The organism is Streptomyces luteosporeus (genome assembly GCF_039532865.1).
GTDB classification, from domain to species: Bacteria; Actinomycetota; Actinomycetes; order Streptomycetales; family Streptomycetaceae; genus Streptomyces; species Streptomyces luteosporeus.
Window position 1 is genome coordinate 225705 of record NZ_BAAASL010000007.1, and the last position, 54994, is coordinate 280698.

At 72.6% G+C, this 54994-nt stretch carries 53 protein-coding genes and 3 tRNA genes (2 of these 56 only partly in view); 27 read left to right on the top strand and 29 right to left on the bottom strand.

Translation table 11 applies throughout. The features are described 5' to 3' along the window. The 5 genes from ABD361_RS11285 to fabF all read left to right on the top strand — a co-directional run. A protein-coding gene (locus ABD361_RS11285; RefSeq protein ID WP_344434838.1) for a PucR family transcriptional regulator crosses the window boundary here: on the top strand, positions 1–807 show its 3' portion. It extends 375 nt beyond the left edge of the window; only the last 807 of its 1182 coding nucleotides appear in the window; its start codon lies beyond the left edge, outside the window; the stop codon is at positions 805–807. A gap of 92 nt (positions 808–899) precedes the next feature. Continuing rightward, the gene (locus ABD361_RS11290) at positions 900–1859 is read left to right on the top strand and encodes an ACP S-malonyltransferase (RefSeq protein ID WP_344434839.1); all 960 of its coding nucleotides are present in this window, start codon (positions 900–902) and stop codon (positions 1857–1859) included. A gap of 14 nt (positions 1860–1873) precedes the next feature. Then, the gene (locus ABD361_RS11295; protein ID WP_344434841.1) at positions 1874–2878 is read left to right on the top strand and encodes a ketoacyl-ACP synthase III; all 1005 of its coding nucleotides are present in this window, start codon (positions 1874–1876) and stop codon (positions 2876–2878) included. A 106-nt stretch (positions 2879–2984) separates the two neighbouring features. Next, a complete protein-coding gene (locus ABD361_RS11300; RefSeq protein ID WP_344434842.1) occupies positions 2985–3233 on the top strand; it encodes an acyl carrier protein in 249 nt (82 codons plus the stop codon). A 65-nt stretch (positions 3234–3298) separates the two neighbouring features. Further along, positions 3299–4561, top strand: coding sequence for a beta-ketoacyl-ACP synthase II (fabF, locus tag ABD361_RS11305; RefSeq protein WP_344434843.1), 1263 nt, complete (start codon positions 3299–3301; stop codon positions 4559–4561). 70 nt (positions 4562–4631) lie between these two features. On the opposite strand, the gene ABD361_RS11310 is transcribed toward fabF, so the two are convergent. Together ABD361_RS11310 and ABD361_RS11315 are read right to left on the bottom strand one after the other, a co-directional pair. Beyond that, positions 4632–5522: an NAD(P)-dependent oxidoreductase gene (locus ABD361_RS11310; protein WP_344434844.1), complete on the bottom strand. Its 891-nt coding sequence runs from the start codon at positions 5520–5522 to the stop codon at positions 4632–4634. Between the two features lie 64 nt (positions 5523–5586). Then, the gene (locus ABD361_RS11315; RefSeq protein ID WP_344434845.1) at positions 5587–6081 is read right to left on the bottom strand and encodes a DUF3145 domain-containing protein; all 495 of its coding nucleotides are present in this window, start codon (positions 6079–6081) and stop codon (positions 5587–5589) included. 282 nt (positions 6082–6363) lie between these two features. Between ABD361_RS11315 and ABD361_RS11320 the strand changes: the two genes are divergently transcribed. Next, the gene (locus tag ABD361_RS11320; protein ID WP_344434846.1) at positions 6364–7248 is read left to right on the top strand and encodes an SGNH/GDSL hydrolase family protein; all 885 of its coding nucleotides are present in this window, start codon (positions 6364–6366) and stop codon (positions 7246–7248) included. A 331-nt stretch (positions 7249–7579) separates the two neighbouring features. Here the strand turns inward: ABD361_RS11320 and ABD361_RS11325 are convergent, their stop codons facing one another. Next, on the bottom strand, positions 7580–8374 hold the full coding sequence (locus tag ABD361_RS11325) for an MgtC/SapB family protein (protein WP_344434847.1): 795 nt from the start codon (positions 8372–8374) through the stop codon (positions 7580–7582). 90 nt (positions 8375–8464) lie between these two features. Here ABD361_RS11325 and ABD361_RS11330 point away from each other — a divergent pair, with 90 nt between their 5' ends. From ABD361_RS11330 to ABD361_RS11340, 3 genes are all read left to right on the top strand, one after another. Further along, positions 8465–9733 (top strand): pyroglutamyl peptidase, encoded by a 1269-nt coding sequence (locus ABD361_RS11330; protein ID WP_344434848.1) that lies wholly within the window; start codon positions 8465–8467, stop codon positions 9731–9733. 7 nt (positions 9734–9740) lie between these two features. Further along, positions 9741–10559 carry a carbon-nitrogen hydrolase family protein gene (locus ABD361_RS11335; protein WP_344434849.1) on the top strand — a complete coding sequence of 273 codons (819 nt, stop codon included), beginning with the start codon at positions 9741–9743 and terminating at the stop codon, positions 10557–10559. A gap of 136 nt (positions 10560–10695) precedes the next feature. Beyond that, on the top strand, positions 10696–10962 hold the full coding sequence (locus ABD361_RS11340; RefSeq protein ID WP_344434850.1) for a hypothetical protein: 267 nt from the start codon (positions 10696–10698) through the stop codon (positions 10960–10962). Positions 10963–10966: 4 nt separating this feature from the next. Here ABD361_RS11340 and ABD361_RS11345 read toward each other — a convergent pair whose 3' ends face one another. From ABD361_RS11345 to ABD361_RS11355, 3 genes are all read right to left on the bottom strand, one after another. Beyond that, positions 10967–11335, bottom strand: a complete 369-nt coding sequence (locus tag ABD361_RS11345) for an ATP-binding protein (protein WP_344434851.1) — start codon at positions 11333–11335, stop codon at positions 10967–10969. 403 nt (positions 11336–11738) lie between these two features. Continuing rightward, positions 11739–12962, bottom strand: coding sequence for a helix-turn-helix domain-containing protein (locus ABD361_RS11350; protein WP_344434852.1), 1224 nt, complete (start codon positions 12960–12962; stop codon positions 11739–11741). A 189-nt stretch (positions 12963–13151) separates the two neighbouring features. Next, positions 13152–13535, bottom strand: coding sequence for a tautomerase family protein (locus ABD361_RS11355; RefSeq protein ID WP_344434853.1), 384 nt, complete (start codon positions 13533–13535; stop codon positions 13152–13154). Positions 13536–13932: 397 nt separating this feature from the next. On the opposite strand from ABD361_RS11355, the gene ABD361_RS11360 reads away from it, so the two are divergent. After that, positions 13933–14439, top strand: a complete 507-nt coding sequence (locus ABD361_RS11360) for a PPOX class F420-dependent oxidoreductase (RefSeq protein ID WP_344434854.1) — start codon at positions 13933–13935, stop codon at positions 14437–14439. A 108-nt stretch (positions 14440–14547) separates the two neighbouring features. Here the strand turns inward: ABD361_RS11360 and ABD361_RS11365 are convergent, their stop codons facing one another. Both ABD361_RS11365 and ABD361_RS11370 read right to left on the bottom strand, forming a co-directional pair. Continuing rightward, positions 14548–15219, bottom strand: a complete 672-nt coding sequence (locus tag ABD361_RS11365) for a class I SAM-dependent methyltransferase (RefSeq protein ID WP_344434855.1) — start codon at positions 15217–15219, stop codon at positions 14548–14550. 154 nt (positions 15220–15373) lie between these two features. Further along, positions 15374–15820 (bottom strand): glycine-rich domain-containing protein, encoded by a 447-nt coding sequence (locus tag ABD361_RS11370; protein ID WP_344434856.1) that lies wholly within the window; start codon positions 15818–15820, stop codon positions 15374–15376. A 206-nt stretch (positions 15821–16026) separates the two neighbouring features. On the opposite strand from ABD361_RS11370, the gene ABD361_RS11375 reads away from it, so the two are divergent. Then, positions 16027–17319: a helix-turn-helix domain-containing protein gene (locus tag ABD361_RS11375; RefSeq protein ID WP_344434858.1), complete on the top strand. Its 1293-nt coding sequence runs from the start codon at positions 16027–16029 to the stop codon at positions 17317–17319. Between the two features lie 43 nt (positions 17320–17362). On the opposite strand, the gene ABD361_RS11380 is transcribed toward ABD361_RS11375, so the two are convergent. Together ABD361_RS11380 and ABD361_RS11385 are read right to left on the bottom strand one after the other, a co-directional pair. Further along, the gene (locus ABD361_RS11380) at positions 17363–18130 is read right to left on the bottom strand and encodes an EI24 domain-containing protein (RefSeq protein ID WP_344434859.1); all 768 of its coding nucleotides are present in this window, start codon (positions 18128–18130) and stop codon (positions 17363–17365) included. 41 nt (positions 18131–18171) lie between these two features. Further along, positions 18172–19200, bottom strand: a complete 1029-nt coding sequence (locus ABD361_RS11385) for an NADP-dependent oxidoreductase (protein ID WP_344434861.1) — start codon at positions 19198–19200, stop codon at positions 18172–18174. A gap of 102 nt (positions 19201–19302) precedes the next feature. On the opposite strand from ABD361_RS11385, the gene ABD361_RS11390 reads away from it, so the two are divergent. Then, entirely contained in the window at positions 19303–19764 is a 462-nt protein-coding gene (locus ABD361_RS11390; RefSeq protein ID WP_344434862.1) for a MarR family winged helix-turn-helix transcriptional regulator, read from the top strand. Between the two features lie 37 nt (positions 19765–19801). Here ABD361_RS11390 and ABD361_RS11395 read toward each other — a convergent pair whose 3' ends face one another. Beyond that, positions 19802–20332, bottom strand: coding sequence for an isochorismatase family protein (locus tag ABD361_RS11395; protein ID WP_344434863.1), 531 nt, complete (start codon positions 20330–20332; stop codon positions 19802–19804). 182 nt (positions 20333–20514) lie between these two features. Here ABD361_RS11395 and ABD361_RS11400 point away from each other — a divergent pair, with 182 nt between their 5' ends. Both ABD361_RS11400 and ABD361_RS11405 read left to right on the top strand, forming a co-directional pair. Continuing rightward, positions 20515–21105 (top strand): hypothetical protein, encoded by a 591-nt coding sequence (locus ABD361_RS11400; RefSeq protein WP_425583196.1) that lies wholly within the window; start codon positions 20515–20517, stop codon positions 21103–21105. A gap of 79 nt (positions 21106–21184) precedes the next feature. After that, on the top strand, positions 21185–21796 hold the full coding sequence (locus tag ABD361_RS11405) for a sortase domain-containing protein (protein ID WP_344434865.1): 612 nt from the start codon (positions 21185–21187) through the stop codon (positions 21794–21796). Between the two features lie 33 nt (positions 21797–21829). Here ABD361_RS11405 and ABD361_RS11410 read toward each other — a convergent pair whose 3' ends face one another. The 5 genes from ABD361_RS11410 to ABD361_RS11430 all read right to left on the bottom strand — a co-directional run bounded on the left by ABD361_RS11410 (position 21830) and on the right by ABD361_RS11430 (position 23546). Beyond that, positions 21830–22255, bottom strand: coding sequence for an OsmC family peroxiredoxin (locus ABD361_RS11410; protein ID WP_344434866.1), 426 nt, complete (start codon positions 22253–22255; stop codon positions 21830–21832). 104 nt (positions 22256–22359) lie between these two features. Next, on the bottom strand, positions 22360–23010 hold the full coding sequence (locus tag ABD361_RS11415; protein WP_344434867.1) for a histidine phosphatase family protein: 651 nt from the start codon (positions 23008–23010) through the stop codon (positions 22360–22362). A 121-nt stretch (positions 23011–23131) separates the two neighbouring features. After that, positions 23132–23208, bottom strand: a tRNA-Ile gene (locus ABD361_RS11420). A 187-nt stretch (positions 23209–23395) separates the two neighbouring features. Continuing rightward, positions 23396–23468, bottom strand: a tRNA-Asn gene (locus tag ABD361_RS11425). A 5-nt stretch (positions 23469–23473) separates the two neighbouring features. Then, positions 23474–23546 (bottom strand) — tRNA-Asn (locus tag ABD361_RS11430). Positions 23547–23744: 198 nt separating this feature from the next. Between ABD361_RS11430 and ABD361_RS11435 the strand changes: the two genes are divergently transcribed. Beyond that, complete coding sequence (locus ABD361_RS11435) at positions 23745–24032, top strand: YtxH domain-containing protein (protein WP_344434868.1); 288 nt, start codon at positions 23745–23747, stop codon at positions 24030–24032. Positions 24033–24074: 42 nt separating this feature from the next. After that, positions 24075–25511, top strand: coding sequence for an FGGY family carbohydrate kinase (locus tag ABD361_RS11440; protein WP_344434869.1), 1437 nt, complete (start codon positions 24075–24077; stop codon positions 25509–25511). 54 nt (positions 25512–25565) lie between these two features. Here the strand turns inward: ABD361_RS11440 and ABD361_RS11445 are convergent, their stop codons facing one another. The 5 genes from ABD361_RS11445 to ABD361_RS11465 form a co-directional block, all read right to left on the bottom strand. Then, positions 25566–26681 carry an RNA polymerase sigma factor gene (locus tag ABD361_RS11445; protein ID WP_344434970.1) on the bottom strand — a complete coding sequence of 372 codons (1116 nt, stop codon included), beginning with the start codon at positions 26679–26681 and terminating at the stop codon, positions 25566–25568. 274 nt (positions 26682–26955) lie between these two features. Beyond that, complete coding sequence (gene dnaG, locus ABD361_RS11450; protein ID WP_344434870.1) at positions 26956–28854, bottom strand: DNA primase; 1899 nt, start codon at positions 28852–28854, stop codon at positions 26956–26958. Between the two features lie 216 nt (positions 28855–29070). After that, positions 29071–29535, bottom strand: coding sequence for a GNAT family N-acetyltransferase (locus tag ABD361_RS11455; protein ID WP_344434872.1), 465 nt, complete (start codon positions 29533–29535; stop codon positions 29071–29073). Then, a complete protein-coding gene (locus ABD361_RS11460; RefSeq protein WP_344434873.1) occupies positions 29532–30794 on the bottom strand; it encodes an NAD(P)/FAD-dependent oxidoreductase in 1263 nt (420 codons plus the stop codon). The genes ABD361_RS11455 and ABD361_RS11460 overlap by 4 nt, the downstream gene beginning before the upstream one ends. A gap of 147 nt (positions 30795–30941) precedes the next feature. Further along, positions 30942–32261 (bottom strand): deoxyguanosinetriphosphate triphosphohydrolase, encoded by a 1320-nt coding sequence (locus tag ABD361_RS11465; protein ID WP_344434874.1) that lies wholly within the window; start codon positions 32259–32261, stop codon positions 30942–30944. 160 nt (positions 32262–32421) lie between these two features. Between ABD361_RS11465 and ABD361_RS11470 the strand changes: the two genes are divergently transcribed. Next, complete coding sequence (locus tag ABD361_RS11470) at positions 32422–33081, top strand: SanA/YdcF family protein (protein WP_344434876.1); 660 nt, start codon at positions 32422–32424, stop codon at positions 33079–33081. 16 nt (positions 33082–33097) lie between these two features. On the opposite strand, the gene ABD361_RS11475 is transcribed toward ABD361_RS11470, so the two are convergent. Continuing rightward, positions 33098–34039, bottom strand: coding sequence for a trypsin-like serine peptidase (locus ABD361_RS11475; RefSeq protein ID WP_344434877.1), 942 nt, complete (start codon positions 34037–34039; stop codon positions 33098–33100). A gap of 152 nt (positions 34040–34191) precedes the next feature. Beyond that, positions 34192–34977, bottom strand: coding sequence for a sulfite exporter TauE/SafE family protein (locus ABD361_RS11480; protein WP_344434878.1), 786 nt, complete (start codon positions 34975–34977; stop codon positions 34192–34194). Positions 34978–35109: 132 nt separating this feature from the next. On the opposite strand from ABD361_RS11480, the gene ABD361_RS11485 reads away from it, so the two are divergent. After that, complete coding sequence (locus ABD361_RS11485) at positions 35110–36039, top strand: oxidoreductase (RefSeq protein WP_344434879.1); 930 nt, start codon at positions 35110–35112, stop codon at positions 36037–36039. Positions 36040–36058: 19 nt separating this feature from the next. Here the strand turns inward: ABD361_RS11485 and ABD361_RS11490 are convergent, their stop codons facing one another. After that, positions 36059–36649 (bottom strand): hypothetical protein, encoded by a 591-nt coding sequence (locus ABD361_RS11490; RefSeq protein ID WP_344434880.1) that lies wholly within the window; start codon positions 36647–36649, stop codon positions 36059–36061. Positions 36650–36876: 227 nt separating this feature from the next. Here ABD361_RS11490 and ABD361_RS11495 point away from each other — a divergent pair, with 227 nt between their 5' ends. From ABD361_RS11495 to ABD361_RS11510, 4 genes are all read left to right on the top strand, one after another. Next, a complete protein-coding gene (locus ABD361_RS11495; RefSeq protein ID WP_425583197.1) occupies positions 36877–38769 on the top strand; it encodes an APC family permease in 1893 nt (630 codons plus the stop codon). Between the two features lie 71 nt (positions 38770–38840). Continuing rightward, positions 38841–40094 carry an ABC transporter substrate-binding protein gene (locus tag ABD361_RS11500; RefSeq protein WP_344434882.1) on the top strand — a complete coding sequence of 418 codons (1254 nt, stop codon included), beginning with the start codon at positions 38841–38843 and terminating at the stop codon, positions 40092–40094. After that, positions 40094–41020 carry a carbohydrate ABC transporter permease gene (locus tag ABD361_RS11505; RefSeq protein WP_344434883.1) on the top strand — a complete coding sequence of 309 codons (927 nt, stop codon included), beginning with the start codon at positions 40094–40096 and terminating at the stop codon, positions 41018–41020. Before ABD361_RS11500 ends, ABD361_RS11505 begins: the two co-directional genes overlap by 1 nt. 9 nt (positions 41021–41029) lie before the next feature. Further along, positions 41030–41866 carry a carbohydrate ABC transporter permease gene (locus ABD361_RS11510; protein WP_344434884.1) on the top strand — a complete coding sequence of 279 codons (837 nt, stop codon included), beginning with the start codon at positions 41030–41032 and terminating at the stop codon, positions 41864–41866. Positions 41867–41901: 35 nt separating this feature from the next. Here ABD361_RS11510 and ABD361_RS11515 read toward each other — a convergent pair whose 3' ends face one another. From ABD361_RS11515 to ABD361_RS11530, 4 genes are all read right to left on the bottom strand, one after another. Further along, on the bottom strand, positions 41902–42963 hold the full coding sequence (locus ABD361_RS11515; protein ID WP_344434886.1) for an ArsR/SmtB family transcription factor: 1062 nt from the start codon (positions 42961–42963) through the stop codon (positions 41902–41904). A gap of 473 nt (positions 42964–43436) precedes the next feature. After that, positions 43437–46160, bottom strand: coding sequence for a pyruvate, phosphate dikinase (gene ppdK, locus ABD361_RS11520; RefSeq protein ID WP_344434887.1), 2724 nt, complete (start codon positions 46158–46160; stop codon positions 43437–43439). Between the two features lie 394 nt (positions 46161–46554). Continuing rightward, complete coding sequence (dusB, locus tag ABD361_RS11525; RefSeq protein ID WP_344434888.1) at positions 46555–47700, bottom strand: tRNA dihydrouridine synthase DusB; 1146 nt, start codon at positions 47698–47700, stop codon at positions 46555–46557. 54 nt (positions 47701–47754) lie between these two features. Continuing rightward, positions 47755–48675: a helix-turn-helix transcriptional regulator gene (locus tag ABD361_RS11530; RefSeq protein ID WP_344434889.1), complete on the bottom strand. Its 921-nt coding sequence runs from the start codon at positions 48673–48675 to the stop codon at positions 47755–47757. A 101-nt stretch (positions 48676–48776) separates the two neighbouring features. On the opposite strand from ABD361_RS11530, the gene ABD361_RS11535 reads away from it, so the two are divergent. The 4 genes from ABD361_RS11535 to ABD361_RS11550 all read left to right on the top strand — a co-directional run bounded on the left by ABD361_RS11535 (position 48777) and on the right by ABD361_RS11550 (position 52739). Beyond that, complete coding sequence (locus ABD361_RS11535; protein ID WP_344434890.1) at positions 48777–50261, top strand: MFS transporter; 1485 nt, start codon at positions 48777–48779, stop codon at positions 50259–50261. 96 nt (positions 50262–50357) lie between these two features. Continuing rightward, complete coding sequence (locus ABD361_RS11540; protein ID WP_344434891.1) at positions 50358–51362, top strand: aldo/keto reductase; 1005 nt, start codon at positions 50358–50360, stop codon at positions 51360–51362. A gap of 80 nt (positions 51363–51442) precedes the next feature. Then, a complete protein-coding gene (locus ABD361_RS11545; protein ID WP_344434892.1) occupies positions 51443–52030 on the top strand; it encodes a TetR/AcrR family transcriptional regulator in 588 nt (195 codons plus the stop codon). A 91-nt stretch (positions 52031–52121) separates the two neighbouring features. After that, positions 52122–52739: a Uma2 family endonuclease gene (locus ABD361_RS11550; protein ID WP_344434894.1), complete on the top strand. Its 618-nt coding sequence runs from the start codon at positions 52122–52124 to the stop codon at positions 52737–52739. A gap of 85 nt (positions 52740–52824) precedes the next feature. Here the strand turns inward: ABD361_RS11550 and ABD361_RS11555 are convergent, their stop codons facing one another. Continuing rightward, positions 52825–54207, bottom strand: coding sequence for a glycine--tRNA ligase (locus ABD361_RS11555; RefSeq protein WP_344434895.1), 1383 nt, complete (start codon positions 54205–54207; stop codon positions 52825–52827). A gap of 153 nt (positions 54208–54360) precedes the next feature. Here ABD361_RS11555 and ABD361_RS11560 point away from each other — a divergent pair, with 153 nt between their 5' ends. Then, positions 54361–54994: the 5' portion of a metal ABC transporter substrate-binding protein gene (locus tag ABD361_RS11560; RefSeq protein ID WP_344434896.1), read on the top strand. It continues 368 nt past the right edge of the window; only the first 634 of its 1002 coding nucleotides appear in the window; it begins with the start codon at positions 54361–54363; the stop codon falls past the right edge of the window.

Sequence of the window (54994 nt, forward strand, 5' to 3'; positions counted from 1 at the left end):
TTGCGCGAGGCGCTGCTGGTCTACGCGCGGGAGATCGCCTTCGCCACGGCCCAGGTGTACGCGCAGGCGGCCGAGGCGCGCGGCGCCTGGGACGCCCGGCTGGAGTCGCTGGTGGTCAATGCCGTGCTGTCGGGCGAGGCGGACGAGGGCGCGGTCTCGCGGGCGGCGGCGCTGGGCTGGAACGCCCCGGCGCACGTGTGCGTGGTGCTGGGCACGGCGCCCAACGGGGACAGCGAGCTGACGGTGGAGGCGATCCGGCGGGCCGCCCGGCATGCGAAGCTGCAGGTGCTGACGGGGGTGCTGGGCAGCCGGCTGGTGGTGATCGCCGGTGGTTCGGACAATCCGGTGCAGGCGGCGAAGGCGCTGATCGGGCCGTTCGCGGCGGGGCCGGTGGTGGCGGGGCCGGTGGTGCCGGACCTGCTGGCGGCGACGCGGTCGGCGCAGGCCGCGGCGGCCGGGCTGAAGGCGTGCTCGGCGTGGCCGGACGCGCCGCGGCCGGTGCTGGCCGACGACCTGCTGCCGGAGCGGGCGATGGCCGGGGATCCGGCGGCGCGGCGGCAGCTGGTGGAGGAGATCTACAGACCTCTGGAGGAGGCGGGCTCGGCTCTGCTGGAGACGCTGAGCGTCTATCTGGAGCAGGCGAGCAGTCTGGAGGGGGCGGCGCGGATGTTGTTCGTCCACCCCAATACCGTGCGGTACCGGCTGCGACGTGTGACGGACGTCACCGGATGGTCACCCTCCGATGTCCGCTCGGCGTTCACCTTGCGGATCGCACTGATCCTCGGGCGGCTGGCCGACACCGAGTGACACGCTTAGGCTTTTGTCGAACACTAACAATTCCCCTGACGGTTCTTCGTCCCTGTCCCCACGGGTGGGCGATACCGTCCACGAGAGAGAGTGTGAGGGTGCTCGTACTCGTCGCTCCCGGCCAGGGCGCTCAGACGCCCGGCTTCCTGACCCCCTGGCTCGACCTTCCCGGTGTTGAAGACCGCCTGCGTGAGTGGTCGGCAGCCATTGACCTGGACCTTGTCCACTACGGCACGAACGCCGACGCCGACGAGATCCGCGACACCGCGGTCGCCCAGCCGCTGCTGGTGGCGGCCGCCCTGCTGTCGGCCAGGCAGCTCTTTTCCACCGGCGAGGACCTCGCTGCGCAGGTCGGCGCGAGCGCCGGGCACAGCGTGGGCGAGCTCGCCGCCGCCGCGCTGACCGGTGTCCTCACCGACGAAGAGGCGATGCGCCTGGTGCGCACCCGCGGTCTGGCGATGGCCGAGGCCGCCGCGGTGACCCCGACCGGCATGTCCGCCCTGCTGGGCGGCGCCCCGGAGGCCGTCCTGCCGCACCTGGAGAAGCTGGGCCTGACCCCGGCGAACGTCAACGGCGCCGGTCAGATCGTGGCCGCGGGCACGCTGGAGCAGCTGGCCGCGCTCGCCGAGGACCTGCCCGAGGGCACCCGCAAGGCCATCGCGCTGAAGGTGGCGGGCGCGTTCCACACGCACCACATGGCCCCCGCGGTCTCCGCGCTGGAGGCGGCCGTCGCACAGCTGTCCCCGGCGGACCCGCGCACGGCCTACGTCTCCAACAAGGACGGCGGCGTCGTGGCCGACGGCCGCGAGGTCGTCACGCGCCTGGTGGGCCAGGTGGCCAACCCGGTGCGCTGGGACCTGTGCATGGAGACCTTCAAGGAGCTGGGCGTCACCGGCATCCTGGAGCTGTCGCCCGGCGGCACCCTCGTCGGCCTGGCCAAGCGCGCCCTGCCCGGGGTCGAGACCGTCGCGCTGAAGTCTCCCGATGACCTCGACAAGGCCCGCGCGCTGATCGCCGAGCACGCCACCCCGGCCGCAGCCCCGGCCGAATAAGGAGTCCGTCCACCATGACCGCGACCATCAAGCCCGCCAAGGGTGCCCCCTACGCGCGCATCATGGGCGTCGGCGGCTACCGCCCCACCCGGGTGGTGCCCAACGAGGAGATCCTCAAGCACATCGACTCCTCCGACGAGTGGATCCGTTCCCGCTCGGGCATCGCCACCCGGCACTGGGCCGGCCCGGAGGAGACCGTGGCCGCCATGTCGCTGGAGGCGGCCGGCAAGGCCATCGCCGCCGCCGGCATCTCGCCCGACCGGATCGACGCCGTCGTCGTGGCGACGGTGTCGCACTTCAAGCAGACCCCTGCCATCGCGACCGAGATCGCCCACAAGGTGGGTGCGGGCAAGCCCGCCGCCTTCGACATCTCGGCCGGCTGCGCGGGCTTCGGCTACGGCCTGACCATGGCCAAGGACTTCATCGTGGGCGGCTCGGCCGAGCACGTCCTGGTGATCGGCGTGGAGCGGCTGTCGGACCTGACCGACCTCAAGGACCGCGCCACCGCCTTCCTCTTCGGCGACGGCGCGGGCGCCGTGGTCGTCGGCCCGTCCGACGTGCCGGCGATCGGCCCGATCGTCTGGGGCTCGGAGGGCGACAAGGCCGAGACCATCAAGCAGACCGTGGCCTGGGACGTCTACCGCGAGGAGTCCGACGTCCGGTTCCCCGCCATCACCCAGGAGGGTCAGGCGGTCTTCCGCTGGGCCGTCTTCGAAATGGCGAAGATCGCCCAGCAGGCCCTGGACGAGGCCGGGGTCAGCCCGCAGGACCTGGACGTCTTCATCCCGCACCAGGCCAACATGCGGATCATCGACTCGATGGTGAAGACCCTCAAGCTGCCGGAGAGCGTCACGGTCGCGCGGGACGTGGAGACCACGGGCAACACCTCCGCGGCCTCCATCCCGCTCGCCATGGAGCGGCTCCTGGCCACCGGCGCGGCGAAGAGCGGGGACACCGCGCTCCTCATCGGCTTCGGGGCGGGTCTCGTGTACGCCGCGACGGTCGTTACCCTCCCCTAGGCGAGTTTCCGGGACCGCGCCCACGGGCCGGTCACCACCGGGAGCTCACCGCCCCTGCAGTTTCCTTACCGCAGTTCCAACGCACATGAATAAAAGGAGCGCCGCTATGGCCCACACCCAGGATGAGATCGTCAAGGGTCTCGCCGAGATCGTCAACGAGATCGCCGGCATCCCGGTCGAGGACGTCCAGCTGGACAAGTCCTTCACCGACGACCTGGACGTCGACTCGCTGTCCATGGTCGAGGTCGTCGTGGCCGCCGAAGAGCGCTTCGACGTCAAGATCCCGGACGAGGACGTCAAGAACCTGAAGACGGTCGGCGACGCCGCCGACTACATCCTCAAGCACCAGGACTGACCGTAGCGTCGTCGCCACCCGGCGGTGGCGGTTCCAGCACCTCTACACGTGGAGACAGAATCCCGATGAACTCGACCAATCGCACCGTGGTCGTCACCGGTATCGGCGCAACCACACCGCTGGGTGGCGACAGCGCTTCGACCTGGGAGGGCCTGCTCGCGGGCCGTTCCGGCGTGAAGACCCTGGAGGGCGAGCGGTTCGCCGACCTCCCGGTCCGCATCGCCGCCACGGCGGCGGTGGACCCGGAGGAGGTGCTGCCCCGCCCGCTGGCCCGCAGGCTCGACCGCTCGGCGCAGTTCGCTCTGATCGCCGCGCGCGAGGCGTGGGCGGACGCCGGCTTCACCGGCAAGGCCGGTGACGACGACTCCGTCGACCCCGAGCGCCTGGGCACCGTCATCGCCTCCGGCATCGGCGGCGTGACGACCCTGCTCGACCAGTACGACGTGCTCAAGGACAAGGGCGCCCGCCGCGTCTCCCCGCACACCGTGCCGATGCTCATGCCGAACAGCCCGAGCGCCAACGTGGGCCTGGAGGTCAACGCCCGGGCGGGCGTGCACACCCCCGTCAGCGCCTGCGCCTCCGGCGCCGAGGCCATCGGCTACGCCTACGAGATGATCCGCTCCGGCCGCGCCGACATCGTCGTCGCCGGCGGCACCGAGGCGGCCATCCACCCGCTGCCCGTCGCGGCCTTCGCCAGCATGATGGCGATGTCCAAGAACAACGACGAGCCCACCAAGGCCTCCCGCCCGTACGACAAGGCCCGTGACGGCTTCGTCCTGGGCGAGGGCGCCGGCGTGATCGTCCTGGAGTCCGCCGAGCACGCCGCCCGGCGCGGTGCCCGCGTCTACTGCGAGGTGCTGGGCCAGGGCCTGTCCGCGGACAGCCACCACATCGCCCAGCCGGAGCCCACGGGCCGCGGCATCGCCGCCGCCCTGCAGAACCTGCTGGACACCACGGACCTCAAGCCGGCCGAGGTCGTGCACCTCAACGCGCACGCCACCTCCACCCCGCAGGGCGACGCCGCCGAGATCAAGGCGCTGCGCAAGGTCCTCGGCGAGGACCTGGACCACGTCGCGGTCTCCGCGACGAAGTCCATGACCGGTCACCTGCTCGGCGGTGCCGGCGGCATCGAGACGGTCGCGACGGTGCTGGCCCTGCACCACCGCGTCGCCCCGCCGACGATCAACATCGACGAGATGGACGACGACATCGACGCGGACATCGTGCGCGACGAGCCGCGTCCGCTGCCCGAGGGGTCGATCGCGGCCATCAACAACTCCTTCGGCTTCGGCGGCCACAACGTGGTGCTCGCACTGCGCACGGTCTGACGTACGCCCACAGGGGCCCGTTCCGGCGTCGGCCGGGGCGGGCCCCTGCGCGTACCTCAGTGCTGTTCCCTCAGTGCGGTTCGCCGAAGCTGGCGAAGTAGGAGGCGGCCATGTCCTGCTCGCCGTGGCCCTGGGCGATGGCCCGGCGGAAGCGCTCGGCGCCCGCCTCGGCCACGTCCAGGCGGACGCCGGCCGCCTCGGCGGCGGCCACGATGAGCCGGGCGTCCTTCTCGGCGGTGGTGGTGGCGAAGGAGGGCGGGGTGAGGGCGTTCTCCAGCAGGAGGCGCGACTTGGCCCGCAGGTAGGGCAGGTCCAGGTTGCCGCCTTCGAGGGCCTGCAGGAAGTGGGCGGGGTCCACGCCGAGGCCCCTGGCGAGCGCGAGGGCCTCCGCCGTGCCGTGGGTGACGGTGAGCACCCAGCTGTTGAGGACGATCTTGAGCCGGGTCCCGGCTCCCTCCGCGCTGTCGTCGCCGACCCACAGCGTACGGCGGCCGATGGCGTCGAAGACCGGGGCCACGGCCTCGCGCACGGCGTGCGGTCCTGCGGCGAGCACGACGAGCTCGCCCTTCTCGGCGGGCTGTTCGCTGCCCAGGACGGGGGCGTCGACCAGGGTCAGACCGCTCTCCCCGGCGAAGGCGGCCAGCTCCGCGAGGCCGTCGAGGCCGGCGGTGGTGGACTGGATCCAGATCGTGCCGGGCCGCAGGCCGGGCACGGCGGCCCGCATGGTCTCGCCTGCGGCCGGCCCGTCGCGGAGCATGGTCAGGACGGCGTCGGCACCGCGCACCGCGTCGGCGGGCGTGTCCGTCACGGTGATGCCGTGTGCGGCGAGCGGTTCGGCCTTGGCGCGGGTGCGGTTCCAGGCCCGGACGTCCAGGCCGGCGCGGGCGAGGGTGCGGGCCATGGCCGCGCCCATGATTCCGGTGCCGAGAACGGCGACTGAGGTCGTACGGGAAACGGGCATGGCTCCGACGCTAGGACGCGGGGCGCACCGGTGCCCAGGGCCGCGCCGGGGGCGCGGGGGGAAGTCAGACCACTTGGTGCAGCCAGCGCACGGGGGCGCCCTCGCCGGCGTAGCGGAAGGGCTCCAGCTCGTCGTCCCAGGGCTTGCCCAGGAGCCTGGCCACCTCGGCCTGCAGGTCGCCCTCGCCGCGGGCGGCGCGGGCGAGCGCGGCCCGCAGCCGGTCCTCGGGGACGAGGATGTCGCCGTGGATGCCGGTGACGGCGTGGAAGATGCCCAGGGAGGGGGTGGAGCTGTAGCGCTCGCCCTCGGCGGTGGCGGAGGGCTCGGCGGTCACCTCGAAGCGCAGCAGGTGCCAGCCGCGCAGCGCGGAGGCGAGCTGGGAGGCGGTGCCGGGGCGGCCCTGCCAGGAGAACTCCGCGCGCCAGGTGCCGGGCGCGGCGGGCTGCCGGATCCAGTCGAGGGTGACACGCCCGCCGAGCACGCCGGCCACGGCCCACTCGACGTGCGGGCACAGCGCGCGGGGCGCGGAGTGCACGTACAGAACCCCTCGTGACGTCACCGGGACCTCCTGTGCTGTTCGAGGTTCGCCTTCCCCAGCGGCCCCGCAGCCGTGCCGGTCCCACTCCCGTACCGGCTCGCGAGGTTACCAACAGTAAACACCATTGGGAGCGATTCTCCTGAAAAGGGACAGGATGTGACGTGTTGTGATGTCGCGATGCCGAAGAGCGAAAGCCGCCGGACCGACTCGATCACGCGAGCACAAGCTACCGCGCGAACGGGCGAACGGGGTGACGTACCGTCGGTCCCGGACAGATGTCATCCGGCCGGAAGGGGAAGGACCGTGCGCACCACCAGGGGGCGGAAACGATCGAGATTCGCGCGGGCCGCCGTGGCCGGTCTGTCCGCCGCCCTGCTGGTCAGCGGCTGCTCCGGCGGCGGGGACACCCGTACGGCCGCAGCCAGCCCCAGCCCCACCCGCCCCGCCTGGAACACCCACCCCGACTCGATCGCCTCCCTCGGCGACTCCATCACCCGCGGCTTCGACGCCTGTTCGGTGCTCGAGGACTGCCCCGAGGTCTCCTGGGCCACCGGCACCGAGGTCGACAGCCTCGCCCGGCGGCTGCTGCCGTCGCCGCAGACCAGCAGCTGGAACTACGCCCGCACCGGGGCCCGGATGGCCGACCTGCCGGACCAGATGCGCCAGGCCGTCGCCCAGCGCCCCCAGCTGGTCACGGTGCTGCTGGGGGCCAACGACGCCTGTCGGCGGGATGTGGCCGATATGACACCCGTGGCGAGCTTCCGGGCCGACTTCGAACGCTCCCTGGGCGAGCTGCGCCGGTCCCTGCCCCGCACCCAGGTGTACGTGGCCGGGGTGCCGGACCTGATGCGCCTGTGGTCCGAGGGGCGCAAGAGCCTGATCGGCAAGCAGGTCTGGCGGCTCGGCTCGGTGTGCCCGTCGATGCTGGGCGACGCCGACGCCACCGACGAGGCGGCGGTGGCCCGGCGGGCGCAGGTCGACCGGCGGGTCGGCGAGTACAACACCGTCCTGCGCGAGGTGTGCGCCCGCGACGCGCTGTGCCGCTTCGACAGCACCGTGCACGGCTACGGCTTCACCGGCCTGGAGCTGAGCAAGTGGGACTGGTTCCACCCCAGCCCGCGCGGCCAGGTCGAGCTGGCCGGACTGGCCTACCGCACCATCACCTCCGCCGAGCCGCCCAAGGCCTGAAGGCGCGCGTCGGCGGCGAGGAAGGGGCGGGGACCGTCAGGTGACCCCGCCCCCGCCCCTGGGAGCAGCCGGCGAACCGGCCGCACACGGCCCGGGCCCGCCACCGGACGCCACGGGCGCACGTCGCGGCACCGGCGCCCGTACCCTCGCCCCGGGCGCCCCGTGCCGCACGCCCGCGCGGAAGACGCCCGAGCCGTGGCGCGAAGGCGCGCGGAGACCGCGCACGGGACCGCGAAGGGCCCGCGTCGCCTTCTGCCCGCACGCTATCCGATGAACGCGCTGTTCTCCCAAGCGAGTTCACCCGCTACGGGGACGCCGGCGTCCGGCAGGCTCACTCGGTGCTGTCCCGGCGCGAGCGCAGGTCGACGCCGAGGATCCCCTCCCAGTCCGTGAGCTCCTCCACCAGCACGAACGCCGGCGCCCTGCCCTCCAGCCCCAGCACCACGCCGGTCTCCTTGCCCTTGGCCTTGCCCTTCTCGCCGCCCTCGGCGCCGCTGCCCTCGGCGTGGATCTCGAAGTCGGTGACGGTGAAGCCCTTCTTGGTGCACAGCTCCAGCACCCGGCCCAGCAGCCCCCGCCGGGCGCGGTAGGACAGGCTCAGCTCCACATGGCCGGACGACGACGCATGGGCCAGGCGCCGGGTCATCACCGGGAAGCCGCGCACGACCAGGAAGTGCACCAGCGCCGCCATCGCCCCCAGCAGCGGCAGCCCGCCACCGCAGGCCATGCCGACGGCGCAGGTCAGCCAGATCGTGGCGGCCGTGGTCAGGCCGCGCACCGCGTCGCGGCGGACGAAGATGAGCCCACCGCCGATGAAGCCGATGCCCGAGACGATCTGGGCCGCCACCCGGGACCCGTCCAGCCTGTCGCCCGCCACGGCCCCGAAGCCGTGGATGGAGACCTCCATGAACAGCGCGCTGCCCACGCCGACCAGGGTGTGGGTGCGCAGGCCCGCGCTCTTCTGCTGCAGTTCCCGCTCCAGCCCGATGAGCGAGGACAGCAGCAGCGCGAGCGCCAACTCGGCTAACTGACGCGTGCCTTGGCCTGCCCCCGGGTCGAACAGCGGGGCGGCGACGAGGTGTCCGGCGGATATGAGCGGATCGGTGAGAAGCCGCACTGTGTCCATCTGGCCATTGTGTCCGAAAGTCGCCTGCGCACCCAGGGAGTTGGCGCTCCTCTATCGCTCAATGCCTGCGCAGTGGTTTCCTTCCGCCTCATGAGACTCAGTGATCTGTCACCGATACGGCGCGGCGCCGTGGCCGCGGCCCTCCTGCTGTGCGCACCGCTCGCCCTGGCCGCACCAGCCACGGCCGCCGCACCCACCGCTGCGCTCACCGTCGAGGAGGAACGGCTCACCGGCGCCGTACCCCAGGAGATCCTGCACCGGTCCGGCTTCGACGACGTCGCCCCCGCCTTCACCACCGCCCTCGCCCGTACCCGCACCTGCGCCCAGGCCGAGCGGGTGGCCACCGCCGAGGGCCGCCGGCTGTGGCGGCGCGCCGTCGACCGCGCCCAGGGCCGCGGCCCCGCCGGCGGCGACCTCGCGCGCGACGACGACCGCCCCCTGTACTGGGCCCGGCTCGCCATGACGCGCGCCCTGCGCACCTGGCAGCCGTCCTTCACCCTCACCGAACGCACCCGCGAACGGCTGCTCGCCGCCGTCGAGCGCACCTCCCGCGGCCAGGACTCCGTCGACCTGCCGGCGGGCAGCGCGGTCAAGCGCGTCCTGATCACCGGCTTCGACCCCTTCCAGCTCGACGCCGACCCCCGCCGCTCCAACCCCTCCGGCGCGGCCGCCCTCGCCCTGGACGGCACCACCATCGACACCGCGGCGGGCCCCGCCCGCGTCGAGACCGTCGTCTTCCCCGTGCGCTGGGCCGACTTCACCGACGGCACGGTCGAGCGCACCCTGCTGCCGTACTTCCGGCCCGGCCCGCACCGGGTCGACCTCTTCACCACCATCAGCCAGGGCCGGCCCGGGCGCTTCGACGTCGAACGCACCAACGGCGCCTGGCGCGGCGGCTACCCCGACAACGTGCGCGACTCCCGCACCGAGACCGTGCCCGTCCCGCGCGGCATCCCGACCGTGACGCCGCAGCCGCAGTGGACGACGACGTCCCTGCCGTACGCCACCCTCACCGCGGCCACGACCGGCCCCTTCCCCGTGCACGACAACACCTCCGTCACCGAGATCCCCGCGGGCGGCACAGAAGAGACCGACCGGCCGGACGGCCCCACCCCCGGCTCCACGGCCCGGGCGGGCGGCGGGGGCGACTACCTCTCCAACGAGATCGCCTACCGGGCCACGCTCCTGCGCGACGCGGTGCACCTGCCGGTGCCGGGCGGCCACCTGCACACGCCGGTGCTGTCCGCCCCGTCGCCGGGGACGGTCACGGACCCGGACTTCGTCCGGGACCGTGTGACGATCACGACCCAGGTCCGGGAGATCCTCAAGGTGGCCGTGGGCACGGTGCACCAGCCATGATGTGAGCATGATCGTCGCGTCCGCCCAGTTCACCGCCGTGCCCTGCGCCATCGAGGCCAACGCGGCCCGCATGGCCGGCCTCGTCACCGAGGCCGGCGAGCAGGGCGCGGCACTGGTGGTCTTCCCCGAGCTCGCCCTCACCGGCTACGAGCTCGGCGCCGTCACCGCCGCCGTCACCCCCGACGACCCCCGCCTGACCCCCGTCCGCGACGCCTGCCGCGCCGCGGGCGTGGCCGCGGTGGTCAACTGCATCGCCCCGGGCCCCACCATCACCTCGTACGTGTACGGCCCGGACGGCGCCCTGCTCACGCGCTACAGCAAGCAGCACCTGACGCCGGACGAGATCACGGCGGGCTTCACGGCGGGCACGTCGGACGGCCGCTTCACGCTGGACGGCGTGAGCTTCGCCCTCGCCATCTGCTACGACGCCCACTTCCCGGACCTCACCGCCCGAGCAGCGGCGGACGGCTGCGCCGTGATGCTGGCCAGCTCCCTGTACGGCCGCGGCAACGGCGCAGCCGAACGCATGCAGATCTTCCCCGCCCTGGCCGCCGGCAGCGCCCTCCACGTCCTGCTGGCCAACCACATCGGCCCGGCGGGCCCGTACGACGCGTGCGGCCTCAGCGCGATCTGGGGCCCCGACGGCACCGTCCTGGCGGAGGGCCCGGACGACGCGGCGGGGCTGGTGCTGGCGGAGGTGCGGACCCTGCCCGAGCTGCGGGAGGCGATGACCTCCTCCATCCGGCCCGAGGACGACCTGGCGGCGGAGGCCGAGGTGCTCCTGCAGCGCGGCCGGCTGACCCGGGACGCCGAGGACCGGCTGTGACTCACCGACGAGGGCGAGCAGGCGCGCGTCGACCTCGCCCACAACGCCCCCGCGAGGGCATCGACGACGCGGACTACGTCACCACGGTGAAGGTGCTCCAGCAGCTGATCCGCAACGCGGGGAGTAGCGTCGGGGCATGAATTCGCCGCTCGCCGGGCTCCTGGCCCTCGCCGTGTTCACCCTCGCCGCGTTCCTCACCGGCCGGGGCGCGGTGCGGCTGGTACGCCGCGCCGGGCGGTGGTGGCACGCGGCGCTCCCGCCCCTCCTCACCGCCGCCTCGGGCGCCGCCGTGGCCTACCTGCTGTGGCCCTCCTACTTCGCCGCACCCGCCGCGCTCCTGTGGTGGGCCTGCGCCTTCTACGGCAACATCGCGGGCTGGTTCTGCCGCGGCCGGCACGCCTGAAGCGTCACTCCCGCAACTCGAACCACACCTGCTTGCCCACGATGCTCAGCCCGTCCCACACCCACGTCACCCCCGACGCATGCGCCAGCCGGCGCATCAGCGCCAGACCACTCGCCCGGTCCGCGCCCGCCGACCGGGGCCACGGCGGCCGCCCAGGATCGTCATCCCGCACGGCCACCACCACCCGCCCTTCCTTCACCGTCAGCTCCACCGACACCTCGCGCACCCGCCCCTGCCGCACGACGTGCGCCACGGCATCCGAGACGCAGACCCGCGCGTTCTCGATCAGCAGCCGGCGCTCCACCGCCACGAGCGAAGCCGTCACGAACTCCCTGGCCAACCGGGCCGTCCCCGGCGCGACGGGCACGGTCATCCGGTAGCACTCCGCCGCGACGGCACTCATCGCCGCCCCACAGAAACCAGGTCAACGCCATGCGCGCTGATCAAGGGCCGGTACGCGCACGTACACGCACGTACGTGCGGTGTGCGGCGGGCTCTCGCCCTCAGGGCCAGGCGGCGGATAAGGTCTCGCACGTTGACGCTCCTTAGTCAGCGTTGACCACGCCCCCGGTCCGTTCGCGCGGACGCGGGGGTCTTGCGTGCCCCCAAGAGTGCCGCCACGGCAAGGAGGCGGCTTTCACCAAAAGTGAAAGCCGCCTCACTTGACGTGACAGGGCGGGAGCGTGTCCGCCGCCGCGTGGGCATCTGCGGGCACGTTGTGGCTTGTCGCGCAGTTCCCCGCGCCCCTTCGGGGCGCTGCATCCGCCGGACAGGCCCTAGACGCCGACCCAGCGTGCGTAGTTGGCCAGCGATTCGCTGTTCGCCCGGTCGGCACGACGCAGGGCCCGAACCGTCTCCCTGACGTGCGGGTGGTAGCGCGTCTGCTGCGGGGCCGCGGTCCGCGCCTTGAGCAGCGACGCAAGGGCGGCCTGCCGGTGGCCCGTCCAGAGCTGGGCCCGGCTCACGTCGATGAAGTGGTGCCCGACCCGTTCGGGAAACCGCGCGGCGAACTGCGACGGCAAGTGCAGCTTCGCCGCGGCCTTGACCGCACGGCCGTAGTTCCCGAGCTCGACTTCCAGCGAGACCTGGTGGATCAGGGTGTTCGACGGTCCGAACGACATGACGTAGTTCTCGGTGTCGGCGCCCAGCCGCTCGGCGGTCTCCCACGCCTCCTGCCACTGCGCCCGGGCGTTGTCCTCCTGGCCTTTACCCGCTGGGTTGCTGCGGGCAGCGAGCATCGTGGCGCGCAGCCGGAGGTTTCCTTGAACGCACAGAGCCGAGCGGTCGCCCTGCCGGGCACTTTCCTCCACGTCGGCCAGGGCCCGTTCCATGAGCCGGATCCCCACTTCGTGCCGCCCGGTGCTGAAGCACGACTGCGCTCGCAGGTAGGCCGTGAGGAAGACCATGTTCGGGTCCCCCGAGCGCTCGGCGCTGTAGCCCATGCGCGCGAGCACGCAGCTGCCCAGGTCGATGTGCCCCAGCCCGTACACCACGTCGTGCACGCAGCGGTAGGTGTAGGCGAGCAGCCGATGCGCTCTCTCGCGGGAGGTGCCGTCAAGCCGGTGCGACGCCTCGACCAACTCGTCGATCAGGGCAGGCGCTCGATTGACCGTCTTCCAGTACTCGGCCGACCGACGCAGCTCGCCAAGGGCCTTCACATCGGCCGCAATGTCGTGCAGCGGGCGGGGCGGAGCCACAGGGTCGAGCGGGACGTCCCAGTTCTCCAGGCTGGCCCGGAGCGCGGCGATCGGCGCCTCGAACCGGTCCTCACGCTGCTCGGCTCTGAAGGGCTGGCCCACGAGCACGCTGGTCTCGATGCCCAGCGCTCGGGCGCATGCGGCGATCAGGGCGGGGGAGGCGGGTTTGTGACCGCTCTCGACCTTGCTGAGCAGGCTGTAGGAGATGTGGGCCTTGTCGGCCAGGCCGCGTTGCGTGAGGTGCGCGAGGTTGCGTTGCTCGGCGATGCGCGCGCCGATGTGCGTGTCGTTGCTGTCGGGCATACTGGCTCCGTTCTGACTTCGACACTCAGAACGGTACCCCCGAACGGCCCCCGCTCCGGGGGCCGTTCGTGCGGGTCGCTGCACGGCCTACGGACGATCCGGCAGCGTTTCCCTCACCCAGACCCGGCCGCCGGAAGCCCCGGGTGAAGCTTTCCGCTGCCAAGCTGCTCGCGCCCGCGCCCACCCCACCTATGAGGCGTACTGCGCGACCCCGTTACCGAAGGACCAGTCGATGGGCTCGTTCTCGGTCACCGTGACGAGCACATTGCGCGGCTCCGTTCCCGTGTACGCGTGGGCGAGTTCGGCGATCCGTCGGTACAGCGCCTGCTTCTGCTCCGGCGTGCGGCCGGAACGCATCGTGATCGCGACGAACACGATGCCCTCGTCCTTGGATATGCCCAGGTAATCGGCGTAACGCAGCGTGCTGCTGACCCCGTCATGGCCGGTCAGGACCTGGAACCGGTCGTCCGGCGGGATGCCGATCGTCTCGACCAGGGCATCGTGCACGGCACGGCCGAGCCCGTCGAGCCGCTCGCTGTCCGTGGTCAAAGCGTCAATGCGCACAAAGGGCATGGCGGCAATTCCCCTTCCGGAGGAGGTGTATCGATCGCATTCGATCATGAGTGTACATACCAGTAGGTACAATCCAGCTCCACGGAACCGCGGTCAGCCGAACGCTCGACCACCGCCAACGCACAACGAGCGGAGCGTCTCCACCGGCCCCAGCCACACCGCGGCAGCAGCCAGCTCCCCCTCAGCCGCAACGCCACGGCGCGATCTCCTCACGCTCCCCCGCCCCGCGACGGCACGAGAACGGCGACCAGCACCCCACCCACCCGCAGCCCGACGACAAAGGCGCGCCCCCCACCCCTCCCTTCGTAGCCGGCCAAAGTTCTGACCCCAGCCACAACACCACCCGCAGCGCCACTCGTCCGTGTTCGGCACGTCGCGCCTGGGCAGTACTTGCCTCATGGTCGCCTTACCGAACGACGTACGCCTGAGGATCGAAGCGCCGCACATCTGGTACGTGGGAACGGTCAACCGGGACGGGTCCCCCCACGTGAGCCCCATGTGGGTGGGGCTCGACGGGGACCTGGTCCTGTTCAACACCGCGATCGGCAGGGTCAAGGAGCGCAACCTGCGCCGCGACCCCCGCGTATGCCTGTCCCACGCGGACCCGGTCGATCCCTATGACCGGGTCCAGATCCGCGGCCGTGCCGTCCGGTTCGTCCAGGGCCCCGAGGCGGACCGGAACATGGACCTGCTGGCGCGCACCTACCTGGGCACCGAACGGTTCGAATGGCGTGTGCCCGGTGAACAGCGGGTCATCGTGCTGATCGAGCCGTCGCGCGTACGCCGCGTGCGCGGAGTCGAGCCGTTCCCGGCAGGCGCACCCGGGGCTTCCGGGTCAGCCGAGGCCCCCGAGGCCCCCGAGGCCAACGGCCCGTCAGCCGCGCCCAGCAGCCGCACGCCTTAGTGGTAGGCGCTCGAAGTCCTTCGGGGGTCGACCCCAGAGCAGGGTCTGTGGCGAGACCGCACCCGCACCCGCACCCGCACCCGCAGCTGGCTACCGCCAGTTCTCCGTTCACGTGATGCCGGCGCGCACGAGTAGTGTTCCCAGCGGCTCATCACCCGGCGGGGCCACGATGCGCGCGTCGACCTCCGTGAAACCACTGCCCTTGAGCAGGTCGCCCCACCTGCCGGGCGTGTACTGCCAGCGCAGGACCGTGAGCTCCCGCTGCCGGCCTTCGAGCCACTTCCCGCGCATCTGCTGGGGCCCGTGCGCGTCGGGGCCGGGCTCGGCATGGCTGAAGACGAAGACGCCTCCCGGCGCCAGGCGCTTGGCGACGAGAGGGAGAAGTTCTTCCGGGTCGGTGAACCAGACCGCGCCCCACATGGAGTAGATCGCGTCGTACTCGGTGGCTTCGGTGACGAGGAAGTCGCACACGTCGGCCTGAGTGAAGGTGACGTTGGGTTCGTTCGTCCACCAGCGGCGGGCGCGCTCGATCTGGAAGGCGGAGAAGTCCACGCCGGTCACCTGGGCGCCGCGGCGGGCCAGGTGGACGGCATCGACGCCCTCACCGGAGCCGAGCTCCAGGACGGTGCGCGGCCGGCCGAGAAGCTCGGGGCCAGGGCCGTGGCCGGGGAACTGGGTCCACTCGAACCGGCCGGGCTCAGGGGCCGGCTGTTCGCCCTCCCCGCGGTACGGCTTGTAGAGGTCCCAGTATTCGGCGGGGGTGAGGGGCGGGCGGGGCATGGGGCTCCTCGCAGGGACGGTGGGCCACGTGAGTTCGCCACCGTACCGACGCCGCTCTACCCGCCGAGGGCGGTTCGCCGATGTCCACCCGCTTGGTCCGGAAGCGACCCGGGGGCGTTCACCGCGCCCCCGGGCCCGACCGTTTACGGTTCGCTCAGTGGCAGCTCGTGCCCGGTGCGCACGGGCCGCACTTGGCGTAGTCGGCTTCCCAGAGTTTCCAGTCGACCTCGAACCCGTTCGCGGCGATGATTTTCGCGGTGCGCTCGACCGAGCCGTCGTACTTGAACTCGATCTCGGGAATGTGCTCCAGGAAGCGGCCCTGGAAATGCTCGGCGCAGAACTCGCGGTAGTTGCGCGTGTCCAGGATGAAGGTGTGCACGGCGATGTCCACGGTGCGGCCGCAGCACATCTCCAGCTTCTGGCCCCACTTCTCCATCGCCGTGATCAGATACGACACAGCCGCCTGGAAGAGGCGGTTGGCGTACACCTCATCGAAGGGGTAGTCGCGCATCAGCAGCAGGATCTCCCGATCCCACACCTCCGGCTTCACGTAGTCCCGGGGATGGCGGACCTTCGGCCTCGCCACGACTGCCGTTGCCATGCTGTCCTCCCTTGGCGTTCGGTCCTTGGCGTTCGGTGCCTTCGCCCCACGGCCGGGGCGCGCCCTCAGTGCACCGCGCCGGTGCCCTTCGCGGTGATCTATTGCCGCAGGTCGCACGCGGTGTGCAGATGCTGCACACGCCCTCGACGAACCCCCTGGCCCGCACCTACCGTTGGCGCGCCGGTCCCGCGCCCACTGGGGGTGTGATGAGCACCGATCCGTTGTGGAGGACATCCGAAGCCGCCATCCTGATCGAAAAACGCCAGGCCGGCGGCCTGATCCGGCTGGGACGAACCCGTCGTGGCTGGCGCCAGTCCGATCTCGGCCGGAGGGTGGGCTGCTCTGCTTCCACTATTTCCCGCCTCGAACGACACAGCACAGGGGATCTGGGACTGCTCCGCCACGTCGCGCAGGAGGTGGGGTTGCCGACAGATGTTCTGGCCGCGGCGATCGGCCTCACGGAGGCGACAGCCACTACAGTGGCGCCATCTGGTCCGCGTCGTTCCGAGGAGGACCCGTTGCGCCGCCGCACACTGCTCACCACTGCCGGGGTGGCGGGCACTCTTCGCTTGCTGGCCGGCATTGACGACGCCCTGGCGGCCATCCCCTCCTCGCCAGGCGCGGCCATGCCGGTGCCCCCGCGTCTGACCCGGGCCCAGGCTCTCTTCGACGGTGGCCGGCACACCGAGCTTCTCGAAACGCTGCCGGCACTGCTGGCGGACGCACACGACGCGACCCGCGACGGGTCGCCGCTGGCATACGCGACCCTCTCGTCCTGCTATGCCCTGGCCTCCCGGGTCCTGACGAAGATCGGCCGCTACGAGCGGTCCCGGCTGACAGCGGACCGGGCCCTGACCTACGGGGACCTGTCGGGCAGCGCCATCGCGACGGCGGCGGCATCCCGGGAGCTGAGCATTGTTCTCCGCCACCAGGACCAGCCACAGGCAGCCCAGCGCCTGGTTGACCGTGCCCTTTCCGCCGTCGAGGGCACAGGCCTGACCAGCCAGGCGCAGGCCATGGCATACGCACAGATGCTGTGCACCACGGCCTACACCGCTGCCCGTGCCGGCGATCGCGACCAAGCCCTGACCCTCATCCGGGAAGCTGGCCGCGCCGCCCGGCGCCTGCCTGACCAGCCACCGATCGGCGCCGCCTTCTCCATCAACCCAGCCGCCATCACACTGTACGAAGTCAGTGTGCATTGGGCTGTCGGTGACGCCGGCGCCGCCCTGCGCGCCGGCCGCAGCCTGCACCCGGCGCAGTTCCCCACGGCCGAGCGGCGCGCCCGCATGCACACCGATCTTGCCCGCGCCTGGTGGCAGTGGGGCAAGCCCCAGCAGACCGCGGATGCGCTCCTGCATGCTTTGCGCGTCTCCCCGGCGGAAGTGCGGGACCGTCCCGCCATCCGGCGTGTGGCCGGCGACCTGATCAACCGGCACCCGAGCACTGTCGGCGTGCGGGAGCTTGCTTACGCCATCGGTGCTCGCCCCCGGGCGTAGGACCGGCCGCACCCGGACCCCGCACCGGAACCGGACCTCGGTGTCAATCCACCGCTTCCCGCTCCTGCTCCCCCTCGACGCCCCGCACCAGCAGCGTCGCCCCCGCCACCGCGCCCGGCATCACCAGCACCGCCACGAACGGCACCAGGAACAGCAGCACCAGCGGCAGCCCGAAGCCCACCGTCAGCATCTTGCGGGACCGCAGGAGTTCCAGCCGCTCCCGCAGCCGTACCCCTCTCCTCTGCAGCGCCACCGCCGTCAGTTCCTCCGTCAGGAAGAAGCCCGACACGCAGAAGCCGACCGCCGGCACCACCGTCTGCCCCACCACCGGCAGGAAGCCCAGCGCGAAGAACAGCAGCCCCCACAGCGTTGCCCGCACCAGCACCGCGAGGCTCTCGCAGGCGGAGATCCACAGGTCACGCCACAGCGGCAGGCCGGATTCGGGGACGGGCTCGCCCTCGCGCGCCTGCTCCCGGTCGACGCGCTCGGACAGCGCCTCGTAGAAGGGCTGTCCGACCAGCAGCGTCACCGCCGTGAACGACAGCAGGGCCAGCAGCAGGCCGCCGCCGAAGAACAGCGCCGTCAACGCCCCGCGGAACAGGCCCGCCCAGGGCGAGCTCCAGCCGTCGGCGAAGGGTGTGGCCCACGCGGCGACGTCCTCGGCCCGCAGGGCGAGGACGACGAGCGCCACCGCGTACCCGGCGGCCGTGATGAGTCCGGGCAGCAGCCCGAACCCCCACTGCCGGCGGTGTCGCGCCACCCACCGCTGGCCTTCGACCAGGTACTTCATGCCCGCCACAAGATCTCGCATGGCGGGCAAGGGTACCGGCCTCCCGGGGGCGGCCCGTCCGCTCAGTCGGCCAGCTTGACGATCATCTTGCCGGTGTTCTCCCCGCGCAGCAGGCCCAGGAAGGCATCCACGGCGCGGTCGATCCCCTCGTACACCGTCTCGCGGACGACGAGCTCGCCGGAGCGGATCCAGCCGCCGACCTCCTCGACGAACTGCGGCCGCAGCACGTCGTGGTCGGAGACGATCATGCCCTGCACGCGCAGCCGCTTGGCCAGGATCTGGACGAGGTTGCCCGGGCCGGACGGCCGCTCGGTGGCGTTGTACTGGGAGATCATGCCGCAGATGGTGACGCGGCCGTGCAGCTTGAGGGCGTCGAGCGCGGCCTCGAGGTGGTCGCCGCCGACGTTGTCGAAGTAGACGTCGATGCCCTCGGGTGCGGCCTTCTTCAGCTGCTCGCCGACCGGGCCGTTCTTGTAGTTGAAGGCGGCGTCGAAGCCGTAGTCCTCCAGCAGGACGCGCACCTTCTCGTCCGAGCCGGCGCTGCCGATGACGCGCGAGGCGCCCTTGAGCTTGGCGATCTGGCCGACGATGCTGCCGACCGCGCCCGCGGCGCCGGAGACGAAGACGCTGTCGCCTTCCTTGAAGGAGGCGACGTCGAGCAGGCCCGCGTACGCCGTCATGCCGGGCATGCCGAGGACGCCGAGGTACGCGGACAGGGACGCGGCCTCGGGGGCGACCTTGACGGCGTGGGCGGCGTCGACGACCGCGTACTCGCGCCAGCCGAGCCGGTGCAGGAGGTGGTCACCGACCTCGACGCCCTCGGCCCGGGAGGCGACGACCCGGCCGACGGCACCGCCGTCCATGGGCTGGTCGAGCTGGAAGGGCGGGATGTACGACTCGCGCTCGTCCATGCGGCCGCGCATGTACGGGTCCACGGTCATGAACAGGTTGCGGACGAGGACCTGGCCCTCGCCGAGCTCCGGCACGGGCACCTCGCGCAGGGCGAAGTCCTCGGGCACGGGCCAGCCCTTGGGGCGGCGGACGAGGTGCCATTCCCGGCTGGTGGCGGGTGCGGCGGGCGTGCTGGTCATGGGAATCAACCTTCTTCGAACATCTTCGAATTGCTTCAGCAACTGAAACAAGCATGTGCCTCGATATTTCATGTTGTCAAGCAACCGGGTAACCTGGTGTCCATGACGTCGTCGCCCCCCACCCCCCACACTCCGTCGCTGCCGCCCGCGGACGCCCTGACCTGCGAGGTGGTCGACCTGATCGCCACCGTGGTGGCGCGGTACCACGAGGAGTACGAGGAGGCCGCCGCCCGGCACGCGCTGACCGGCGCCCAGGCGCGCGTCCTGACGCTGCTCGCCCGCGAGTCGCTGCCCATGCGCAAGGTCGCCCAGCAGCTGCGCTGCGAGCCGTCGAACATCACCGGCATCGTCGACCGGCTGGAGTCGCGCGGCCTGGTCGAGCGCCGGCCGGACCCCGACGACCGCCGCGTCAAGCTCGCCGCCGCGACCGAGGAGGGGCACCGCACGGCCGTCCGGCTGCGGGAGTCCTTGAGCTTCGCCCGGGAGCCGCTGGCCGCCCTCTCCACGGCCGAGCGCACCTCCCTGCGCGACCTGCTGCGCCGGATGCTGGGCGAGGACGCCTGACGACCGATACCGAAGCCGAAACCGAAACCCCGCCGGCTCAGCCCGGCAGCCGCAGCTCCGCCGCCCGGCGCACGGTGCCCAGCCGCGGCATGTCCAGCGTGACCGAGGCATGGTGCTCCTCGGCCGTCAGCGCGCTCATCGCGTCCTCGACGAAGACCAGCGCGTAGCCGTGATCGGCGGCCGCCCTGGCCGTCGACTCCACACCCAGGTTGGTGGCGATCCCGGCGAGCACCAGCGTGCGCACGTCCCGCTCGCGCAGCCGCGCGTCCAGGCCGGTGCCGTGGAAGGCGCCGACGGTGCGCTTGACGACCTCGACGTCCCCCGGCTCGGCCAGCCCCGGCAGCAGCCCGCTGCCGGGCGGCTGCTCGGCCACGCCCGGCCGTTCGGCCCGCACCAGCACCACCGGCGCCCCCGCCGCGCGGAAGGCCTTGGCCAACTCCGCCGCGCGCTCGGCCACTTCGTCCCCCGAATACGGCGCGAGCGGCAACGCCACCATGCGTTCCATGAGGTCGACGAGGACGAGCGCACTGTGCCGGGGGTCGATGTGCCGGGGGTCGATTTCCGTCATGGCCCGACCGTACCGGCCCCGACCTGGGCATGGGCGGCCTCCCGGACAGCTCGCGGCTGCCGGGAGGTGAAGCTTGCGCGAAAGCGCGACTTCACAGGGCACTTCGGGGCCGCCCGCCGCAACTCGCCCGGGTGACCGGGGCGGTTGTCGCCAAGGGCCCCGGATGCGACACGATGGCCGCCATGACACCGGCTTCCGATGCCCCTCCCGGCTCCTTCGGTCCCTTGGACTTCCAGCTCGTCCTGCTGCGGCGCATGGCCGACCACCAGCCCGGCCTGGTGGAGGAGGCGCTGCGCACCCTGGAGGTGGACCGCGGCCGGATACGCGAGGCCAACAAGCGCTGGCAGGCCATGGTGCGCTCGCCGCGCGGCCGGGGCACCGGCCCTCGCTACCGCTCGGTCCTCGGGCCGCCCGAGGCGGTCGGCGAGCGCAGGGTCGGCGCGCTCACGTTCCAGGCGTCGACGTGGCGGGTGCCGCTCTGGCCGGACCTGCGCTTCGAGGTGCTCGCCGCGCCCGGCGGCGCGGTCTGGAACGAGTGGCTGGTGCGCGCCCCCGGCGCCGCCGGGCCGGCGCTGCCGCGCACGATCGAGGAGCTGCGCCCCTGGGCGTACACGGTCGACGAGGTGGCCCGGGCGTTCCCGCCGGCCCGGCCCATGGAGGGCACGGCACCGACGCGCTGGCAGCTGGCCTTCACGGCCCCGGACGCGGGCGGGGAGCGCCGTCCGTACGTGGCGGAGTTCACGTGGGGACTGTTCCAGCGGCTGATCCCATAAGAAGACTCCCGGCTAAAACGACTCCTCCCGTCCTTTCGGCCGAGGCGGCGCGGGGCCGGCCCTGCCTACGGTGGGGGCCATGTCCGTGTCCCGACGCCCCCGAGCCTTGCTGCTGCCCCTCGCCGGGCTGCTCCTGCTGCCGATGGTGCTGATCCCGCTGGCCCTGCTGGCGGCGGCGTGCGCGCCCGGCGGGGGCACCGACAAGGCCATCGGCGGGCCCGCGCGGGCGGACGAGCCGTCGCGGGTCGTCATACCGTCCCTCGGCGTGGACAGCCCGCTGATCCGGCTCGGCCGCGATCCGGGCGACCCGGTTCGCGTCCCGCCGCGGGAGAAGAGCGGGACGGCCGGCTGGATCATGGACAGCGCACGCCCCGGGACGCCCGGCACGGCCGTGATCGTCGGCCACGACTCCCCGCGCGACCACCCGCGCGACGGCGGCGAGGCCGTCTTCCACGACCTGCACCGCCTCGCCAGGAACGACGTGGTCGACGTCGTGCGCGGCGACGGGCGCGTGCTGCACTTCGCCGTCACCGGCACCGAGACGGTCGAGGGCGATGCCCTCCCCTCCGCCGGGCCCCGCACCCACGGGCCGACGGAGGAGAAGGCGCTGCGGCTGGTCACCTGCGGCGGGGACGGCGGCGAGGGGCACGAGCACCGGCGCCTGATCGTCTCCGCCACGCTGCAGGACTGACCGGCTGCAGGACCGACCAGCTACGACCAGGCCTCAGGCGAGCTCGGCGGCCAGCGTGATCGTCGTACCGGTCAGCGCCTGGCTGACCGGGCAGTTCTTCTTGGCCTCCTCGGCGGCCGCCGCGAAGCCCTCCTCGTCCAGGCCGGGCACCTCGCCGCGCACGGTCAGGTGGATGCCGGTGATGCCCTCGCCGGGCTGGAAGGTCACCTCGGCCTTGGTGTCCAGGCGGGTGGGCGGCGTGCCGGCGCCGGTCAGGCCGTGCGAGAGGGCCATCGAGAAGCAGCTGGAGTGGGCGGCGGCGATGAGCTCCTCCGGGCTGGTCTTCCCGTTCGCCGCCTCGGCGCGGGAGGGCCAGGAGACGGGCTGGGAACCGATGCCGGAGGACTCGAAGGTGACGGTGCCGCTGCCCTTGAGCAGTTCGCCTTCCCAGACGGTGGTCGCGGTGCGAGTGGTGGCCACGGTGTTTCCCTCCCGGGGACGAGCGAGGAGGCGGCGGGCCCGTTCGCCGGGCCGGCGCCGCCATGACGTTGCGCCATGACGTTCCGATCATGGCATTGCGATCATCATGCCCCGGCCGGGCCGGCCCCGGCTCCGACACGCCCGTTCCAGGCGGTCAGCGCCGGGCGCCCGTGCTCCGTACCGAGCGCGCCGACCGTGCCGGTGTCCAGCCGGAACAGCGCACCGGCCGCCGGTGGCAGCCCGAGCCTACGGGCCGTCAGTACGCGCAGGAAGTGCGCGTGCCCGACGAGCACCACGTCACCCGCATCGCCATCACCCGCATCACCCGCATCGCCCTCGGCACCGAGTACGGGCCCGAGGCGCGCCAGCAGCGCGTCGGCGCGGGCGCCGGCCTCGGCCGGCGACTCCCCCGGGTGCCCGGGCGGCCCGGGCGGGACGCCGTCGTCGAAGAGGGACCAGCCGGGGCGCTCCCTGGTGATCTCGGCGGTCGTGACGCCCTCGTACGCCCCGTAGTCCCACTCCTTCAGGAGCGGCTCGACCTCGGCGTCACCGAGCCCTGCCAGCTCGGCGGTGTGCCGCGCCCGGAGCAGGGGGCTCACGAGCACCAGCCCGATCCTCCGCCCGCCGAGCAGCGGCCGCAACGCGACCGCCTGCCGTTCCCCGGTGTCGGTCAGCGGCAGGTCGGTCCAGCTCGTATGACGTCCGTCACGGCTCCACTCGGTCTCCCCGTGCCGGACGATCAGCAGCTCACCCATGCCGGAACGGCTTCCCGCGCGCACGGCCCGGCAGGCACCCCGGACAGCACTGTGCCCCGCCCGGCGGAGCCGTACGGGGCACTGAAATCGCAGGTCGCATCGTTTCTGCGCCTGTGGTCCGTGGTGGGGCGGGTGGGACTCGAACCCACGGCCGACGGATTATGAGTCCGCTGCTCTAACCGGCTGAGCTACCGCCCCGTTCACGGCGCGTCGCGCACATCTGTGCGCGCCGTCTGCCGCAGCATAGCCGTTCATACGATCTGCTGCCCCGGCGGGGCCGTATCGTGTGATCGGTCCGACCATGAGGACTTCGATCACGAGCCCTCCGGTTCCCGCGACCGGGTTCCGGGATGAAAAAAGGACCCCCGGAGGGGTCCTCTCACCGCTCCCCCGACTGGACTCGAACCAGTAACCTGCCGATTAACAGTCGGCTGCTCTGCCAATTGAGCTACAAGGGACCGCGCTCCCCCGACTGGACTCGAACCAGTAACCTGCCGGTTAACAGCCGGCTGCTCTGCCAATTGAGCTACAGGGGATCGGCGCGTCTGCCTCGAATGCACCTCCGACCGGTCTCCCGGGCGGCGTGCGCTCGCTGCGACACATACATTAGCGCAAGCTGGGGGGTGCTCCGCCAATCGGTACCTCCGGGCCGGGGCCCGGGGCGGGCCGGGAGTGACCTTCGGCCCCGCCGGGTAGGCGGCGAGCACAGCGGATCCAAGGGAAGGATGGGCGCGATGCGCTACCGGCTGACGTTCATCACCGGCGCGGCTGTCGGCTACGTGCTCGGCGCGCGGGCCGGCCGCGAGCGGTACGAGGAGCTGCGCAAGGGGGCCCTGCGGATCGCACAGAACCCGGCGGTGCGCAACACCGCCGAGACCGCCGCCGTCAACGGCCGGGCCCTTCTCTCGCGGACCGTCGCCCGGGCCGGCGACAAGCTGCCCGGCGGCCTCGCGGACCGGGTCCGCTCGTTGCGGGAGCGCGGGCAGGGCTCGGAGGACGACTGGGGTACGAGCAACACGTGACCGGATGCCCGGTAACGGGCAGAGGTTTGGCATCATCTCGGCATGGGCATAGTCGCTGGGTTGGACAGCTCCTCGGACAGCACACGCATCGTCGTCTGTGACGCGGACACCGGTGCCGTGCTGCGGCAGGGCTACGCACCCCACCCCTCCTCGTCCCCCGAAGGGGACCCGCAGGCCTGGCTGATTTCGCTGGGCGAGGCCGCCACCGGGGGATTGCTGGAGGGCGTCCAGGCCATCGGCGTCTCCGCCCAGCAGCACGGGCTGCTCACCCTGGACGCGGGCGGAGTCCTCATCCGCCCCGCCCTGCTCGGCAACGACAAGCGCATGCAGCCCTCGGCCGCCGACCTGACGGACGCCCTCGGCGGCCGGGCGGCGTGGGCCGAGGCCGTCGGCACGGTGCCGCAGGCCGCGCAGGCCCTGGCGAAGCTGCGCTGGATGGCCCGCAACGAGCCCGAGCACGCGGCCCGGGTGGCGGCGGTGCTGCAGCCCCACGACTGGCTGGTCTGGCAGCTGCTGGGCCGCCCCGCGCGCCGCACGACCGACCGCGGCGACGCCTCGGGCACCGGCTTCTGGTCGGCCGCCACCGAGAGCTGGCGCCCGGACCTGGTGGAGCTCGCCCTGGGCCGCCAGGCGGTGCTGCCGGACGTCCTCGCGCCCGCCGAGCCGGCCGGGCACACCCCCGAGGGCCTGCTGATCTCCGCCGGTACGGGCGAGACGATGGCGGCCGCCTTCGGCCTGGGCGTGGGCCCCGGGGACGCCGTGGTCTCCCTCGGCGCCTCCGGCTCGGTCTTCGCCGTCCACCACAGCGCCCTCGCCGACTCCTCCGGCACGATCACCTCGTTCGCCGACGCGACCGGCATGCACCTGCCCGTCGTGCACACGCTCAACGCGGTCCGCGTGCTGCGCGGCACCGCGGAGCTGCTGGGCACCGACCTGCCCGGGCTGTCGGAGCTGGCCCTGGCGTCCTCCCCCGGCTCCTACGGGCTCGTGCTGCTGCCGTACCTGGAGGGCGAGCGGACCCCGCACCTGCCGCACACCGCCGGCAGCCTGTCGGGCCTGCGGCGCGAGAGCATGAAGCGCGAGCACCTGGCGCGGGCCGCCTTCGAGGGCATGCTGTGCGGCCTGACCGACGCGCTCGACGTGCTGCGCGGACGCGGCGTGGAGGTGCGCCGGGTCTTCCTGCTGGGCGCGGCGGCGGAGCTGCCGGCCGTGCAGGCCATCGCGCCGGCGCTGTTCGGCGCGCAGGTCGTGGTGCCGCAGCCGGCCGACTACGCGGCACTGGGCGCCGCCCGGCAGGCGGCGTGGTCGCTGGGCGTGCAGCAGGGCGTGCTCTCCCCGCAGCAGCCCCCGCTGTGGCCGGCGCCCGCCGGCGAGGTCTTCGACCCCGTGGGCGAGGACACGGCCGTGGGGCAGGCCGTGCGGCAGCAGTACGCGACCGTGCGCGAGCAGACCCACCCGGGAGCCTTCCCGGCCGCGTGAGGGCCCTTGAGGGGCCCGTACGGCCCGGCCCCGGGCCCGGCTTCAGGCCCGGCTTCAGTCCAGGTATCCGCGCAGCTGGTCGGCGAAGGCGTGGTCGCGCAGCTTGTTGAGGGTCTTCGACTCGATCTGGCGGATCCGCTCGCGCGTGACGCCGAAGATCCGGCCGATCTCCTCCAGGGTGCGCGGCCGGCCGTCGGCCAGCCCGTAGCGCAGCTGGACGACCTTGCGCTCGCGCTCGCCGAGCGTGGAGAGCACGGCCTCCAGGTGCTCGCGCAGCAGCAGGAAGGCGGCGGACTCCACGGGGGAGGCGGCATCGCCGTCCTCGATGAGGTCGCCGAGGGCGACGTCGTCCTCCTCCCCCACCGGCGCGTGCAGCGAGACCGGCTCCTGGGCGAGCCGCAGCACCTCGGTGACGCGCTCCTCGGACAGGTCGAGCTGGGCGGCGACCTCCTCGGCGGTGGGCTCGTAGCCGCGCTCCTGCAGCAGCCGGCGCTGGACGCGCACCACGCGGTTGATGAGCTCGACGACGTGCACCGGGACGCGGATGGTGCGGGCCTGGTCGGCCAGCGCGCGGGACATGGCCTGGCGGATCCACCACGTCGCGTACGTCGAGAACTTGTAGCCGCGCGCGTAGTCGAACTTCTCCACCGCCCTGATGAGCCCGAGGTTGCCCTCCTGGACCAGGTCGAGCATGGTCAGCCCGCGCCCTATGTAGCGCTTGGCGACGGAGACGACCAGGCGCAGGTTGGCCTCGATGAGGCGGCGCTTGGCCATGCGGCCGAGGACGACGAGCCGGTCGAGGTCCAGGGCGAGGCGGGTGTCCAGATCGGGGGTGTTGGCGAGCTTCTCCTCGGCGAAGAGCCCGGCCTCGACGCGGCGGGCGAGCTCGACCTCCTCGGCGGCCGACAGCAGGGGGATGCGGCCGATCTCCCGCAAGTACTGGCGGAAGAGGTCGGAGGAGGGTCCGCCGGTGTCGGCCCGGGCCACCGGTTCCGCGGGGCCGCCGTCGGCCGGCGACGGCCGTTCCGGCTCGGGGAGGGCCTCCCGGTGCGGTGGGAGGGTCTCGGCGTCGGGCGGCTCGGCCTGCTGGGGCACCACCGGCAGCGGGTGCGCCGGGGCCGGGGTCAGGGTCGGGGTCCGGGTCTGCACGGGGGCGACCTCCAGGGTGATCGCGACTGAGGCAGAGCGTGCGGCAAAGCGGTGGGGCGCGGCGGCGGGGGCCGCCCGGGCCGGGGAGCGGGCGCGGCGTCGCGGGGGAGCCCGTCCGGCGGGCCGGTCCGCCGCGCTCCGGGAGTGACGGCACCGCCCAACAGTGTGGGGCACGACGCGGGCCCGCCACGAGGGGCGTGCGCTCACTTTCTGAGCGCGGACCGTGACGTTTTGCTACGAGCTCGCTGCGGGCCTCGCTGCGGTGCTTGCCACGAGCCTCGCTACAGGACGGAGATCACAGGGCCTCTGCGCCGCGGTCCTTCAGGGCGCGCCCGTACTGCTCCAGTACCCACAACTCGTTCTGCACGGCCGCCAGATGCTCGGGGTCGGGGCGGTCGCCGAGCCGGACGAGGCCGGCCTGGACGTCCTTCACCCGCCGCTCGACGGCCCGCAGCCGGACGTGCACCAGCTGCATGCCCGCGTAGTTCTCGTCCACGTTCTTGGTGCGCACGGGCTCGACGGCCAGCTCGGTGACCAGGGCGCGCACGGTGTCGTCGGGCGCGGCGTCGCGCACGCGCGCGAGGTAGCCGTCGTCGGCGTCGGTCACGCCGCCCGCCTGCTCGATGCAGCGCCGGACGACCGCGTAGGGCGGCGCGGTGAACTCGTCCTCGCCGTAGGCGTCGAAGGCAGGCGCGACCAGCGCGGGGTGCTGCAGGGCCAGCTTGAGCAGCTCGCGCTCGGTGAGCGCGGCGGGGCTGCGCAGGTTCAGCGCCGGACCGCGGGGCGCCTGCGGCGGCGGGGCGGCGGCCTGCGGGGCGCCCTGCCGGGCGCCCTTGCGGGCGTCCGGGCGCTGGCCGCGCTCGCGGGCCCAGCGGGCCAGCTGGCCGACGCGGCGCACGACGAACTGCGTGTCGAGGATGCCCAGCATGCCGGCGAGCTGCACGGCGTACTCGTGCTGGATGGCGCTGTTCTTGATGTTCGCGACGATGGGGGCGGCGGCCTCCAGCGCCGCGGCCCGGCCCTCGGCGGTGTCCAGGTTGTGGCGGGCGACGACCTGGCGGATGGCGAAGGCGAACAGCGGTGTACGGGCTTCGACCAGGGCCGCCACGGCGGCGTCCCCCTCGGCCAGGCGCAGCTCGCACGGGTCCATGCCGCCGGGGGTGATGGCGATGGACGTCTCCGCCGCGAACTTCTGGTCGTCCTCGAAGGCGCGCAGGGCCGCCTTCTGGCCGGCGGCGTCGCCGTCGAAGGTGAAGACCACCTCGGAGGCGGCGTTGTCCATCAGCAGCCGGCGCAGGATCTTGATGTGATCGCCGCCGAAGGCGGTGCCGCAGGTCGCGATGGCGGTGGTCACGCCGGCGACGTGGCAGGCCATGACGTCGGTGTAGCCCTCGACGACCACCGCCCGGTTGCTCTTGGCGATCTCCTTCTTGGCGAGGTCGATGCCGTAGAGGACCTGCGACTTCTTGTAGATCGGCGTCTCGGGGGTGTTCAGGTACTTCGGGCCGTTGTCGTCGTCGCGCAGCTTGCGCGCACCGAACCCGACGACCTCGCCGGTGATGTCGCGGATCGGCCACATCAGACGGCCCCGGAACCGGTCGATCGGCCGGCCGTTGCGGCTCTCCTGCGCCAGGCCCGAGACCAGCAGCTCCTTGTCGGAGAAGCCCTTGCCGCGCAGGAAGCGGGTCAGATGGTCCCAGCCGGCCGGGCTGTAGCCCACACCAAAGTGCTCGGCGGCGGCCTGGTCGAAGCCTCGCCCGGCCAGGAAGGCCCGGCCGATCTCCGCCTCGGGCCTCCCCAGCTGCTCGGCGTAGAACTTCGCCGCGTGCTTGTGCGCCTCGATCAGCCGGATCCGCTCGCCCTGCTGGCGGCCGGGGGTGTAGCCCCCCTCCTCGTAGCGCAGGGTGATGCCGGCCTGGCCGGCGAGCCGCTCGATGGTCTCCGCGAACGAGAGGTGGTCGATCTTCATGACGAAGTCGACGGTGTCGCCGCCCTGCTGGCAGCCGAAGCAGTGGTACAGGCCCTTGGCGGGGCTGACGTGGAAGGACGGCGACTTCTCGTCGTGGAAGGGGCACAGCCCCTTGAGGTTGCCGCCGCCGGCGGGGCGCAGCTGGAGGTACTCGGACACGACGGCGTCGATCGGGACGGCGTCCCGGACGGCCTTCACGTCGTCATCGTTGATCCTGCCTGCCACGCGTGAATTCTACGGTGGCCCGGGGGTACGGCGGTCCGCGGTGGGGCGGCGCCTGCGTGCAGTGCCCCGAAGGGGCGCGGGGAACTGCGCGACAAGCCACGACGCGCCCGCAGACGCCATGCCGTGCTTCGCCCGGGACCCGGGGTAGCGCTTCGGCTGCGGGCGCGTCGTGGTCGATCGCGCAGTTCCCCGCGCCCCTTACGGGGCACTGCCCGATCAGCCCGCCGCAGGCGCAGCGATCTCCCGCGCGCAGACGAAGTGGGGGCCGATGCCCTCGACCTCGAACTCCTCGCCGATCACCTTGAAGCCGTGCCGCTCGTAGAAGCCGCGCGCCACCGTGCGCCCGTTGCACCACACCACCCGTGCCCCCCGCGCCGCGGCCTCGGCGAGGCCGGCCTCGAGGACGGCCGCGCCGTAGCCGCGGCCGCGTACCGTCGCCGCGCTGGCCATGCCGCGTATGCGGTGCGCGGGCGCGTCGCAGTCCGCCAGGGGTTCGGGGAAGAACGTGGCGCACGCCACCACCGCACCGCCCTCGTCGTAGGCCGCCACGTGGAAGACGTCCGGCAGGTCGTCCTCGGCGAAGACGGCCGACTCGGGCGGCAGCCCGGGGCGCAGGACGGCGTGGCGGAGGTCGAAGATCTCGGTGACGGGGACGATGGCGGTGCGAGGGGTGGTGGTCATGGGAGCAAGGATTCCAGGGGGGTCGCCGGGTCCGCCAGGGCCGTGGGGTCGAGTGCGGCGCCGGAGCGGATGAGGGCCTGGATGGGCCCGGTGACGTCCCAGACGTTGACGTTCATGCCGGCGAGCAGCCGGCCCTCGCGGAGCCAGAAGGCGATGAACTCGCGCTTGCCGATGTCGCCGCGGCAGACGACCTGGTCGTAGGAGCCGGGGGGCGCCCAGCCCGAGTACTCCAGGCCGACGTCGTACTGGTCGGAGAAGAAGTACGGCACGCGGTCGTAGGTGACGTGCTGCCCGAGCATGGCGCGGGCGGCGGCGGGGCCTTCATTGAGGGCGTTGGCCCAGTGCTCGACGCGCAGGCGGGTGCCGAGCCAGGGGTGCTCGGCGGCGGCGACGTCGCCGGCGGCGTAGATGTCGGGGTCGGAGGTGCGCAGGGAGGCGTCGACGGCGATGCCGCCGCCGTCGGCGCGGTCGACGAGGGCGAGGCCGGCGGCTTCGGCGAGTGCGGTGCGCGGGGCGGCGCCGATGGCGGCGAGGACGTCGTGGGCGGGGTGTTCCTCGCCGTCGTCGGTGCGGGCGGCCAGGACCATCCCGTCGTGGCCGGTGATCTCGGTGAGGCGGGCGCCGAAGTGGAAGCGCACGCCGCGTTCGCCGTGCAGGTCGGTGAAGAGCGCTCCGAGCTCGGGGCCGAGCACGCCGTGCAGCGGGGTGGGCTCGGGTTCGACGACGGTGACCTCGGCGCCGTAGCCGCGGGCGGCGGCGGCGACCTCCAGGCCGATCCAGCCGGCGCCGGCGATGACGAGGTGGCCGTTGTCGCGGCCGAGGGAGGAGAGCACGCCGCGCAGCCGCTCGGCGTGGGCGAGGCGGCGCAGGTGGTGGACGCCGGCCAGGCCGGTGCCGGGGACGTCGAGGCGGCGCGGTTCGGCGCCGGTGGCCAGCAGCAGCTTGTCGTAGTGGACGAGGGTGCCGTCGCCGAGGCGGACGGTCTTGGCCGCGCGGTCGAGGTGGACGGCGGGCTGGCCGAGGTGGAGTTCGACGTCGGCCCTGGCGTACCAGTCGGGCTTGTGGACAAAGACGCTGTCGCGGGCGTCGCGGCCGGTGAGGTAGCCCTTGGAGAGCGGGGGGCGCTCGTAGGGGTGTTCGCGTTCGTCGCAGATGAGGATCACCCGTCCGGTGAAGCCCTCGCTGCGGAGGGTCTCGGCGGCCTTGGCGCCGGCCAGTCCTCCTCCGACGATGACGAACGTCTGGTTCGCGTCCACCACTTGCTGCCTCCTCGCTGCCGCCGCGCCGCGCTGCGCACGGTACGTCCGCCGGTCCGGTACGCCATCGCAGAGGGTCCCGCACCCCGCGTGCCGCCGGTAGAGGGAGTACCCCGCGGCGGGCGCCGCCCGCAAGGGGCCGTGCGGGGATCACCGGTGGGCCGCACCGCCCCCGGTGAGGCGGGCGTGCAGGGAGCGGGCGGAGGCGTCGGTGAGGGCGGCGATCTGGTCGACGACGGCGCGCAGCCGGCCGGTGTCGTCGGCGGCGTCGAGGTAGAGGGCGCGGAACTGCGGGTCGAGGCCGTCGGGGGCGCGGGCGACGAGGGCCTCGGCGAGCTCGGCGATGACGATGCGCTGCTCGGCGCGCAGCTTCTCCTGGTCCTCGCGCTGCATGACGTAGCGGTCGGCGACGGCCTTGAGGACGGCGCACTCCAGCTGGGTGCCGGGCGGTACGACGAGTTCGGCGCCGTAGCGGGTGAGGCGGCCGGGGCCGTAGCGGGCGCGGGTGGCGGTCTCGGCGGCGAGGCAGAAGCGGCCGATGAGCTGGCTGGTGGCGTCCTTCAGGCGGGCCTGGGAGGCGGCGGAGCCGTCGTAGGAGTGCGGCCACCATTCCTGGGCGAGGAGCCGGTCGAGGGCCTCGGCGAGCTCGTCGGGCTCGGCGCCGGGGGCGTAGCGGTGGGCGGCGACGGCGAAGACCTCGTCGCGCTCGGGGCCGGAGAGGAGGGCGGCGGGGTCGAGGTGGCGGGCGTGCAGGCCGTCCTCGACGTCGTGGACGGAGTAGGCGACGTCGTCGGACCAGTCCATGACCTGGGCCTCGAAGCTGCGCCGGTGGCCGGGGGCGCCCTGGCGCAGCCATTGGAAGACGGGGACGTCATCGGCGTAGACGCCGAATTTGCGGGAGTCGGGCACCAGGGGGTGGCCGCCGCGCGTCCAGGGGTATTTGGTGGCGGCGTCGAGGGCCGCGCGGGTGAGGTTGAGGCCCACGCTGACCTGGCGTCCGTCCTCGGCGGTCGTGAAGCGCTTGGGTTCGAGGCGGGTGAGCAGGCGCAGGGACTGGGCGTTGCCCTCGAAGCCGCCGCAGCCGGCGGCGACTTCGTCGAGCGCCTGTTCGCCGTTGTGGCCGAAGGGCGGGTGGCCGAGGTCGTGGGCGAGGCAGGCGACCTCGACGAGGTCGGGGTCGCAGCCGAGGGCGGCGCCGAGCTCCCGGCCGACCTGGGCGCACTCCAGGGAGTGGGTGAGGCGGGTGCGGGGGGTGGCGTCCCAGGCGTGGGCGCTGACGCCGGGGGTGACCACCTGGGTCTTGCCGGCGAGGCGGCGCAGGGCCGCGGAGTGCAGCACGCGGGCCCGGTCGCGCTGGAAGGCGGTGCGGCCGGGCCGTTTGTCGGGCTCGGGCGCCCAGCGTCGAAGGTCGTCGGCGGCGTAGCCGGGGATGCCGTTCTCCGTCACGGGGTGTGCTGTGCTGCCGTTCATACCCCGACCGTAGCCGCCGGGTGTGACAGGGGCGATGCGCGCCGGCCGCGGGAACCGCGCGCCGGCCTGTGGCGTTGGTCTTCCTTGATCCTCCTTCGAACGACGGGGAGGCCGGACGGACGGGGCTGGTGGGGTGCGCGGGTGGCGGGCGCGGGTGCGGATGCCGGCGACCGTGCGCGGGCGGCGGCGCGCGGTGCGGGTGCTGGTGGGGGTGTGCGTGGTGGCGCTACTGCCGGTGACGTGGGTGTGGGCGGCGGGTACGCCCCGGGTGCGTACGGCCCGTGACGTGCCGTCGGCGCCGGTGGCCATGGTCTTCGGTGCCGGCCTGTGGGAGGGCCGGCCCTCTCCGTACCTGGCGCACCGGCTGGACGCGGCGGCGGCCCTGTACCGCGCGGGCAAGGTGCGCGTGGTGCTGGTGACGGGGGACAACAGCCGGGACGACTACGACGAGCCCGAGGCGATGCGGGCGTACCTGACGGCGCGCGGGGTGCCGGGCGACCGGATCGTCAGCGATTTCGCCGGTTTCGACACGTGGGACTCGTGCGTGCGGGCGCAGCGCGTCTTCGGCGTGAAACGGGCGGTGCTGGTCAGTCAGGGCTTCCACATACGCCGGGCCCTGGCGCTGTGCGAGGCGGCGGGCATCGAGGCGTACGGGGTGGGGGCGTCCGGTGACGCGCACGACGTGACCTGGTACGCGGGCGGGGCCCGGGAGGTGTTCGCGGCGGGCAAGGCGGCGCTGGACGCGCTGGTGCGGCCCGGCCCGCGCTTCCTGGGGCCGCACGAGCCGGGGGTGGAGCGGGCGCTGGCGGACGCCGGCTGACCCGGGGCGGCCGCCGTCATGCGCGCCGGGGTTCGCGGCCGTTTATGGCGTCGAGGTAGAGGGCGAAGACGTCGTCGCCGTTGAGGGGGCTGTAGGAGACCCTGTCGCTGTCCTCGCCGTCGGGGCCGCCGCCGTTGAGGCCGCCGAGGACGCCGGCGATGTCGCCGGCGCCCTTCCGGTCGTCGAAGCGGGTGAACCAGGGGCTGCCGGAGGTGCCCGAGTAGAAGCCGTCGCAGCGCATCTTCATCTGGTTGTGGCCCTCCAGCCGGCTGGTCAGGGCGGTGCAGCGGACGGCCTGGTCGGCGGGGTCGGCATCCGAGGCGGGGTAGCCGACGACGGTGACGACGTTGGTGAAGCCGGGGGTGCGCACGAGCCGGTTGGCGCCGGTGACGCGTTCGATCGGGCGGCCCCGGTCGTCGGTGGTGACGGTGGCGAAGGCGACGTCGAGGTCGGAGCCGTCGCCGTAGTCGTCGCGCCGGGGGTCGGTGAAGGTGCGGTCGATGGGCCAGATCCCGTACGGCTGCCGGTCGGCGCCGGCGCGGTAGCCGGGGACGAAGGCGGCGTCGTCGCCGAGGCCGCAGTGGCCGGCGGTGATGATGAGGTTGCCCTTGGGGCTGTGCACCACGCTGGCGGTGCAGTGGTGGTCCTTCAGGTCCTGGCCGACGTAGAAGATGACGCCGACCGTGGGGACGCCGGCGAAGTGCCGGGCGCTGCTGGTGATGCGCTGGGCGGCGCGCCGGCGGGCGGCGTCGGTGCCGGAGCCGTCCTCGGAGTCGTCGCCGGCGGCGTCCGACATGCGGCTGGGGCCCCAGAAGCGTCTGGCCTCCTCGCTGGTCCAGTCGCCCTCCCTGGCGTGTCCGCCGGCGCCGCGGGGAACGGCGGCGGCCAGCGCGACGACGTACAGCCCCGCGAGAAGGGCCCGCACCCAGGGGACACGGCACCAACGGGAGAAACGCACGGCCACCCCCACCACGTCAGGAAGGTAGTCGACAGGCTAACCGCCGAAGCTGTGAACTCGGCGGAGCGGACAGCTTTCCGCACCGTCTGTAGTGAGGAATGACCGACGAATCGTCCGATCGGGGGGCCGAGCCGTCGGTCGCCGCCCCCGCGTCACAGGGCCCACTGGTCGTACGCCAGCTTGCACACCAGCGAGACCACGACCACCACCAGCACGCCGCGCACGAAGCCGCTCCCCCGCTTGAGGGCCGTGCGGGCGCCGAGCGCGCCGCCGGCGAGGTTGCACAGGGCCAGCGGGAGGGCCAGCTGCCACAGCACCGCGCCCTTGAGGGCGAAGGTCACCAGGGCGCCGAGGTTGGTGCAGACGTTGACGATCTTCGCGGTGCCGGAGGCGGTCACGAGGTTCAGGTGCAGGATGCCGGCCAGGGCGAGCACGAGGAAGGTGCCGGTGCCGGGGCCGACGAGGCCGTCGTAGAAGCCGATGCCCAGTCCTGCCACGCCGATCGCGGCGAGGATGCGGGTGCGGGCGGGCGGTCCGGGCTCGGCGGCGGTGACGCCGAAGGCGGGGCGCAGCAGGACGAAGGCGAGCACGGCCAGCAGGGCGACCATGATCAGCGGGCGGAGGACGGTGTTGTCGATGCCGCTGGCGAAGAAGGCGCCGGCCAGGGAACCGCCCAGGGCGGCGGCACCGATGCGCAGGGCCAGGCGCACGTCGACGGGTGCCTTGCGGGCGTAGGCGACGGCCGCGGCGGCCGTGCCCCAGACGGCGACGGCCTTGTTGGTGCCGAGGAGGTGGGCGGCGGGGGCGTGCGGCAGTCCGACGAGCAGGGCGGGCAGCTGGAGCAGGCCGCCGCCGCCCACGACGGCGTCGATCCAGCCCGCCGCGGCGGCGGCCAGGCACAGGGCGAGCAGGGTGGGCAGGGATATCTCGGAGATCACCGCGGGATGGTACGCGGGCTCTCGCCTATCGTGGGTCCGCCGGGCGGCCCCGGTCCGTGGAGCCGCCCACCGGCGTGGAACCGGCGTGCAACCGGCGTGGAAACGGCGTGGAATCGACGTGGAGGAGCGCAGGTGCGGAGGAAGGGCTGGAGAGCGAGCGACATCCCCGACCAGAGCGGCCGCACGGCCGTGGTGACGGGCGCCAACAGCGGCATCGGCTTCGTCACCGCCCGCGAGCTGGCGCGGCGCGGGGCCCGGGTGGTGCTGGCGTGCCGGGACGAGACGCGCGGCAGGGCGGCCGAGGAGCTGATGCGCTCCCAGGTGCCGGGCGCCGAGGTGGAGTTGGCCCTGCTGGACCTGGCGGACCTGGCGTCGGTGCGGGCCTTCGCGGCGGATCTGAAGGACGAGCGGATCGACGTGCTCGTCAACAACGCCGGGGTGATGGCGCTGCCGCAGCGGCAGACGGTCGACGGCTTCGAGATGCAGTTCGGCACCAACCACCTGGGGCACTTCGCGCTGACCGGGCTGCTGCTGCCGCGGCTGCGGGCGGCCGGCGCGGGGGCGCGGGTGGTGACGGTCTCCAGCGGGATGCACGTGCTGGGGACGGTCGATCCGCGGGACGTGCAGATGGAGCACCGCTACCGGCGGTGGCTGGCCTACGGCCGTTCCAAGAGCGCCAATCTGCTCTTCGTGCACGAGCTGGCGCGGCGGCTGGCGGCCGCGGGCTCGCCGCTCGTGGCGGTGGCCGCCCATCCGGGCTATGCGGCGACCAACCTGCAGGCGGCGGGGCCGCGCATGGAGCAGCGGGCGGCCCGGGAGCGCCTGGTGGAGCTGCTGAATCGGTTCCTCGCGCAGAGCGCGGAGGCCGGCGCCCTGCCGTCGCTGTACGCCGCCACGGCACCGGACGTGCGCCCCGACGACTTCTTCGGCCCGCGCCTGCAGCTGTGGCGCGGGGCGCCCGTGCGCTCGGTGCGGGCCGGCTGGACGCGGGACGACCGGGCGAGCGCGGGGCTGTGGCGGCTGTCGGAGCGGCTGACCGGGGTGACGTACGACTGGGAGTAGGAGGCGGAGCGCCGGGCGCCTACTCCAGGCCGGCCGAGCGCAGCAGCTGCCGGGCGCCGTCGCCGTCGACCCGTTCGGCCAGTGCGGCGAGGACGGGCGCGCCCTCGCGCAGCAGGCCGCGCCGGCGGGAGCGGCGCGCGCCGGAGTCGAGCAGGTGCCACAGCAGCGGGTTCGCCGCGAGCACGCCGGGGTCGAGCTCGACGCGGCCGCCGGCGGCGTCGCGCAGCACCAGGCGCGGGGCCACCCCGTCGGCGCGGCGCACCTGGACGAGCAGGTCGGTGCGCACGCGCCGCTCCCCGAACAGGCCGCGGGAGGCGAGCCAGTTCGCGCCGGCGCTGATGCGCGCCGGCCGCAGGAGGGCCACCAGCGTCATGCCGATGACGGCCCAGCAGCAGCCGCGCGGCGCGTCGAGGCTGCCGCGGGCGAGGTCGGCCAGGAGGAGCACGCCACCGAGTGCGAGCCCGCAGCACCAGGCGGCCCGTGCCTCGCGGCGCCAGGTGCGGTCCCGGGCCAGTACTTTCGCAGCGGCCGCCACGGGGCCGCCGGCGCCGGCCGGTCCGTACGCGTCGAGGATGCGCACCCGTGCGCGCATGGTCTGTCGCCGTCCCATGGGGCTGACGCTAGGGCGGATCGCTGTACCTGCCATGGAGCGTTGACGGCGTACTGACGTGGTCTTGGCCAATCCTTGCGCTGCACTGACATCGCGCCACAGAAGACATCAAGATCGCATACGGATTCGCGCAGAAAGCATCAAGAACGCGACAAGAGCGGGCGCGGTCCCGGCGGACCGGGCAGACGCTGGGCCTCCGACCAACGGAGGTACGACAAAAGATGTCCATGCTGGCCAATTCGGAGCAGCGCGCCGGGACGGGAGAGGAGCCGCCGGATACCGGCGCCGCGGCCCGCGGGGAGGAGCGGCACCGGCTGACCGCCGTCCAGGGGCTCGCGGCCCTGTCGCTCGACGCCATGGCATCGGTGGCGTACGGGCCCGAGTCGGTGGTGCTGGTGCTGGCGGCGGCCGGGGCGCACGGCCTGGGCTTCACGCTGCCGGTCACCCTCGCCATCGCCGTTCTGCTGGCGGTGCTCGTCGCCTCCTACCGGCAGGTCATCGCCGCGTTCCCGGACGGCGGCGGCTCCTACGCCGTCGCCAAGCGGCACCTGGGCCGGCGCGCCTCCCTGGTCACCGCGGCCTCCCTGGTCCTGGACTACGTCCTGAACGTGGCCGTCTCCGTCACCGCCGGCGTCGCCGCCCTGACCTCGGCCGTGCCCTCCCTGTACGCGCACCGGCTGTGGCTGTGCCTGGGCGTGCTCGTCCTGGTCACCGCGGTCAACCTGCGCGGCATCGTGGAGTCGGCCAAGGCGTTCCTCGTGCCCACCGCCGTCTTCGTCGGCTCGATCCTCGCCCTGATCGTCGTCGGGCTCTTCCGCTCCGCCCCCGTGAGCACCGAGGCCGCCGCCGGTCACGCCTCCGCCCTGGCCGGCGGCGCCACGTCGGTGGGCGCCCTGCTGCTGCTCAAGGCGTTCGCCGCGGGCTGCTCCGCCCTCACCGGCGTCGAGGCCGTCGCCAACGCCGTCCCCGCCTTCCGCGCCCCGGCCGCCCGCCGCGCCCAGCGCACCGAGGTCGCGCTCGGCGCGCTGCTGGGCCTGATGCTCATCGGGTTGTCGGTGCTCATCGGCCGCTTCCACCTGCAGCCGGTCGAGGGCGTCACCGTCCTCGCCCAGCTCGCGGACGCCTCCCTCGGCCACACCTGGGCGTTCTACGTCGTGCAGTTCTCCACCGTCGTCCTGCTCGCCCTGGCGGCGAACACCTCCTTCGGCGGCCTTCCCGTGCTGATGAGCCTGCTGGCACGCGACAACTACCTGCCGCACGTCTTCGCCCTCAAGGCCGACCGCCAGGTCCACCGGCACGGCGTGCTGGCGCTCGGCGTGGTCTCCGCCCTGCTGCTGGTCTTCTCCGGCGGCGACGTCAACACCCTGGTGCCGCTGTTCGCCATCGGTGTGTTCGTCGGCTTCACCCTCTGCCAGGTCGGGATGGTGCGCCACTGGCGGCGCGAGCACGCCCCCGGATGGCGCCGCAAGGCGTTCCTGAGCGGTTTCGGCGCGCTGCTGACGGGCGTGGCCACCGTCGTGGTGACGGCCACGAAGTTCACCGAGGGCGCCTGGCTGATCGCCTTGGCCCTGCCCCTGCTGGTGCTCGCCTTCGAGACCGTCCACCGGGCGTACGCGCGCATCAGCGAGCGGCTGGAGCTGGGCCGGGTGCCGGAGCCGCCGCGCCGCTGCCACTCGCTGGTCGTCGTCCCCGTCTCCTCGCTCTCCCGCCTGACCAGCAAGGCCCTGACCGCCGCCGTCTCCCTGGGCGACGAGGCCGTGGCCGTCACCGTCGTCCACCCCGACGCCGAGGGCCGCAGGTCCGCCGAGTCGCTGCGCCGCGACTGGGAGCTGTGGAACCCCGGCGTCGAGCTGGTGGAGCTGCCCGCCCCCTCCCGCTCGCTGGGCCGCCCGGTCGTCGACTACGTGCGCGACCTGACCGCCCGCCGCCCCGACAACCGCATCACCGTGCTCATCCCCGAGGTCGAGCCCGCCCGCCTGTGGCAGCGGCTGCTGCAGAACCAGCGCGGCGCCGTGCTGGCGCACGCCGTGCGCCGCGACACCGACGCCGTGATCTGCCGGCTGCGCTTTCGCATCGGCCCGGCGCGCAGCGCCGAGGAATTGGCCGACATGCGACGCTGACACCTCTGTTCGACATCGCCCCTCATCGCTGATCGTTGACCTTACGACGGAAGCGCGAGGGGAGAGCCCGGATGCCGATCAGTCGCAGAACCCTCCTGGCCGGCGGAGCCGGCTTGGGGCTGGCCACGCTGCCCGGGTGCGGCACCAACACCGGGCGCGGTGGCGGAGGTTCGGGGCCGCGCCTGGCGCAGTGGTACCACCAGTACGGCGAGCCGGGCACCCGGCAGGCCGTCGAGCGGTACGCCGCCGCGTACAAGGTGGCCGACGTCGGCGTGGAATGGCGGCCGGGCAACTACGACCAGCAGACGGCCGCCGCCCTGCTCACCGACTCCGGTCCGGACGTCTTCGAGGTCGCCGGCCCCACGATCGACCAGATCCAGGGCGGTCAGGTGGCCGACCTGACCGCCCTGCTGGGCGACGCCAAGGACGACTTCGCCCCCGCGCTGCTGGCGCCCCGCACGTACCGGGGGCGCGTGTGGGGCATCCCCCAGCTGGTGGACACCCAGGTGCTCTACTACCGCCGCAGTCTGCTCCAGGCGGCCGGAGTGCGGCCTCCGCAGTCGCTGGACGAGCTCGTCGACGCCGCCCGCCGGCTGACCCGCAAGGACGTCAAGGGGCTCTTCCTGGGCAACGCCGGCGGCGCCGGCGCCCTGGGCGGCACACCGCTGTACGCGGCCGGCCTGTCGCTGGTCACCCCCGACGGCCGGGTCGGCTTCGACGACCCGGCCGCGGCGCGCACCCTCGGCAAGCTCCACCGGCTGCACACCGACGGCTCGCTGCTGCTGGGCGCGCCCACCGACTGGTTCAACCCCGCCGCCTTCACCCAGGGCCTGGCCGCGATGCAGTGGTGCGGGCTGTGGGCGCTGCCGCAGGTCAGGAAGGCGCTCGGCGACGACTTCGGGGTGCTGCCCTTCCCGCCGGACGGCCCGGCCGGGCGCCCCGCCGTCCCCGTGGGGGCGTGGGCGGCCGCCGTCAGCAGCCGCAGCGCCCACCGGGAGGCCGCCGAGGCGTACGTGAAGTGGCTGTGGGTGGAACGCACCGACTTCCAGCTCGACTTCGCCCAGTCCTACGGGCTGCACGTCCCCGCCCGCACCTCCCTGGCCGCCCGCGCCGACCGGCTGACGTCGGGGGCTGCCGCCGACATCGTGCGCTTCACCAAGGACCACGGCTGGGCGGTGCCCCTTTTGTGGACGGCGGCCAGCCAAACCGCCTATCTGGATGCGCTCAGCCGCATCATCCGCGAGGGCGCCGACCCCGCCGGCGAGCTCAAGGCGGTGGCCCGCAAGGCCGGCGCCGAACTGCGGCGCGTACGGAACCACGGCTGATGCCCGCCTCCGAAGGCGCCCCGGCCGCCCGGCAGCGGCACCGCACCCTGTGGTTCTGGATCTTCGTGGGCCCCTTCGCCGCGGGGCTCGCCCTCTTCACGTACGTACCGCTCGCCTGGAGCGTGTACCTGAGCTTCTTCGACGCCCACAACACCGTCTCCCCCAGCGACTTCGTGGGGCTGGCCAACTACGCCGAGCTGCTGGGCGACGCCTCCTTCCGCTCCTCGCTGGTGACCTTCGCCGTCTTCACCGTCTTCGTCGTACCGGCCACCTTCGCGCTGTCGCTCGCCCTGGCCCTGGCCGTGGGCCGGCTGCGCGTGGCCCGGGCGTTCTTCCGGTCGGTCTTCTTCCTGCCCACCGCCTGCAGCTACGTCGTCGCCGCCACGGTGTGGAAGCTGTCGCTGTTCAACGGGGTGCGCTTCGGGCTGGCCAACACCGTCCTGGGCTGGTTCGGCGCCGAGCCGGTGGCCTGGCTGGCGGAGGCCGACCCGCCCTGGTACTGGCTGGTGATCGTCAGTGTGCGGCTGTGGCTGCAGACCGGCTTCTACATGGTGCTCTTCCTGGCCGGCCTGCAGCGCATCCCGCCCCGGCTGTACGAGGCGGCCGCCCTGGACGGCGCCCGGCCGGGCTGGCAGACCTTCCGCCACATCACCTTCCCGGCCCTGCGCAGCACCTCGGTGGCCGTCGTCCTGCTGCTGGTCGTGAACGCCTTCCAGGCGTTCGACGAGTTCTACAACCTGCTGTCCGACCAGCGCGGCTACCCGCCCTACGCCAGACCGCCGCTGGTCCACCTGTACTACATCGCCCTCGGCCAGGGGCAGGACCTGGGCCTGGGCAGCGCCGGGGCGGTGCTGCTGGCGCTCGTCATCGCGGTGGCGACGATCCTGCAGGCCCGCTGGTCCGGGCTCGGCCGCAGAGAGGACTGAGGACGCGACGTGGACGACGCACTCGTACGTGCCGGACGGGCCCTGCGCATGGTGCTGCTGTGCGCCCTGGCCGTGCTGTTCCTGATCCCCTTCTACCTCCTGGTGCGCGGCGGCCTGGCGAGCGAGGAGGAGATCACGGCGCCCGGCTGGACCTTCTTCCCGCACAGCCCGCACTTCTCCAACGTCCGGGAGCTGTTCACCGATCCGGACGTGCCGATGGCCCGGGCCCTGCTGAACTCCTCGCTCATCGCCGTGGCCACCACCCTCGGCACGCTGCTGCTGGCCTCCCTCGCCGGCTACGGGCTGGCCCGCATCCCCTACCGGCACGCCGACGCCGTCTTCTACGCCATCCTGGGCACCCTGCTGGTGCCGGCCGCGGTCACCTTCGTCCCGTCGTTCGTGCTGGTCTCCTCGCTCGGGTGGATCTCGACGCTGCGCGGCCTGATCGTGCCCACCCTCTTCAGCGCCTTCGCCTGCTTCGTCTTCCGCCAGTACTTCCTGGGCTTCCCCCGGGAGTTGGAGGACGCGGCCCAGGTGGACGGGCTCGGCCACTGGCGCACGTACTGGCGCGTGGTGGTGCCCAACTCGCGTCCGGTTTTCGCCGCCGTGGGCACGATCGTCTTCATCGGCGCATGGAACGCCTTCCTGTGGCCGCTGGTGATCGGCCAGGGCCGCGACTCCTGGACGGTGCAGGTGGCGCTGTCGACGTTCACCACGGCCCAGACCGTCCAGATCCACGAACTGTTCGTCGCGGCCGCCGTCTCGATCCTCCCGCTGCTGCTGGTCTTCCTGCTGCTGCAGCGCTACATCGTTGCGGGGGTGGAGCGTTCGGGGATCGACGACTGACGGCCCGGGCCCGGCCGCGGCTGGGGGTCCGGGGGTCATCCCCCGGGAGATTGCAGCATCGTCGCCGGGGTCGAGCGTTCGGGGATCGACGACTGAACGCGGGGCCGGTTCTGGGGACCGCGGTGGCCGTGGGCGTGGCCGCCGCGCAGCAGGGCCGCGCCCAGGGGCGTGAGGGTGTGCATCACCGCGCTGCCGTTGCGCAGGGTCAGTACCAGGCCCGCCTCCCGCAGCACGCCGGCGTGCTGGCTCGCCGAGGCCGCCGACACCCCGACCCTGCGGGCCAGTTCGCTGGTGGTGCAGCCGCCGCCGATGGAGCCCAGCACCGCCGAGCGGGTGTGGCCGACGAGCTTGCCGAGCGACTTGGGCGCGGCGGGCACCACCGGCGCCGTCTCCGACATGGTGCGCGCCGGGTAGACCAGCACGGGGGTCAGCTCCGGGTTCTGCAGCGCCACGGGGGTGCGGCGGCAGAAGAAGGAGGGCAGGAGCAGCAGCCCGCGGCCGCCCAGGTGCAGGTCGCGGTCGACGGGGTAGTCGACCTCCAGCACGGGCGCGTTCCAGCGCATCGTCGGCGGCAGCGAGGACAGCAGCGCGTCCGCGCCGCCGTCGAGCAGGGCCCGGCCGCGCACGGCCCGGTCGGCCTCGATCTGGGCCTGGATGTGCGACCAGTAGGGCGCGATGGCCGCGTCGTGGTACGCGTGCAGCGCGGCGATCAGCTTGCCGAAGGCGCGGGTGTCGCCGTCGGCGAGCGATCGTATCCAAGCCGGCAGGGTCCGCACGGTGGACAACCGGGACAACTCGTCGTGCACCCGCTCGGCCGGGGTGGCCCGCAGCGCCTGTATGCCGGAGTCGAGTCCCGCTAACCCTTCCGGTGGCGTCAGGAAGTCGGGGAAATATCCGCGGGGAGGTACCAGCGGCGCCAGTAGCCGAGTTTCACCATTCAACCGAGCCCGGGTTTCCGACCGCCAATCACCGAAGATCGACTCGCCTTGTTTGTCCCGGAGCCGGTGCAGGCTCAATACGGTTTCCCAGAGCACGTCCGGGTCGCCGGCCAGGCGCAACCGGGCCAGATCGAGTCCAGTGAAATGGACACGCAGCACCAAACCCCCACATGAGACATCCGCGGCCACCCCCCGCTCACTGAGTATGCACACCGATACGAGGTGTTACCACGCCCTTTTGGCCACAGTTGAAAGGACTCGCGGCGAACATCGCACAAGCGAAATGCTATTCACGCACTCAGGGCCGCACCGCTCGTTCCCGTGGGGGGTGGCGAGCGAATAAGCGGACGCTGAGTACGCGAGTTGCCGCCCGAGCCGATGCGGGCGGCAACAACTCCCGGTGGGGGAGTAAAGAGGGGCGGCGCTCCCGCACGGGCGCCGCCCCTTCGCCATGCCCCGGCGCATGGCCCGCCCGTTACGGGCGGGTTACGCCCGGTCCGGTCGGGCATCTGGCAAGGACATGCACAGGAGGGGCAGCCCCCCGCACGGGCGCTGCCCCTCCTGTCGTACCGGAGCCGTCAGGGTCTGAGGGTCGAGGTCATCCCATACCGGCTCCGGAGCCTTGGTGCGGCTCAGCGGCTGTCGCTGCCGCCCGCCGTACCGTTCAGGGCCGCCGCCCGGCCCGCCTCCAGGCGGGCCACCGGGATCCGGAAGGGCGAGCAGGAGACGTAGTCCAGCCCCACCTCGTGGAAGAAGTGGACCGAGTCCGGGTCCCCGCCGTGCTCACCGCACACGCCCAGCTTCAGGTCGGGCCGCGTGGCCCGGCCGGCCTCGACGGCCGCCCGCACCAGCGAGCCGACGCCGTCGCGGTCGATGGTCTCGAAGGGGCTGACGCCGAAGATGCCCTTCTCCAGGTACGCCGTGAAGAAGCTGGCCTCCACGTCGTCGCGGGAGAAGCCCCACACCGTCTGGGTCAGGTCGTTGGTGCCGAAGGAGAAGAACTCGGCGGCCTCGGCGATCTGACCGGCCGTCAGCGCGGCGCGCGGCAGCTCGATCATCGTGCCGAGCGGCAGCTTCAGGTCCGCGCCGCTGGCGGCCTCGACCTCGGCGATGACGCGCTCGGCCTCCTCGCGCACGATCTCCAGCTCCTGGACGGTGCCCACCAGCGGAATCATGATCTCGGCACGCGGGTCCCCCTTGGCCGCCACCCGCTCGGCCGCGGCCTCGGCGATGGCCCGCACCTGCATGGCGAACAGGCCGGGGATGACCAGGCCCAGGCGCACACCGCGCAGGCCGAGCATCGGGTTCTGCTCGTGCAGCTTGTGCACGGCCTGCAGCAGGCGCAGCTCGTTCTCGTGCGGCTCCTGCCGCGCCTCGGCGAGGGCCACGCGCACGGACAGGTCGGTGATGTCCGGCAGGAACTCGTGCAGCGGCGGGTCGAGCAGCCGGACGGTGACCGGCAGCCCGTCCATCGCCTCGAACAGCTCGACGAAGTCGGCCTTCTGCAGCGGCAGCAGGGCACTGAGTGCCTCGTCGCGCTCGGCGTCGGTGTCGGCGAGGATGAGTCGTTCCACAAGTTCACGGCGCTCGCCGAGGAACATGTGCTCGGTGCGGCACAGGCCGATGCCCTGGGCGCCGAACCGCCGGGCGCGCGCGGCGTCCTCGGCGTTGTCGGCGTTCGCCCGCACCCGCAGGCGGCGCATCCGGTCGGCGTACGCCATCATCCGGTGCACGGCCTGCACCAGCTCGTCGGCGTCGTCGGCACCGGCGTGCATGCGGCCCTCGAAGTACTCCACGACCGGCGACGGCACGACCGGCACCTCGCCGAGGTAGACCTTGCCGCTGGAGCCGTCGATGGAGACGACGTCGCCCTCCTGGACGACCACGCCGCCCGGCGCGGTCATCCGGCGCTGCTTGGTGTCGACCTCCAGCTCCTCGGCGCCGCAGACGCAGGTCTTGCCCATGCCGCGGGCCACGACGGCCGCGTGCGAGGTCTTGCCGCCGCGGGAGGTCAGGATGCCCTCGGAGGCGATCATGCCGTCGAGGTCGTCGGGGTTGGTCTCGCGGCGGATGAGGATGACCTTCTCGCCCGAGCGCGACCACTTCACGGCGGTGTAGGAGTCGAAGACGGCCCGGCCGACCGCGGCGCCCGGCGAGGCGGCGATGCCCCGGCCCAGCAGCTCGGTCTTCGCCTTCTCGTCGAAGCGCGGGAACATCAGCTGCGCCAGCTGGGCGCCGGTCACCCGCTGCAGCGCCTCGGCCTCGTCGATCAGGCCCTGGTCCACCAGCTGGGTGGCGATGCGGAAGGCGGCGCCGGCGGTGCGCTTGCCGACGCGGGTCTGCAGCATCCACAGCTTGCCGCGCTCGATGGTGAACTCGATGTCGCACAGGTCCTTGTAGTGCGTCTCGAGGGTCTCCATGATCTGCATCAGCTGGTCGTAGGAGGCCTTGTCGATGCGCTCCAGCTCGGCCAGCGGCATGGTGTTGCGGATGCCGGCGACGACGTCCTCGCCCTGGGCGTTCTGCAGGTAGTCGCCGTAGACGCCCTGGTGGCCGCTGGCGGGGTCGCGGGTGAAGGCGACGCCGGTGCCGGAGTCGGGGCCGAGGTTGCCGAAGACCATGGAGCAGATGTTGACGGCCGTGCCCAGGTCGCCGGGGATGCGCTCCTGGCGGCGGTAGAGCTTGGCGCGGTCGCCGTTCCAGGACTCGAAGACCGCCCTTATGGCGAGGTCCATCTGCTCGCGCGGGTCCTGCGGGAAGTCGCGGCCGGTCTCCTTGGCGACGATGCCCTTGAACTGCTCGACCAGGCCCTTGAGGTCCTGCGCGCCCAGCTCGACGTCGGTGGCCACGCCCTTGGCCCGCTTGGCCTCCTCCAGCGCCTCCTCGAAGAGGTCGCCGTCGACGCCGAGGACGGTCTTGCCGAACATCTGGATGAGGCGGCGGTAGGAGTCCCACGCGAAGCGCTCGTCGCCGGCCTGGGCGGCGAGGCCGGTCACGGACGCGTCGGACAGGCCGATGTTCAGGACGGTGTCCATCATGCCGGGCATGGAGAACTTGGCGCCGGAACGCACCGAGACGAGCAGCGGGTTGTCGGGCTGGCCCAGCTTCTTGCCCATGCGCTCTTCCAGGGCCGTCAGGTGGGCGCTGACCTCGTCGCGCATCGACGGCGGCTCCTGGCCCCCGTCGAGGTAGACCTTGCAGGCCTCGGTGGTGATGGTGAAGCCGGGCGGCACGGGCAGACCCAGGTTCGTCATCTCGGCGAGGTTGGCCCCCTTACCGCCGAGGAGGTCCTTGAGGTCCTTGTTGCCCTCGGTGAAGTCGTAGACGAACTTCTGGCGATCTTCGGTTACCGGCACGGGAATCGACTCCTCACTCGGGGCCTCCCGGGGACGCTGGGGGGAGGGCTGCCCTGACGGCGGGGAGCGTACCCAGATCGAAGGCGTCTAGGGAGGTCTACTCCGCCAACCTGGGGGCGCAACCACCCGTCAGCCAGCAGATCGAAAGTCTTCCGCTCATCTGAGGTTTCAACCCGCTTCCTTCAACTTCCGAAGAGAAGATGACCGAAAACAATCGCTCCATCACAGCGAGTCGAGAAAATCCACTGTTCGGCGGCGCATGACGTCGACTCTTGAAGGGAAAAGGGGTGGCACGCAGTGCCACCCCTATGAGAGGTGCACCCCCGATCAGAGCGCTCATCTGAGCGCATCATGTATCAGAGGTGGCGAGAATCACTTCGCGTCCACCCCGGTTTCACCCGCCCGAAGTGTCGAGTTCCGCCTCCGCGCCGACGGTTGCACAGTCGTACGGGTCGTCCAACCATCCGTCCGGAAGCACCACGCGATTACGTCCGGAAGTACGACCCCGGGGGCCGTCGGCACCGGCGGGCCAGGGCTGGTCCAGGTCGAGCTCGCTCAAAAGAGCGTCCAGTTCGTCCAGGGATGAGGCGATTGCCAGCTTCTTCCGGAGCTCCGAACCGACCGCGAAGCCCTTCGTGTACCAGGCCACGTGCTTGCGGAAGTCGATGACGCCGCGCTCCTCGTCCTCCAGCCACTCCGCGAGCAGCTGCGCGTGGCGCACCATCACCCGGGCCACCTCCCGCAGCGTGGGCCGCGCGCTGTCCCCCGTACCGCCCGTCTCGAAGGAGCCCGTCTCGAAGGCGGCGACCAGGTCGGCGAACAGCCACGGCCGGCCCAGGCAGCCGCGCCCGACGACCACGCCGTCGCAGCCGGTCTCGCGCACCATCCGCACGGCGTCCTCCGCCGACCAGATGTCGCCGTTGCCCAGCACCGGGATCTCCGGCACGGCCTCCTTCAGCCGGGCGATCGCCTCCCAGTCGGCGGTGCCGCCGTAGTGCTGGGCGGCGGTGCGCCCGTGCAGGGCGATGGCGGTGACGCCCTCCTCGACGGCGATGCGGCCCGCATCCAGGTAGGTGATGTGGTCGTCGTCGATGCCCTTGCGCATCTTCATGGTCACCGGCAGGGCTCCGGCGTTGCCCACGGCCTCCCGCAGGATCGAGCGCAGCAGATTGCGCTTGTACGGCAGGGCCGAGCCGCCGCCCTTGCGGGTGACCTTGGGGACGGGGCAGCCGAAGTTGAGGTCGATGTGGTCGGCGAGGTCCTCGTCCACGATCATGCGGACGGCCTTGCCGACGGTGACCGGGTCCACGCCGTAGAGCTGGATCGAACGGGGCTTCTCGGTGTCGTCGAAGTGGATCAGCCGCATCGTCTTGGCGTCCCGCTCGACGAGCGCGCGGGTGGTGATCATCTCGCTGACGAAGAGCCCCTTGCCTCCGGAGAACTCACGGCAGAGGGTGCGGAAGGGCGCGTTGGTGATCCCCGCCATGGGGGCCAGGACCACCGGCGGCTGCACCGAGTGCGGACCGATCTGGAGCGTCATGGAGGGAGCTTCCTCGAAGTGGTGCGGACGGTCGGGCTGACCGTTAATTGTCCCTCATTCGGCGCAGACCCCCCGTGGGTCGTCCTCCCCGGCCTCCTCGGCGAGCGCCAGGGCGTGCAGGCGCCGCAGCCCCTCCCGGCTGTCCTCGTCGGCGGGCGTGAAGGCGATCAGCCGGGTGCCGGGGGTGGGGCCGGTCCACAGACTGGTGTGGTTCAGCCGCAGCAGGCCCACCCGGGCGTGCTGCAGGATCGCCGGCCGCTGGTCGTCGACGGGCATGATCTCGTGCCGCGCCCACAGCTCGCCGAATTCGGGCGAGGCCTCCAGCAGCCGCCGCAGCAGGCACTTCCAGGCCGGCTCGGCGATGTGCTCGGCCATGGCGGCGCGGAACTTGGCGGCCATGGCCCGCCGCGCCTCCGCCCCGTTGAGCGCGGAGGCGCGCCAGACGGGATCGGTGAAGTGCAGCCACAGGCAGTTGCGGTTCTCGGGCGGCATGGCGTCGAGGTCGTTCATCAGCCTGCCGTAGCAGCGGTTGTGGGCCAGGATGTCGTAGCGCGCGTTCTGCACGGAGGCGGGCAGCGGCTCCAGCTGCTCCAGCATCTCGCGCAGAGCCGGGGTGATGCCGGCGCTGTCCGTGCCGGGCTGCGGGTCGACGGCGTTGGCCAGGGCGAAGAGGTGGCCGCGCTCGCCGCGGTCGAGCATCAGCGCGCGGGCGAGGGCGTCGAGCACCTGGCTGGAGACCTGGATGTCCCGGGCCTGCTCCAGCCACGTGTACCAGGTGACGCCGACGGCGGCGAGCTGGGCCACCTCCTCCCGGCGCAGCCCCGGCGTACGGCGGCGCGGGCCGCGCGGCAGCCCCACCTGCTCGGGCGTGATGCGCTCCCTGCGGGAGCGCAGGAAGGCCGCCAGCTCCCGGCGGCGTACGTCGTCCGCCGTAGGAACGGTTACGGCGGAGGGCTCGAACGTCATCGTCGTCATGACCCCAGGGTGCGGTCCGGAACAGGCTGTTTCCAGGTACTGCAGGTACCAGGATAAGAACAATCTGGTACCAGGCTCCGGCCACTGCCATCGTCGTATCCGTGAGTGAACCCCGGATATCGCCGACAGCCCCCGTCACCGTCCCCTCCCCCTCGTCCCCCTCCCCCGCGCCCGCCGCGTCCCCGCCGCAGGCGGGCACGGCCGACACCGTCCTCACCCCGCTGGGCCTGGCGACCGTCCTGCTCGGAGCCGCCCTGCCGTTCCTGGACTTCTTCATCGTCAACGTCGCGCTGCCGACGATCGACCACGACCTGCACGCCGGCCCGGCGCTGCTGGAGATGGTGGTCGGTGGCTACGGCATCGCCTACGCGGTGCTGCTCGTGCTCGGCGGGCGGCTCGGCGACATGGTGGGCCGGCGGCGGCTGTTCGGCTGGGGCACGGCGGCCTTCGGCGTGACCTCCGTGGCCTGCGGCCTGGCGCCGGACGCCTGGACGCTGGTGGCCGCCCGGGTCGCCCAGGGCGCGGCGGCGGCGCTGATGCTGCCGCAGGTCCTGGCCACCATCCAGGCCACCACCAGCGGCCAGCGGCGCACCCGCGCGATGAGCCTGTACAGCGGCACGGCCGGTGTGGTCAGCGCGGTCGGGCAGGTGCTCGGCGGCGTCCTGGTCTCCGTCGACGTGGCCGGCACCGGCTGGCGCTCGATCTTCCTGATCAACGCCCCGATCGCCGCCGTGGCCCTGCTGCTGACGGCGCGGGCCGTCCCGGAGACCCGCTCGCAGCGGCCCACCGGCGTCGACGGCTGGGGCACGCTCCTGCTGTCGGTGACGCTCGTCGCGCTGCTGGTGCCGCTGACCGAGGGCCGCGCGGCGGGCTGGCCGCTGTGGTCCTGGCTGCTGCTGGCCCTCTTCCCGGTGGCCGCCGTGGCGTTCGTCGTGGTGGAGGTCCGCCAGGAGCGGGCGGGGCGCACCCCGCTGGTGCCGCCGTCCCTGCTGCGGGTGCACGCGGTGCGCAGCGGGCTGACGCTGATCACCCCCTTCTCCATCGGGTGGGGCGGCTTCATGTTCGTCCTCGCCGTGGCCCTGCAGGAGGGCCTGCGGCTGGGGCCGCTGGCGGCGGGGCTGGCGCTGGTGCCGATGTGCGTGACGTTCCTGGCCGGCTCCCTGGCCGGGCCGCGGCTGGCCGCGCGGTACGGCAGGGGCCTGGCGACGGGCGGCGCGCTGCTGCAGGGCGCCGGCCTGCTGATCGTGGCCGCGACCTTCTGGTACGGCTGGGACGGGCTCGGCCCCCTCGGCCTCGCACCGGGGCTGGCCGTGCAGGGCCTGGGCCAGGGGCTGCTGATGCCGCTGACGATGCGGCTCGTGCTCAGCGAGGTGCCGGTGGACCGGGCGGGTGTCGGCAGCGGCGTGCTGGTCACCACGCAGCAGGCGTTCATGGCGCTGGGCGTGGCGACGATGGGCTCGCTGTTCCTGTCGCTGACGCCGTCGAACGGCATGCGGCAGGCGCTGGCGATCACCCTGGGCGTCCAGCTGGTGCTGGTGGTCGTCTCGGTGCTGCTGACGCTGCGCCTGCCGAAGTCGGTGCGCTGACCGGCCGATGCATGGACTGACAGGTATTGAAATCTGTCAGTCCATGCGCGATGCTGTACGTGGCCCGCTCCCCTGCCCACCCGAAGGAGCCCTCCCGTGCTGCACCGCACCCTCGGCACCACCGGCCCCCAGGTCTCCGCCCTCGGCCTCGGCTGCATGGGCATGTCCGCCCTCTACGGCGACGCCGACCGCACCGAGTCGATCGCCACCATCCACGCGGCCCTCGACGCCGGCATCACCCTGCTGGACACCGGCGACTTCTACGCCATGGGCCACAACGAGCTGCTGATCGGCGAAGCCCTGCGCACCGCCCCCGCCCACGCCCGCGAGCAGGCCCTGACCAGCGTGAAGTTCGGCGCCCTGCGCGGCCCGGACGGCGCCTGGCTCGGCTACGACGGCCGCCCGGCCGCGGTGAAGACCTTCGCCGCCTACTCGCTCCAGCGCCTGGGCACCGACCACATCGACGTCTACCGGCTCGCCCGCGTCGACCCCGCCGTGCCGATCGAGGAGACCGTCGGCGCCGTCGCCGAGCTCGTCCAGGCCGGGTACGTGCGCCACATCGGCCTCTCGGAAGCCGGCGCCGACACCGTGCGCCGCGCGGCCGCCGTCGCACCCGTCGCCGACCTGCAGATCGAGTACTCGCTGCTCTCCCGCGACATCGAGCGGCAGATCCTGCCCACCTGCCGCGAGCTCGGCATCGGCATCACCGCCTACGGTGTGCTCTCCCGCGGCCTGATCAGCGGCCACTACTCCCGCGACCGGCAGCTGGCCGCGAACGACTTCCGCAGCATGAGCCCCCGCTTCCAGGGCGAGAACCTCCAGCACAACCTCGACCTCGTCGACGCCCTGCGCAAGGTCGCCGACGAGCGGGGCGCGAGCGTGGCGCAGATCGCCATCGCCTGGGTCCTCTCCCGCGGCACGGACATCGTGCCCCTGATCGGCGCCCGCAGCCGCGAGCGCCTCACCGAGGCGCTGGGCGCGCTGGACGTCACCCTGAGCGAGGCCGACATCGCCGCCGTCGAGGAGGCCGTCCCGCCCGGTGCCGCCGCCGGCTCCCGCTACCCGGAGTCCCAGATGACCTACCTGGACAGCGAGCGGTAGCCCCCGGACACCCCCGGACGGTCGCCCCGCTGCCGGTACGGTCGTAGGACCACCCGCCCCCGGAAGGGACCCGCATCCAGATGCCGCCCGAGACGCTGACCCCCGACCGCATCCTCGAAGCCACGGAGGACGTGCTGCGCCGCTACGGCCCGGCCAAGGCCACCGTGGTCGACGTGGCCCGCGCGCTCGGCGTCAGCCACGGCAGCGTCTACCGCCACTTCGCCAGCAAGGCCGCCCTGCGGGAGGCGGTCACCGACCGCTGGCTCGACCAGTCGCACGCCGAACTGTCCGCCCTCGCCGCCGCGGAGGGCCCGGCCGGGCCCCGCCTGCGCGACTGGCTCGCGGCCCTCTTCGCCGCCAAGCGGCGCAAGGCCGGCGACGACCCGGAGCTGTTCGCGACGTACATGGTGCTGGCCGACGAGAACAGCACCACCGTGGAGCGCCACATACGGACGATGATCGAGCAACTGGAGCAGATCATCGACAGCGGCGTCCGCCGGGGCGAGTTCACCGCCGACGACCCCGCGGCCACGGCCCGCGCCGTCTGGGACGCCAGCGGCCGCTTCCACGACCCGGCGTACGCGGCGCAGTGGTCGGCACCGGACATCGACGACGCCTTCGAGGCCGTGTGCGACCTGGTCGTGAAGGGGTTGCGCGCCCACGGCTAGGGCACGCTGGGCCCTTGGCCACGGCTTGCGCGAACGCCAGAGCGGGCCACTACGGTGTGTATCGACTCGCTCACCGAGCCAGGGGGGCATCATGGCAGTCATGGTGGACATGCCGCGAGAAGCGTTCCAGCCGATAGACGAAGCCGAGCCGAAGACCGAGTTCGAACAGCTCTGCCACGACCTGGAGCAGGCCAACGACGACCTGCCCGTCGGCTATCGCGCAGAAATCATCGGGGGGAACATCGTCATGTCGCCGTGGTCCAAGGGCCGCTATCTGTCGACCCTTCGATCCCTGCTGAAGCAGCTGGAGCCCCATGCCCCTGCCGGCCACGAGGCTTTGCTGTCCCCCAACCTGTACGTCTTCCCTCAGCAGGAACGCGGGTACGGCCCAGACCTGCATGTGGCCGACACCGAAGCCATCGAGGCCGTGGACGGCATCCTGCTCCCCGGCTCGGCGCTGTCCCTGGTGGCCGAGCAGACGTCGCCTTCGACAAGAAAGACGGACCTCACCGACAAGGTGTCCGTCTACGGCAAGGGCGAGGTGCCGGTCTACGTCCTGATCGACATGGCGCAGGGCACTGTCACCGTCTACCACGACCCCACCCCCGAAGAGGGGTACCGGGCCCACACCCAGGTCAAGTTCGGCGACAAGGTGCACATCCCCGCCCCGTTCGACTTCGAGCTCGACACCGAGGGCTGGAAGGCCTGAGCGCCGACAGCGAAGGGCCCGGCCCACCGCAGTGCGGTGGGCCGGGCCCTCGGGCGTTGCCAGTCGCCGGCTCGCGTCAGCGACCTCAGCAGCCCACCAGGCGAGCCGCCAGGTAGCCCTCGATCTGGTCGAGCGAGACGCGCTCCTGCTTCATCGTGTCGCGCTCGCGCACCGTCACCGCGTTGTCCTCGAGCGTGTCGAAGTCCACCGTGACGCAGAACGGCGTACCGATCTCGTCCTGGCGGCGGTAGCGGCGGCCGATGGCGCCGGCGTCGTCGAACTCGATGTTCCAGTTCTGCCGCAGTGCCTGGGCCAGGCCCTTGGCCTTCGGGGAGAGCTCCGGGTTGCGGGACAGCGGCAGGACCGCGACCTTGACCGGGGACAGGCGCGGGTCGAGGCGCAGCACGACGCGCTTCTCCAGCTTGCCCTTGGCGTTGGGGGCCTCGTCCTCGACGTAGGCGTCGAGGAGGAAGGCGAGCATGGTGCGGCCGACACCGGCCGCGGGCTCGATGACGTAGGGGGTCCAGCGCTCGCCGGCCTCCTGGTCGAAGAACGACAGGTCCTGGCCGGAGGCCTTGGAGTGGGCGCCGAGGTCGTAGTCGGTGCGGTTGGCGACGCCCTCGAGCTCGCCCCACTCGTTGCCGCCGAACTGGAAGCGGTACTCGATGTCAGCGGTGCGCTTGGAGTAGTGGGAGAGCTTCTCCTTCGGGTGCTCGTACCACCGCATGTTCTCCTCGCGCAGGCCCAGGCCGGTGTACCAGTTCCAGCGCTGCTGCATCCAGTACTCCTGCCACTGCTCGTCCTCGCCCGGCTTGACGAAGAACTCCATCTCCATCTGCTCGAACTCGCGGGTGCGGAAGATGAAGTTGCCCGGCGTGATCTCGTTGCGGAAGGACTTGCCCATCTGGGCGATGCCGAACGGGGGCTTCTTCCGGGAGGTCTGCTGGACCTGGGCGAAGTTGGTGAAGATGCCCTGCGCGGTCTCGGGGCGCAGGTAGGCGACCGAGCCGCTGTCCTGGGTCGGGCCGAGGTGGGTGGAGAGCAGGCCGGAGAACTGCTTGGGCTCGGTGAACTGGCCCTTGTTGCCGCAGTTCGGGCAGTTGACGTCGGCCAGGCCGTTCTCGGGCAGGCGGCCGTGCTTGGCCTCGTACGCCTCCTCCAGGTGGTCGGCGCGGAAGCGCTTGTGGCAGGAGGTGCACTCGGTCAGCGGGTCGGTGAAGGTGGCGACGTGGCCGGAGGCCACCCACACCTCGGAGGCCAGGATCACCGACGAGTCGATGCCGACGACGTCCTCGCGGGAGGTGACCATGTAGCGCCACCACTGGCGCTTGATGTTCTCCTTGAGCTCGACGCCGAGCGGCCCGTAATCCCAGGCGGCGCGCTGGCCGCCGTAGATCTCACTGCACGGATAGACGAAGCCACGGCGCTTGCTCAGGCTGACGATGGTGTCGATCTTGTCGGCGGCCACGGTGCTCTCTTCATTGCGACGACGAACAGCGAATGATTCAGGTTACCGGCGCTGCACCCCCTCTCATCAAATCGGCTCTGGCCTTGGCTTGACCGCACTCGCGGACTGCCGCGCAGTTGACAATCGTTTCCATCTTTGTTGAAAATGAGTGTCATGAACGTACGCCCGATTCGTCCGGCCCGGAGCCGGCGCCGAATACCCGTCGCCGCCGTCGCCCTCGCCGCGACGCTCGGCCTCGTGACCCTCACCGCCTGCTCCGCCGTCACCGCCGGCGACGGCAAGAAGAACGGGAAACTGCAGGTCATAGCGTCGTTCTATCCCATGGAATTCCTGGCGCAGCAGATCGGCGGCGAGCACGTCGACGTCACGGGGCTGACCAAGCCCGGCGTCGAACCCCACGATCTGGAGCTCACCCCCCGGCAGACCGGCTCCCTCGCCGACGCCGGCGCGATCGTCTACCTCAAGGGACTGCAGCCCGCCGTCGACGCGGCCATCAAGCAGTCCGGAAACAAGCACGTCGCGGACGCCGCCTCCTTCACCCGCCTGGAGAACCACGGCGCCGAGGCCGGCGGTCACGAGGGCGAGGGCGCGGACGAGGGCGCGGACGACCACCACGGCCACCAGGACGGGGCGGGCACCGACCCCCACGTCTGGCTCGACCCCGTCCGCTACGCCCAGGTCGCCAAGGGCGTCGCGAAGACCCTCGGCGAGGCCGACCCCGAGCACCGGGCCGACTACGAGCGGGGCGCCAGCGAGCTGGCGAAGAAGCTCGACACGCTCAACAATG

Excerpts from the sequence above, each read along its gene's own strand:
- ABD361_RS11295 (WP_344434841.1), top strand. The coding sequence starts at position 1,874 with ATGACCGCGACCATCAAGCCCGCCAAGGGTGCCCCCTACGCGCGCATC.
- ABD361_RS11300 (WP_344434842.1), top strand. The coding sequence starts at position 2,985 with ATGGCCCACACCCAGGATGAGATCGTCAAGGGTCTCGCCGAGATCGTC.
- fabF (WP_344434843.1), top strand. The coding sequence starts at position 3,299 with ATGAACTCGACCAATCGCACCGTGGTCGTCACCGGTATCGGCGCAACC.
- ABD361_RS11310 (WP_344434844.1), bottom strand. The coding sequence starts at position 5,522 with ATGCCCGTTTCCCGTACGACCTCAGTCGCCGTTCTCGGCACCGGAATC.
- ABD361_RS11325 (WP_344434847.1), bottom strand. The coding sequence starts at position 8,374 with ATGGACACAGTGCGGCTTCTCACCGATCCGCTCATATCCGCCGGACAC.
- ABD361_RS11330 (WP_344434848.1), top strand. The coding sequence starts at position 8,465 with ATGAGACTCAGTGATCTGTCACCGATACGGCGCGGCGCCGTGGCCGCG.
- ABD361_RS11335 (WP_344434849.1), top strand. The coding sequence starts at position 9,741 with ATGATCGTCGCGTCCGCCCAGTTCACCGCCGTGCCCTGCGCCATCGAG.
- ABD361_RS11340 (WP_344434850.1), top strand. The coding sequence starts at position 10,696 with ATGAATTCGCCGCTCGCCGGGCTCCTGGCCCTCGCCGTGTTCACCCTC.
- ABD361_RS11345 (WP_344434851.1), bottom strand. The coding sequence starts at position 11,335 with ATGACCGTGCCCGTCGCGCCGGGGACGGCCCGGTTGGCCAGGGAGTTC.
- ABD361_RS11350 (WP_344434852.1), bottom strand. The coding sequence starts at position 12,962 with ATGCCCGACAGCAACGACACGCACATCGGCGCGCGCATCGCCGAGCAA.
- ABD361_RS11355 (WP_344434853.1), bottom strand. The coding sequence starts at position 13,535 with ATGCCCTTTGTGCGCATTGACGCTTTGACCACGGACAGCGAGCGGCTC.
- ABD361_RS11360 (WP_344434854.1), top strand. The coding sequence starts at position 13,933 with ATGGTCGCCTTACCGAACGACGTACGCCTGAGGATCGAAGCGCCGCAC.
- ABD361_RS11365 (WP_344434855.1), bottom strand. The coding sequence starts at position 15,219 with ATGCCCCGCCCGCCCCTCACCCCCGCCGAATACTGGGACCTCTACAAG.
- ABD361_RS11370 (WP_344434856.1), bottom strand. The coding sequence starts at position 15,820 with ATGGCAACGGCAGTCGTGGCGAGGCCGAAGGTCCGCCATCCCCGGGAC.
- ABD361_RS11375 (WP_344434858.1), top strand. The coding sequence starts at position 16,027 with ATGAGCACCGATCCGTTGTGGAGGACATCCGAAGCCGCCATCCTGATC.
- ABD361_RS11380 (WP_344434859.1), bottom strand. The coding sequence starts at position 18,130 with ATGCGAGATCTTGTGGCGGGCATGAAGTACCTGGTCGAAGGCCAGCGG.
- ABD361_RS11385 (WP_344434861.1), bottom strand. The coding sequence starts at position 19,200 with ATGACCAGCACGCCCGCCGCACCCGCCACCAGCCGGGAATGGCACCTC.
- ABD361_RS11390 (WP_344434862.1), top strand. The coding sequence starts at position 19,303 with ATGACGTCGTCGCCCCCCACCCCCCACACTCCGTCGCTGCCGCCCGCG.
- ABD361_RS11395 (WP_344434863.1), bottom strand. The coding sequence starts at position 20,332 with ATGACGGAAATCGACCCCCGGCACATCGACCCCCGGCACAGTGCGCTC.
- ABD361_RS11400 (WP_425583196.1), top strand. The coding sequence starts at position 20,515 with ATGACACCGGCTTCCGATGCCCCTCCCGGCTCCTTCGGTCCCTTGGAC.
- ABD361_RS11405 (WP_344434865.1), top strand. The coding sequence starts at position 21,185 with ATGTCCGTGTCCCGACGCCCCCGAGCCTTGCTGCTGCCCCTCGCCGGG.
- ABD361_RS11415 (WP_344434867.1), bottom strand. The coding sequence starts at position 23,010 with ATGGGTGAGCTGCTGATCGTCCGGCACGGGGAGACCGAGTGGAGCCGT.
- ABD361_RS11435 (WP_344434868.1), top strand. The coding sequence starts at position 23,745 with ATGCGCTACCGGCTGACGTTCATCACCGGCGCGGCTGTCGGCTACGTG.
- ABD361_RS11440 (WP_344434869.1), top strand. The coding sequence starts at position 24,075 with ATGGGCATAGTCGCTGGGTTGGACAGCTCCTCGGACAGCACACGCATC.
- ABD361_RS11455 (WP_344434872.1), bottom strand. The coding sequence starts at position 29,535 with ATGACCACCACCCCTCGCACCGCCATCGTCCCCGTCACCGAGATCTTC.
- ABD361_RS11465 (WP_344434874.1), bottom strand. The coding sequence starts at position 32,261 with ATGAACGGCAGCACAGCACACCCCGTGACGGAGAACGGCATCCCCGGC.
- ABD361_RS11470 (WP_344434876.1), top strand. The coding sequence starts at position 32,422 with ATGCCGGCGACCGTGCGCGGGCGGCGGCGCGCGGTGCGGGTGCTGGTG.
- ABD361_RS11490 (WP_344434880.1), bottom strand. The coding sequence starts at position 36,649 with ATGGGACGGCGACAGACCATGCGCGCACGGGTGCGCATCCTCGACGCG.
- ABD361_RS11495 (WP_425583197.1), top strand. The coding sequence starts at position 36,877 with ATGCTGGCCAATTCGGAGCAGCGCGCCGGGACGGGAGAGGAGCCGCCG.
- ABD361_RS11500 (WP_344434882.1), top strand. The coding sequence starts at position 38,841 with ATGCCGATCAGTCGCAGAACCCTCCTGGCCGGCGGAGCCGGCTTGGGG.
- ABD361_RS11505 (WP_344434883.1), top strand. The coding sequence starts at position 40,094 with ATGCCCGCCTCCGAAGGCGCCCCGGCCGCCCGGCAGCGGCACCGCACC.
- dusB (WP_344434888.1), bottom strand. The coding sequence starts at position 47,700 with ATGACGCTCCAGATCGGTCCGCACTCGGTGCAGCCGCCGGTGGTCCTG.
- ABD361_RS11530 (WP_344434889.1), bottom strand. The coding sequence starts at position 48,675 with ATGACGACGATGACGTTCGAGCCCTCCGCCGTAACCGTTCCTACGGCG.
- ABD361_RS11545 (WP_344434892.1), top strand. The coding sequence starts at position 51,443 with ATGCCGCCCGAGACGCTGACCCCCGACCGCATCCTCGAAGCCACGGAG.
- ABD361_RS11550 (WP_344434894.1), top strand. The coding sequence starts at position 52,122 with ATGGCAGTCATGGTGGACATGCCGCGAGAAGCGTTCCAGCCGATAGAC.